This window comes from Klebsiella sp. M041 (assembly GCF_059759695.1).
This window is the reverse complement of sequence record NZ_JCAXWU010000027.1, coordinates 1-44,189: the sequence shown is the minus strand read 5'-3', so window position 1 is coordinate 44,189 and position 44,189 is coordinate 1. Positions and strand designations below refer to the sequence as shown.

The 44,189-nt window shown below is 59.9% G+C and carries 40 protein-coding genes and 1 other annotated feature; of the genes, 12 read left to right on the top strand and 28 right to left on the bottom strand.

Annotated elements, in window-relative coordinates; genetic code table 11:
* The first annotated feature begins 146 nt into the window (after positions 1-146).
* The 5 genes from AC6CWS_RS24195 (at position 147) to AC6CWS_RS24175 (ending at position 6,005) form a co-directional block, all read left to right on the top strand.
* Positions 147-1,190, top strand: a complete 1,044-nt coding sequence (locus AC6CWS_RS24195) for a UDP-galactopyranose/dTDP-fucopyranose mutase family protein (RefSeq protein WP_498256450.1) — start codon at positions 147-149, stop codon at positions 1,188-1,190.
* Complete coding sequence (locus AC6CWS_RS24190) at positions 1,187-2,077, top strand: glycosyltransferase (protein ID WP_065805972.1); 891 nt, start codon at positions 1,187-1,189, stop codon at positions 2,075-2,077. The genes AC6CWS_RS24195 and AC6CWS_RS24190 overlap by 4 nt, the downstream gene beginning before the upstream one ends.
* The gene (locus AC6CWS_RS24185; RefSeq protein WP_074423181.1) at positions 2,078-3,223 is read left to right on the top strand and encodes a glycosyltransferase family 4 protein; all 1,146 of its coding nucleotides are present in this window, start codon (positions 2,078-2,080) and stop codon (positions 3,221-3,223) included. It begins immediately after the preceding gene.
* Between the two features lie 121 nt (positions 3,224-3,344).
* Positions 3,345-4,649 (top strand): glycosyltransferase family 2 protein, encoded by a 1,305-nt coding sequence (locus AC6CWS_RS24180; protein WP_065805973.1) that lies wholly within the window; start codon positions 3,345-3,347, stop codon positions 4,647-4,649.
* A gap of 348 nt (positions 4,650-4,997) precedes the next feature.
* Positions 4,998-6,005: an acyltransferase family protein gene (locus AC6CWS_RS24175; RefSeq protein ID WP_044023510.1), complete on the top strand. Its 1,008-nt coding sequence runs from the start codon at positions 4,998-5,000 to the stop codon at positions 6,003-6,005.
* A 106-nt stretch (positions 6,006-6,111) separates the two neighbouring features.
* Here AC6CWS_RS24175 and hisIE read toward each other — a convergent pair whose 3' ends face one another.
* From hisIE to hisL, 9 genes are all read right to left on the bottom strand, one after another.
* On the bottom strand, positions 6,112-6,711 hold the full coding sequence (gene hisIE, locus AC6CWS_RS24170; RefSeq protein WP_065805974.1) for a bifunctional phosphoribosyl-AMP cyclohydrolase/phosphoribosyl-ATP diphosphatase HisIE: 600 nt from the start codon (positions 6,709-6,711) through the stop codon (positions 6,112-6,114).
* On the bottom strand, positions 6,705-7,481 hold the full coding sequence (gene hisF, locus AC6CWS_RS24165; protein ID WP_065805975.1) for an imidazole glycerol phosphate synthase subunit HisF: 777 nt from the start codon (positions 7,479-7,481) through the stop codon (positions 6,705-6,707). The genes hisIE and hisF overlap by 7 nt, the downstream gene beginning before the upstream one ends.
* A complete protein-coding gene (gene hisA, locus AC6CWS_RS24160) occupies positions 7,463-8,200 on the bottom strand; it encodes a 1-(5-phosphoribosyl)-5-[(5-phosphoribosylamino)methylideneamino]imidazole-4-carboxamide isomerase (protein WP_065805976.1) in 738 nt (245 codons plus the stop codon). Before hisA ends, hisF begins: the two co-directional genes overlap by 19 nt.
* Positions 8,200-8,790: an imidazole glycerol phosphate synthase subunit HisH gene (hisH, locus tag AC6CWS_RS24155; RefSeq protein ID WP_002912227.1), complete on the bottom strand. Its 591-nt coding sequence runs from the start codon at positions 8,788-8,790 to the stop codon at positions 8,200-8,202. The genes hisA and hisH overlap by 1 nt, the downstream gene beginning before the upstream one ends.
* On the bottom strand, positions 8,790-9,857 hold the full coding sequence (hisB, locus tag AC6CWS_RS24150) for a bifunctional histidinol-phosphatase/imidazoleglycerol-phosphate dehydratase HisB (RefSeq protein WP_101978598.1): 1,068 nt from the start codon (positions 9,855-9,857) through the stop codon (positions 8,790-8,792). Before hisB ends, hisH begins: the two co-directional genes overlap by 1 nt.
* Positions 9,854-10,915, bottom strand: a complete 1,062-nt coding sequence (gene hisC, locus AC6CWS_RS24145) for a histidinol-phosphate transaminase (RefSeq protein WP_032453441.1) — start codon at positions 10,913-10,915, stop codon at positions 9,854-9,856. Before hisC ends, hisB begins: the two co-directional genes overlap by 4 nt.
* Positions 10,912-12,216, bottom strand: a complete 1,305-nt coding sequence (gene hisD, locus AC6CWS_RS24140; RefSeq protein WP_136070922.1) for a histidinol dehydrogenase — start codon at positions 12,214-12,216, stop codon at positions 10,912-10,914. The genes hisC and hisD overlap by 4 nt, the downstream gene beginning before the upstream one ends.
* 39 nt (positions 12,217-12,255) lie before the next feature.
* On the bottom strand, positions 12,256-13,155 hold the full coding sequence (gene hisG, locus AC6CWS_RS24135; protein WP_023290356.1) for an ATP phosphoribosyltransferase: 900 nt from the start codon (positions 13,153-13,155) through the stop codon (positions 12,256-12,258).
* 47 nt (positions 13,156-13,202) lie between these two features.
* Positions 13,203-13,325: a sequence feature (His leader region), on the bottom strand.
* Positions 13,301-13,351, bottom strand: coding sequence for a his operon leader peptide (hisL, locus tag AC6CWS_RS24130; protein ID WP_004899375.1), 51 nt, complete (start codon positions 13,349-13,351; stop codon positions 13,301-13,303). Its footprint overlaps the feature before it by 25 nt.
* Before the next feature lie 176 nt (positions 13,352-13,527).
* On the opposite strand from hisL, the gene AC6CWS_RS24125 reads away from it, so the two are divergent.
* The 4 genes from AC6CWS_RS24125 (at position 13,528) to plaP (ending at position 16,928) form a co-directional block, all read left to right on the top strand.
* Positions 13,528-14,352, top strand: a complete 825-nt coding sequence (locus AC6CWS_RS24125) for an SDR family oxidoreductase (protein WP_004152513.1) — start codon at positions 13,528-13,530, stop codon at positions 14,350-14,352.
* Positions 14,353-14,390: 38 nt separating this feature from the next.
* Positions 14,391-15,281: a LysR family transcriptional regulator gene (locus tag AC6CWS_RS24120; RefSeq protein ID WP_130941716.1), complete on the top strand. Its 891-nt coding sequence runs from the start codon at positions 14,391-14,393 to the stop codon at positions 15,279-15,281.
* A 236-nt stretch (positions 15,282-15,517) separates the two neighbouring features.
* Positions 15,518-15,580, top strand: a complete 63-nt coding sequence (gene yoeI, locus AC6CWS_RS24115) for a membrane protein YoeI (RefSeq protein ID WP_096335043.1) — start codon at positions 15,518-15,520, stop codon at positions 15,578-15,580.
* Positions 15,570-16,928 carry a putrescine/proton symporter PlaP gene (gene plaP / locus AC6CWS_RS24110; protein WP_004203583.1) on the top strand — a complete coding sequence of 453 codons (1,359 nt, stop codon included), beginning with the start codon at positions 15,570-15,572 and terminating at the stop codon, positions 16,926-16,928. Before yoeI ends, plaP begins: the two co-directional genes overlap by 11 nt.
* 935 nt (positions 16,929-17,863) lie before the next feature.
* On the opposite strand, the gene AC6CWS_RS24105 is transcribed toward plaP, so the two are convergent.
* The 4 genes from AC6CWS_RS24105 to nifL form a co-directional block, all read right to left on the bottom strand.
* Entirely contained in the window at positions 17,864-18,379 is a 516-nt protein-coding gene (locus tag AC6CWS_RS24105) for a nitrogen fixation protein NifQ (protein ID WP_065880989.1), read from the bottom strand.
* Positions 18,379-19,785, bottom strand: coding sequence for a nitrogenase cofactor biosynthesis protein NifB (gene nifB / locus AC6CWS_RS24100; RefSeq protein ID WP_130941715.1), 1,407 nt, complete (start codon positions 19,783-19,785; stop codon positions 18,379-18,381). The genes AC6CWS_RS24105 and nifB overlap by 1 nt, the downstream gene beginning before the upstream one ends.
* A 164-nt stretch (positions 19,786-19,949) precedes the next feature.
* Positions 19,950-21,524, bottom strand: coding sequence for a nif-specific transcriptional activator NifA (nifA, locus tag AC6CWS_RS24095; RefSeq protein ID WP_498256449.1), 1,575 nt, complete (start codon positions 21,522-21,524; stop codon positions 19,950-19,952).
* Positions 21,521-23,005, bottom strand: coding sequence for a nitrogen fixation negative regulator NifL (gene nifL / locus AC6CWS_RS24090; RefSeq protein ID WP_023290350.1), 1,485 nt, complete (start codon positions 23,003-23,005; stop codon positions 21,521-21,523). Before nifL ends, nifA begins: the two co-directional genes overlap by 4 nt.
* A 319-nt stretch (positions 23,006-23,324) precedes the next feature.
* On the opposite strand from nifL, the gene AC6CWS_RS24085 reads away from it, so the two are divergent.
* Positions 23,325-23,855 carry a flavodoxin gene (locus AC6CWS_RS24085; protein ID WP_023290349.1) on the top strand — a complete coding sequence of 177 codons (531 nt, stop codon included), beginning with the start codon at positions 23,325-23,327 and terminating at the stop codon, positions 23,853-23,855.
* A gap of 22 nt (positions 23,856-23,877) precedes the next feature.
* On the opposite strand, the gene nifM is transcribed toward AC6CWS_RS24085, so the two are convergent.
* The 14 genes from nifM to nifH form a co-directional block, all read right to left on the bottom strand.
* Entirely contained in the window at positions 23,878-24,678 is an 801-nt protein-coding gene (gene nifM, locus AC6CWS_RS24080; protein ID WP_130941714.1) for a nitrogen fixation protein NifM, read from the bottom strand.
* A complete protein-coding gene (locus tag AC6CWS_RS24075) occupies positions 24,678-25,121 on the bottom strand; it encodes a nitrogen fixation protein NifZ (protein WP_023290347.1) in 444 nt (147 codons plus the stop codon). The genes nifM and AC6CWS_RS24075 overlap by 1 nt, the downstream gene beginning before the upstream one ends.
* Positions 25,118-25,375, bottom strand: a complete 258-nt coding sequence (locus AC6CWS_RS24070) for a nitrogenase-stabilizing/protective protein NifW (RefSeq protein WP_023290346.1) — start codon at positions 25,373-25,375, stop codon at positions 25,118-25,120. The genes AC6CWS_RS24075 and AC6CWS_RS24070 overlap by 4 nt, the downstream gene beginning before the upstream one ends.
* 2 nt (positions 25,376-25,377) lie before the next feature.
* Positions 25,378-26,520, bottom strand: a complete 1,143-nt coding sequence (gene nifV, locus AC6CWS_RS24065) for a homocitrate synthase (protein ID WP_065880996.1) — start codon at positions 26,518-26,520, stop codon at positions 25,378-25,380.
* A 15-nt stretch (positions 26,521-26,535) separates the two neighbouring features.
* The gene (gene nifS / locus AC6CWS_RS24060; RefSeq protein WP_130941713.1) at positions 26,536-27,738 is read right to left on the bottom strand and encodes a cysteine desulfurase NifS; all 1,203 of its coding nucleotides are present in this window, start codon (positions 27,736-27,738) and stop codon (positions 26,536-26,538) included.
* A 15-nt stretch (positions 27,739-27,753) separates the two neighbouring features.
* Complete coding sequence (nifU, locus tag AC6CWS_RS24055; protein ID WP_130941712.1) at positions 27,754-28,593, bottom strand: Fe-S cluster assembly protein NifU; 840 nt, start codon at positions 28,591-28,593, stop codon at positions 27,754-27,756.
* A 194-nt stretch (positions 28,594-28,787) separates the two neighbouring features.
* A complete protein-coding gene (locus AC6CWS_RS24050) occupies positions 28,788-29,258 on the bottom strand; it encodes a NifB/NifX family molybdenum-iron cluster-binding protein (protein WP_048297853.1) in 471 nt (156 codons plus the stop codon).
* Positions 29,245-30,630 (bottom strand): nitrogenase iron-molybdenum cofactor biosynthesis protein NifN, encoded by a 1,386-nt coding sequence (gene nifN / locus AC6CWS_RS24045; protein ID WP_130941711.1) that lies wholly within the window; start codon positions 30,628-30,630, stop codon positions 29,245-29,247. The genes AC6CWS_RS24050 and nifN overlap by 14 nt, the downstream gene beginning before the upstream one ends.
* Before the next feature lie 9 nt (positions 30,631-30,639).
* Positions 30,640-32,013 (bottom strand): nitrogenase iron-molybdenum cofactor biosynthesis protein NifE, encoded by a 1,374-nt coding sequence (gene nifE / locus AC6CWS_RS24040; RefSeq protein ID WP_087848923.1) that lies wholly within the window; start codon positions 32,011-32,013, stop codon positions 30,640-30,642.
* 564 nt (positions 32,014-32,577) lie between these two features.
* Positions 32,578-33,240: a NifB/NifX family molybdenum-iron cluster-binding protein gene (locus AC6CWS_RS24035; RefSeq protein ID WP_130941710.1), complete on the bottom strand. Its 663-nt coding sequence runs from the start codon at positions 33,238-33,240 to the stop codon at positions 32,578-32,580.
* A 10-nt stretch (positions 33,241-33,250) separates the two neighbouring features.
* Complete coding sequence (gene nifT, locus AC6CWS_RS24030) at positions 33,251-33,469, bottom strand: putative nitrogen fixation protein NifT (RefSeq protein WP_130941709.1); 219 nt, start codon at positions 33,467-33,469, stop codon at positions 33,251-33,253.
* A gap of 39 nt (positions 33,470-33,508) precedes the next feature.
* The gene (nifK, locus tag AC6CWS_RS24025) at positions 33,509-35,071 is read right to left on the bottom strand and encodes a nitrogenase molybdenum-iron protein subunit beta (RefSeq protein ID WP_023290338.1); all 1,563 of its coding nucleotides are present in this window, start codon (positions 35,069-35,071) and stop codon (positions 33,509-33,511) included.
* Between the two features lie 55 nt (positions 35,072-35,126).
* On the bottom strand, positions 35,127-36,575 hold the full coding sequence (nifD, locus tag AC6CWS_RS24020) for a nitrogenase molybdenum-iron protein alpha chain (protein ID WP_032456353.1): 1,449 nt from the start codon (positions 36,573-36,575) through the stop codon (positions 35,127-35,129).
* 16 nt (positions 36,576-36,591) lie between these two features.
* Positions 36,592-37,473 (bottom strand): nitrogenase iron protein, encoded by an 882-nt coding sequence (gene nifH, locus AC6CWS_RS24015; protein ID WP_004203553.1) that lies wholly within the window; start codon positions 37,471-37,473, stop codon positions 36,592-36,594.
* A gap of 403 nt (positions 37,474-37,876) precedes the next feature.
* On the opposite strand from nifH, the gene nifJ reads away from it, so the two are divergent.
* Positions 37,877-41,389, top strand: a complete 3,513-nt coding sequence (gene nifJ, locus AC6CWS_RS24010) for a pyruvate:ferredoxin (flavodoxin) oxidoreductase (protein ID WP_130941708.1) — start codon at positions 37,877-37,879, stop codon at positions 41,387-41,389.
* Positions 41,390-41,408: 19 nt separating this feature from the next.
* Here the strand turns inward: nifJ and AC6CWS_RS24005 are convergent, their stop codons facing one another.
* Entirely contained in the window at positions 41,409-41,717 is a 309-nt protein-coding gene (locus tag AC6CWS_RS24005; RefSeq protein ID WP_023290335.1) for an ArsR/SmtB family transcription factor, read from the bottom strand.
* Between the two features lie 240 nt (positions 41,718-41,957).
* On the opposite strand from AC6CWS_RS24005, the gene fusA reads away from it, so the two are divergent.
* Positions 41,958-44,060, top strand: coding sequence for an elongation factor G (gene fusA, locus AC6CWS_RS24000; protein ID WP_032453436.1), 2,103 nt, complete (start codon positions 41,958-41,960; stop codon positions 44,058-44,060).
* The last annotated feature ends 129 nt before the right edge of the window (positions 44,061-44,189 follow it).

Below are 44,189 nucleotides of genomic sequence, written 5' to 3'. Positions count from 1 at the left end.
GCGCTGAACAAAATGACGAAAGCAGGTATGCCTGAAAGCGTGCGTATTGCCTGAAAACACAACCCGCTACGGGGGAGACTTACCCGAAATCTGATTTATTCAACAAAGCCGGTCACAAGGTTAAAATCATCGATCAGCGGGACCACATTGGAGGAAACTCTTATGACACTCGCGATCCTCAGACTGATGTCATGGTTCATGTCTATGGTCCGCATATTTTCCATACGGATAATGAAACCGTCTGGAACTATGTCAATCAGTATGCGGAAATGATGCCCTATGTGAATAGAGTAAAAGCTACTGTTAATGGTCAGGTTTTTTCACTGCCGATTAATCTGCATACTATTAATCAGTTCTTTGCTAAAACCTGTTCTCCTGATGAAGCTCGCGCGCTCATTAGCGAAAAAGGTGATAGTTCCATTCTGGAACCGAAGACTTTTGAAGAGCAGGCCTTGCGCTTCATTGGTAAAGAATTATACGAAGCGTTCTTCAAAGGCTACACCATAAAACAGTGGGGGATGCAGCCTTCCGAGCTTCCGGCATCTATACTCAAACGTTTGCCTGTGCGTTTCAATTATGACGATAATTATTTCAATCATAAATTCCAGGGCATGCCGAAGTTAGGCTATACCCATTTGATTGAAGCGATCGCCGATCATGAAAATATCACTCTGCAATTACAGCGTGAGTTTGCGGCTGAAAATCGCGAAAGTTATGATCATGTATTTTATAGCGGGCCGTTAGACGCCTTCTATTCATACCAGCATGGGCGTCTTGGCTACCGTACTCTGGACTTTGAACGATTTACCTGGCAAGGTGATTATCAGGGCTGCGCGGTCATGAACTATTGCTCAGTTGATGTCCCGTATACGCGCATTACCGAACATAAATATTTTTCCCCGTGGGAAAACCACGAAGGCTCCGTATGTTACAAAGAATATAGTCGCGCCTGCGGTGAAAATGATATTCCTTACTATCCAATCCGCCAGATGGGCGAGATGGCTCTGCTGGATAAATATCTATCACTGGCGGAAGGTGAGAAAAATATTACTTTCGTCGGACGCTTAGGGACTTATCGCTATCTTGATATGGATGTAACGATTGCAGAAGCCTTAAAAACGGCCGATAAATACCTGTCTTCATTGTCCAACGACGAAGCAATGCCTGTATTTGTGGCCGATGTACGATGAAACATACTGCACTAATAGTCACTTTCAACCGTCTTGAGAAGCTTACAAAGACGGTTGCTGAAACTGTTAAGCTGCACTTTACCTCTATCGTTATTGTCAATAATGGGTCCACGGATGGGACCTCTGACTGGCTGCAGACAATCACTGATCCCCGAGTCATTGTCTTAAATCTGGCCAGTAATAACGGGGGGGCCGGCGGGTTTAAGGCCGGTAGTCAATATATATGCAGTTCTGTTGATAGCGATTGGGTCTTCTTTTATGACGATGATGCTTATCCGCAAAGTGATATTCTTGATAAGTTCGCGACGATAAATAAAGAAGATTGTCGTGTTTTTACGGCTTTAGTTAAAGATTTACAGGGCCGGACATGTGCGATGAATGTTCCATTTGCAAAAGTCCCGACCTCGTTTAGTGATACCTTGCAATATATCAAATATCCCCAACGATATGTACCAGATAATAAGAAAATGCTGGTGCAAACCGTTTCATTTGTTGGCATGATCATTAAGCGTGAAGTCTTGAATGAGCACCTTCATCATATTTATGATGAACTTTTCCTTTATTTTGATGATCTCTATTTTGGTTATCAATTAACTTTAAGTGGCGAGAAAATCACTTATCAACCGGAGCTTGTTTTTACTCATGACGTGAGTATTCAGGGAAAGGTTATATCGCCAGAGTGGAAGGTTTACTATCTTTGTCGGAACTTGATTTTGGCTAAGAGAATATTCACGGAAGTGGACATTTTTAGTAGTTCATCAATCCTTTTGCGCCTGTGTAAGTATATCACCATATTCCCTGTGCAGCGCCGGAAATGGGTATATCTAAAGTTTTTTTGCCGTGGGATTGTACATGGTGTAAAAGGAATCAGCGGTAAGTTTCACTAAGTGGACATAGCAATGAAAAAACTGTGTTATTTCATAAATTCGGATTGGTATTTTGATCTGCATTGGACCGATCGTGCAATTGCCGCCCGAGATGCCGGTTATGAGATTCACATTATTAGCCATTTTGTCGATGATAAAATAGCGGAAAAATTCAGGACATTAGGTTTTGTTTGCCATAACATTCCACTTGTCGCCCAATCATTCAACGTTTTGATTTTCTTTCGGGCCTTTTCTAAGGCTCGGAAAATTATTCAAAACATCAATCCAGATTTGTTGCACTGCATTACCATCAAGCCCTGTTTGATCGGCGGTTTTCTGGCTAAAAGTACCCATCGTCCTGTTATTCTGAGTTTTGTCGGTTTGGGCCGAGTATTTTCCGCAGAGTCTGCCTGTCTTAAGCTGCTGCGAAGTTTTACTGTTATGGCATATAAGTATATCGCCAGTAACAAATGCGGTTTGTTTATGTTCGAACATGATAAAGACAGAGCTAAACTTGCCGATCTGGTTGGTATCGATTACAAACAGACTATTGTTATTGATGGCGCGGGTATTAATCCAGAGATTTACAAATACTCTCTGGAGCAGCAGCGTGATGTTCCGGTCGTCCTTTTTGCCAGCCGTATGCTTTGGAGTAAAGGACTGGGTGATCTGATTGAAGCCAAAAAAATACTGAGTAATAAAAATATTCACTTTACGCTGAATGTTGCCGGTATTTTAGTTGAGAATGATAAAGACGCAATTCCGCTGGCGACGATACAAAAGTGGCAAAGCGAAGGCGTGATTAACTGGCTCGGTCATTGCTCTAATGTATTTGATTTAATTGAAGAATCAAATATCGTTGCTTTGCCGTCGGTCTACGCCGAAGGCGTACCGCGTATCTTGCTGGAAGCTTCCTCTGTCGGGCGCGCTTGTATCGCTTATGATGTTGGTGGCTGTGATAGCTTAATTATCAATAACGATAATGGGTTGATTGTAAAAAGTAAATCTGTCGAGGAATTAGCGGAGAAACTCGGTTTCCTGTTGGATAACCCAGAAACGCGCGTCGCAATGGGTATCAATGGCAGAAAACGCATTCAAGATAAATTCTCGAGTGTGATGATCATTAATAAAACATTAAAAACATATCGTGATGTTGTTGAAGAGTAATTTTTGATGAAGCTCAGTCGCTTTCATCTTACCCATCCTTAATAAACTGGCAACCTACAAATTAAACGCTACCCATAAATAAATATAATTGCGTTTATAAGCTAAGCGTCAAGGTGATTGCATGTCTGAAAAAGAGAGTATAGCTGTTTCCGTTATTATCCCTGTGCACAATGCGGCGGGATATATTTCCGACACATTGAGCACTGTTTTGTCGCAAACATTAAATGATATTGAAATCATTATTGTCAACGATTGTTCTGACGATAATACCTTAGAGATTGTCTCGGCGCTGGCTGAAACTGATTCACGAATTAGAGTCATTAACAACACGACAAATCTTGGTGGGGGAGGCTCAAGAAACATCGGGTTGGATGCTGCTACCGGTGAGTACGTTATTTTTCTTGATGACGACGATTATGCCGATAACATGATGTTGGAGCGCATGTACGCACGTGCTAGCGATATACAAGCGGATGTCGTTATCTGTCGCAGCCAGTCTTTTGATCCCGCCTTGCAGGTTTATGCTCCGATGCCGTGGTCAGTGCGCCAGGAGCTGTTACCTGATCTCAAGTTTTTTTCATCCCAGGATATTCCCTCTGACTTTTTCCGCACCTTTGTCTGGTGGCCATGGGACAAGCTTCTCAGGCGTCAATTTATTACTAGTCATCAGCTTCGCTTTCAGGAAATCAGGACGACCAACGATCTTTTCTTCGTCTGCGCATTTATGCTCATGGCGAACAGAATTTCGGTCTTAAATGAAACGTTAATTTCTCATACCATCAACCGTAGTGAATCCCTATCCGCCACGCGAGCAGAGTCGCACCGCTGTGCTGTTGAAGCATTGGTGGCTCTTAAAGCGTTTATCTGTCAGCAGGGGATGATGGAACACCGTCTCAGAGATTATAAAAACTATGTTGTCGTGTTCCTTGAGTGGCATTTAAACACGATTTCTGGTCCGGCATTTCACCCGTTTTATCAGCAAGTGAAAGAGTTCGTTGTTGCGCTGGATGCAAAGAGTGATGATTTTTATGATGAATTTATCGCCGCCGCTCATCATAGGATCACCACGCTGTCAGCTGAAGAGTACCTATTCTCTCTTAAAGATCGGGTTCTGAAGGAACTTGAGTTTTTCCAGGCCAGGAGCTCCGCATTACAGCAAGAAGTTGAGATGCTTACCCACTCATTCGCCGGGCAAAAGGATGAAAATGCGATATTGCATAATCAATTGCATGAGATTGAAGAGCGGGTAACTGAACAGGAACAGAATATTCGTCAGTTAACCGACAAAAATAATGATATGCATCATGAGATGACTATCAAACAGCAAGAGTTCAATGAAATTTATCAGCATCACAAAAATTTAATCTCTTCTTTATCCTGGAAGTTGACTAAGCCGCTACGAGTGGTAAGACGTTTTTTTAAATAATTTCAAAAAGAAGTTAAGCAAGTTTCACTTCTTTGTCAGTGATCTTGTTATTTTCAATAAAAATGTTTTTTCGTTAAATAAAAGAGCTCGTGGTCACATGATTTCCGAGTCTCTATTCCTGTTAGATTAATGATTTATTAGCTAGAGAGTAATAGATTTTTTGTCGAGTTTTACTGGGGGCAGTAAAATTTCGATGTGTGTACTTGTGTTTTTTGTGACTTCCTGCCTTTAAAATTTTTCCTATTGGGCAGTAATCACCTTTGAATATTGATAGCTATTCTTTTTATTACTAATAAATTCTTTCTTCTAAAAGAATGTAGTTTTACTCATTGGAATATGGGGTGTAGATTGTCTGTTAACAGATTTGATGCCATTGATGGCACTCGTGGAATATTGGCGGGTATGGTCATGCTCAGCCATATGTTTGGCAGCTTTATGGGTTGGCCGCAAGTCAGGCCATTTAGCGGTGCCTATCTGTGTGTGGTATATTTTTTCATCATGAGCGGCTTTGTTCTAACCTATGCCCACGCATCAGGAAACTTTTTCAAATACGTTCTTACACGATTTGCCCGATTATGGCCGCTTCATTTTCTGTCGACGATGCTGATGGTAGCCATTTATTACTATAATGCGCACCATGGCGGCTACGTTTCCAGTCCGGATGTTTTTTCTATTAGCGTGATATTAAAAAATATATTATTTCTTCATGGTCTTTATTGGCATGACTTCAAGTTAGTCAATGAACCATCGTGGAGTATCAGTATTGAATTCTGGGTATCACTTTTAATTCCTCTGATCTTTACGCGATTAGGAAATATGACTCGCGCTGTTGTTGCAGGATTGTTTTTTATTTTTCTGTGGCATAAACATCCATCAGGGATACCCCCATCAATGCTGACAGCAATGCTGTCAATGCTGATTGGTTCATTGTTTTTTTCTTTATCACAGACAGAGTATTTTAAGTGTCTGATGAAAGAAAAATTTATGGCATTTTTTATTACCGCTGCGGCTGTCGTATCGATCGTTGGCGTATATGCTATGAACCATAGCCGACTGGATTACTTTTTATTTGTTGCATTTATCCCGATGCTATTTATCGATCATCTTCCGGATAATCAACTAATAAAGAGAGTTTTCACTTCAAATTTATTCTTATTTCTCGGTTATATTAGTTTCCCTTTATATTTATTGCATGAGCTGGTTATCGTATCCGGATTCATTTTTGACGCTGAGAATGCCTGGGTATCGATATCATTAGCGGCATTTGCCTCAATATTCATTGCCTATATTTATGCCCGATTTATCGATTATCCTCTCTATCGGGCATTAAAGCGTCAGATTGCCAAAATAAGTTAATTATGGTTTGGATTTTATTGAACGGTAGTTGACTGATTAGTGCGCTGTCGCCGGAGTAGCGTTGCGACGCTTAAAAGGGGAGGGGGAATCCCCTCCCTTCATCGATTTATTTATGCCTGCTACGCAGGTTCTCGACCACTGCCGTCAAATCCAGCCCCTGATCCTGCAGCAGTACCAGCAGGTGATACATCAGATCCGACGCTTCGTTCTTCAGTTCGAACTGGTCATGCACCGTCGCGGCCAGCGCGGTTTCTACGCCTTCTTCCCCGACCTTTTGCGCAATACGCTTGGTACCGCTGGCGTACAGCTTCGCGGTATATGAGCTTTGCGGATCCGCATGCTTACGCTCGGCCAGCAGTTGCTCCAGCTGATACAGGAACAGCCACTGGTGGCCGGTTTCGCCGAAGCAGCTGGTGGTGCCTTTGTGGCAGGTCGGACCGATTGGGTTAACCAGCACCAGCAGGGTATCGTTGTCGCAATCCGGCATAATGCTCACCACGTTGAGAAAGTTGCCGGAGGTTTCCCCTTTGGTCCACAGACGCTGTTTGGTCCGCGAATAAAAGGTCACTTTACCGCTCTCTTCGGTCTTCGCCAGCGCATCCTGATTCATATAGCCCAACATCAGGACTTCGCCGGAGATGGCGTGCTGTACGATGGCCGGCATCATGCCGTCGGTTTTTTCCCAGTCCAGCTGTTCAGTTAACATACCCTAATCTCCACGCCCTGTGCTGCCAGGTACGTTTTTAGTTCACCAATATTAATAATCTGCTTGTGGAACACCGACGCTGCCAGCGCACCGTCGACGTTGGCGTCGCGGAAGGCTTCAAGGAAGTGCTCCATGGTGCCGGCGCCGCCGGAGGCGATAAGCGGTACGCGGCAGACGGCGCGGACTTTGCGCAACTGCTCAAGATCGTAGCCGTTACGCACGCCATCCTGATTCATCATGTTCAGCACGATCTCCCCGGCGCCACGTTTCTGGACTTCCTGCACCCAGTCGAGAGTCTCCCACTGAGTCACGCGCGTGCGGCTCTCGTCGCCGGTATACTGGTTGACGTGATATTTACCGCTCTCGGCATCAAACCAGGTGTCGATACCCACCACAATACACTGCACGCCAAAACGATCGGCCAGACGGGTAATCAGCGTCGGATCGGCCAGCGCCGGGGAGTTAATCGAAATCTTGTCGGCGCCGAAGGAGAGAATCTGCGCCGCATCGTCGAGGGATTTAATTCCGCCCGCGACGCAGAAAGGAATATCGATCACTTCCGCTACCCGCGACACCCAGCTCTTGTCGACCACCCGACCGTCGCTGGAGGCGGTGATATCATAGAACACCAGCTCATCAGCGCCTTCGTCGGCATAGCGTTTCGCCAGCGGGACGATATCGCCGATGATTTCGTGATTACGGAACTGCACGCCTTTCACTACCTGGCCGTCACGAACGTCGAGGCAGGGGATTATCCGTTTTGCCAGCATTGAATGGCCTCCGTTACATTAAATTTACCTTCCAGCAGCGCGCGACCGACAATCACGCCGCGCACCCCGGTGCCGCGCAGGGCGGCAATATCATTGAGATCGCCGATGCCGCCGGATGACTGAAACGCCACCTGCGGGTAGCGGGCGCAGACTTCCTCGTACAGCGAGACGTTAGAGCCTGCCAGCGTGCCGTCGCGGGAGATATCGGTGCACAGCACGTGCTGCAGGCCGACCGGCAGATAACTTTCCACCAGCTCCTCCAGCGTCACGCCGGAGTTTTCCTGCCAGCCGCTGACCGCCACCTGCTTATTGCCGTCGGCGTCGATACGCACGTCGAGGGCGAGCACCAGCCGTTCTGGGCCAAAACGCTTAAACCAGCCTTTTACCACTTCCGGCGATTTCACCGCCGTCGAACCCACCACCACGCGCGCCACGCCTGCGGCAAGCAGGGCCGCCACATCTTCTTCCGTCCGCACGCCGCCGCCAACCTGCACCGGTACGTTCACGCCGGCCACCAGCGTTTTCAGCAGCGGGATCTGGCGCCTGGCCGGGTCTTTCGCGCCGGTCAGGTCGACCAGATGCAGCACTTCGGCCCCTTGCGCCGCGTACGACTGCAGGCGCGGCAGCGGATCGTTGCCGTAGTCGCGCTGCTGACCGTAATCGCCCTGATGGAGACGGACAACCGTGCCGTCAATTAAATCTAAAGCAGGAATGATCATCACATCTCCAGGAAGTTTTTCAGCAGCTGCGCCCCGGCGCTCCCGGAGCGCTCCGGGTGGAACTGCACGCCAAAGAAGTTATCTTTCTGCACCGCGGCGGTAAACGCCTCGCCGTAATTGCACTGGGCGATGGTGTACGGGTTGACCGGCATGGCGTAGCTGTGGACGAAGTAAAAATACGCGCCTTCTTCAATGCCGCGGAACAGACGATCGCCCGCTTTGGCATACACCCGGTTCCAGCCCATGTGCGGCAGCGGCAGGCCGTGGTCGGTCATCTTCGGCACCTCTTCCTCGATAATGCCCAGCAGATCGACGCCGTTGTTCTCTTCGCTGCGCTTGCCGAGCAGCTGCATGCCCAGGCAGATACCCAGCACCGGCTGGGTACAGGCTTTGATCAGGTCGATCAGCTCGCGGTCTCGCAGCTGGTCCATCGCCGCCTGGGCGGTGCCGACGCCGGGAAGAAACAGTTTATCGGCACGCAATACCACCTCCGGATCGCGGCTGACCACCGGCTCATAGCCGTGGCGGCCAATCGCCGATTTCACCGAATTGAGGTTGGCGCACCCGGTATCAAGGATCACCACATTCATTACAGCACCCCTTTGGAAGACGGTAGGGCATCGCCCTGGACGCGGATCGCCTGGCGCAGCGTACGGCCAAAGGCTTTGAACAGGCTCTCCACGCGGTGGTGATCGTTCTTGCCCTTGGTTTTCAGGTGCAGCGTCACCGCCATGGTGTAAGAGAGCGAGCGGAAGAAGTGTTCCACCATCTCGGTGCTCAGATCGCCGACGCGCTGGTAGGTGAAGTCCGCCTTATACTCCAGGTGCGGACGGCCGGAGATATCCAGCGCGCAGCGGGCGAGACACTCGTCCATCGGCAGCACGAAGCCGAAGCGGTTGATGCCGCGCTTGTCGCCGAGCGCCAGCTTCAGGGCTTCGCCGAGGGCCAGGCCGGTATCTTCCACCGTGTGGTGATCGTCGATGTACAGATCGCCGCCGACGTTGACCTCCATGCGGAAGCCGCCATGGGTGGCGATTTGGTCGAGCATATGGTCAAAAAAGCCGACGCCGGTGTGGATCTTGCTGCCGCCTTCGCGGTCCAGCCACACTTTCACATCCACCTGGGTCTCTTTGGTGATGCGCTCGACGTGGGCATAGCGGTCGCGGCGGGTCAGCTGCTCGCAGATGGTCGGCCAGTTCAGGGTCTCGCGGTCATAGCGCAGACCGATAATCCCCATGTTATCCGCCAGCTCAAGGTCGGTGGCCCGGTCGCCAATCACGTAGCTGTGGGCTTTATCCAGCACGCCTTCTTCCAGCCACGGCAGCACCAGCTGGGTTTTCGGCTTGCGGCAGGCGCAGTTGTCGCCCGGGAAGTGCGGACAAATCAGCACGTCCTCAAAGTTAACGCCCTGCGAGGCGAAGATCTGCATCATCAGATTGTGTGGGCCATCAAACGCCTCCTGCGGCAGGCTGTCGGTACCCAGACCGTCCTGGTTGGTGATCATCACCAGCTTATAGCCTTCCTGCTGCAGCTTCAGCAGCGCCGGGATCACCTGCGGCTCGAACGCCAGCTTGTCGAAACGGTCCACCTGGAAATCTACCGGCGGTTCGGAAATCAGGGTGCCGTCACGGTCAATAAAGAGATACTTCTGGGTCATACATTCTCCGCAGTCAAGGCGTCAATCACGCGCTGGCTCTCGGCACGGGTACCGATAGTGATACGCAAACAGCCGCTCAATGAAGGTTGTTTATTCTGGTCACGTAAGATAATGCCCTGATCCCACAAAGATTTAAACACTGCGCTGGAGGCGGTTATCCGCGCCAGGACGTAGTTGGTCTCGGAATCGAAGACCTGCTCCACGCAGGCGATGCCGCGCAGCTGTTCCACCAGGTAGCGGCGCTCGTCGAGGATCTGCGCCACGCGCTGACGCATCGCGGCGATCCCTTCCGCGCTCAGCGCCTGGGCGGCGATATCGGCCACCGGCGTGGAGAGCGGGTACGGCGCGATCACTTTCAGCAGCACGTTAATCACCTCGGCGTTGGCGAGGGTGAAGCCGCAGCGCAGGCCGGCGAGGGCAAAGGCTTTGGACAGCGTGCGCAGCACCACCAGGTGCGGGTAGTCGCTGAGCCAGCCGGCGAGCGTCGCCTGCGGGCAGAATTCAATATAGGCTTCGTCGGCCACCACGATGGCTTTGCCGCGGGTCATCTCCAGCAGGTCGCGCATCGACTGCGGGTCGATAATCTGCCCGGTCGGGTTGTTCGGGCTGCAGACGAAGACCACTTTCACTCCGTCCAGCTTTGCCTCGATGCCCGGCAGGTCGAGCTGCCAGTCGGCCAGCGTCGGCACGGTGCGGCATTCGACGCCGATGGTCTCGGCGCTGACGCTGTACATGCCGTAGGTGGGCGGGCAGTAGAGCACCGCGTCTTCGCCTGGCTCGCAGAAGGCGCGGATCAGCAGCTCAATACCTTCGTCGGCACCGCGGCTGACCAGCACCTGCTCCGGTTTAACCCCGGCGTAGCGGGCGTAGTTCTCAATCACCGCCTTCGGCTGCGGCTCCGGGTAGCGGTTCAGCGTCTGCTCGGTCAGCTGGAAGGCCACGGCGGTGGGGAATTCGTTAGCGTTCAGCCAGACGTCGCCTTTCCCGCCCAGGCGGCGAGCGGATTGATACGGGGTCAGCGCGCGGACGTTAGCGCGGGCTAAATCTTCAATGCTCATGCTTGCTCCTTCAGGGCGGCAACGCGCAGCGTTACGGCGTTTTTGTGGGCGTCAAGGCGCTCGGCGGCGGCCAGAATCTCAATCGTTGAAGCGAGGGCGGCAAAGCCGTCGCGCGACAGCTCCTGCACGGTCATCCGCTTCTGGAAGTCGGCCAGGCCGAGGCTCGAACAGGTGGCGGTATAGCCATAGGTCGGCAGGACGTGGTTGGTGCCCGAGGCGTAGTCGCCCGCGGATTCCGGCGACCAGTCGCCAAGGAAAACCGAACCGGCGCTGGTGATGCTGTCCACCAGCTCACGGGCCTGACGGGTCTGAATGATCAGGTGTTCCGGGCCATACTGGTTGGAGATAGCCACGCACTGCGCCAGGTCGCGGGCCACGATGATGCGGCTGGCGGAGAGCGCCACGCGGGCGGTTTCGGCGCGCGGCAGGGCGGCCAGCTGGCGCTCCACGGCCTCGGCGACGCGGCTGCCCATCCCGGCGTCCGGGGTCAGGAGGATCACCTGCGAGTCCGGGCCGTGTTCCGCCTGGGACAGCAGGTCAGAGGCGACAAAGTCCGGGTTGGCGCCGCTGTCGGCGATCACCAGCACTTCCGACGGGCCGGCCGGCATGTCGATGGCCGCGCCGTCCAGACGCTGGCTGACCTGGCGTTTGGCTTCCGTGACGTAAGCGTTACCCGGGCCAAAGATTTTATCCACCTTCGGCACCGACTCGGTACCGAGGGCGAGGGCGGCGATGGCCTGCGCGCCGCCGACGTTAAAGATGGTTTTCACGCCGCACAGCTGCGCGGCGTAGAGGATCTCATCGGCGATCGGCGGCGGCGAGCAGAGCACCACCTGCTGACAGCCGGCGATGCGCGCCGGCGTCGCCAGCATCAGCACCGTGGAGAACAGCGGCGCCGAGCCGCCCGGAATATACAGCCCGACGGAGGCGATAGGGCGGGTCAACTGCTGGCAGCGCACCCCCGGCAGCGTTTCGACATCCACCGCCTGCAGCTGTTGCGCGTTGTGGAAGGTCTCGATGTTTTGCACCGCCACCGCCATCGCCTGCTTCAGCTCGTCGCTGAGGCGCTCGCCGGCGGCGGCGATCTCCGCCTCGCTCACCTGCAGCGCGGCGACGGTGGTTTTATCAAACTTCGCGCTGTATTCGCGCAGCGCCGCGTCGCCGTTGGCTTTGACGTTATCGAGGATCTCCGCCACCGTTTTACTGATGCTGTCGGAGGCGGAAATCGCCGGGCGTGTTAAGAGTTGTTGCTGTTGGTCTGCGCTACAGCCGTTCCAGTCGATGATTGTGTTGAAGCTCATGATTGTTTTCCCCTGTGTGTCCCGTGACCGGCTGGCCGATTACTCCATCATCTTCTCAATCGGCAGCACCAGAATGGAGCTGGCGCCCAGCGCCTTCAGTTTTTCCATGGTCTCCCAGAACAGGGTTTCGCTGCTGACCATGTGCATCGCCACGCGCTGCTTGTCGCCCGCCAGCGGCAGAATGGTCGGCCGCTCGGCGCCCGGCAGCAGGGCAACCACTTCTTCCAGACGTTCGGTCGGGGCGTGCATCATGATGTATTTCGACTCGCGGGCCTGGATCACGCCCTGAATACGGGTCAGCAGGCGGTCAATCAGCTGCTGTTTGGCGTCGTCCATTTCGCCGTCGCGCTGGATCAGGCAGGCTTTGGAGCGGTAGATCACTTCCACTTCGCGCAGGCCGTTGGCTTCCAGGGTGGCGCCGGTGGAGACGAGGTCGCAGATGGCGTCGGCGAGGCCGGCGCGCGGCGCCACTTCCACGGAGCCGTTCAGCAGACAGGATTTAAAGGAGATACCTTTTTGATCGAGGTAGCGCTTCAGCAGGTGCGGGTAAGAGGTGGCGATACGTTTGCCATCCAGCGCCGCCGGGCCGTTCCAGGCTTCATCCACCGGGGTCGCCAGCGACAGGCGGCAGCCGCCGAAGTCCAGGCGACGCAGGGTGAAATAGCGCGGGTCTTCGCCCTGGGCGCGGCGGCTGAGCAGCTCTTCTTCCAGCACGTTTTCGCCGATAATGCCGAGGTCGACAACACCGTCCATCACCAGGCCCGGGATATCGTCATCACGCACGCGCAGAATGTCGATTGGCATATTTTCCGCCAGCGCAATCAGACGCTGGGTGTGCAAATTGACTTTAATGCCGCAGCGGCTGAGTAATTCGCGTGAATCTTCGCTTAAACGGCCTGATTTCTGAATAGCTATGCGTAAACGGGTGTTGTCTAACATTGTTCTTTTCCTCTGAATACCTGTCTGAATCTGTCCGAATTTGGTCCAAAAAAAAGCCCCCGGAAGTGAATCTTCCGGGGGCTCTCTGCGCGTTCATGCACCACTGGAAGATCCAAATGTCTTCCAGCACACATCGCCTGAAAGACTAGTCAGGATGATGGTGATGATGGTGGTGTTTAAATTGAACGCGGTTCATAAAAATTCTCTGTGAATGACTATGCATTTGATGTCCTTTAACCTAAACCACTTTCGCCGCAGAAAGCAAGGGCTTTTTTCTATCATTAATTCATTTCACATTGAGCGAAGAAATTGTCAGTTGCCGCTGGCTGGCGTAGCCTGTAATCAGCACAGCGAAAGAGTCAGGAGCCTGGGATGAAAAAGGTCGCGATAGTCGGTTTGGGATGGCTGGGGATGCCGCTGGCGCTGTCGTTGACGGCGCGAGGCTGGCAGGTCACCGGCAGTAAAACCACGCAGGATGGCGTGGAGGCGGCGCGGATGTGCGGGATCGACAGCTATCCGCTGCGCCTGGAGCCACAGCTGGTCTGTGATACCGAGGACCTCGACGCGCTGATGAACGTCGATGCGCTGGTGATCACGCTGCCGGCCCGGCGGACCGGGGCAGGGGAAGGGTTTTATCTGCAGGCGGTGCAGGAGATCGTCGATACCGCGCTGGCGTACCATATTCCGCGGATCGTCTTCACCAGCTCCACCTCGGTGTATGGCAACGTCAACGGTACGGTGAAAGAGAACTCCCCGCGCCTGCCGCAAACCGCCAGCGGGCAGGTGCTCAAGGAGCTGGAGGACTGGCTGCACAATCTGCCGGGGACCTCGGTGGATATACTGCGCCTGGCCGGGCTGGTGGGGCCGTCCCGCCATCCGGGGCGTTTTTTCGCCGGCAAGTCGGCGCCGGATGGCCAGCACGTGGTCAACCTGGTGCATTTGCAGGATGTGGTGGCCGCCATCGAACTGCTGCTGCAGGCTCCGAAGGGCGGGCACATCTATAATCTATGTGCGCCCCGCCATCCGGCGCGCGGCCTCTTTTATCCGCAGATGGCCCGCGAGCTGGGGCTGCCGCCGCCGGTGTTCAGCGACAGCCCGGACGGCGGCCAGGGCAAGATTGTGGATGGCAATCGTATCTGCAATGAGCTGGGGTTTGAGTACCAGTACCCCGATCCGCTGGTGATGCCGATGGAGTGATCCGCCAGCGGTGATTCGCATACCGTAAGGGGGTAGCGATGAAACCACTGCTGGATGTCCTCGTGATCCTCGACGCGCTGGAAAAAGAGGGGAGCTTTGCCGCGGCGTCGGCAAAGCTCTTTAAAACGCCCTCGGCGCTGAGCTACACCATTCACCGGCTGGAAAGCGATCTCAATATTCAGCTGCTCGACCGCAGCGGCCACCGCGCGCGCTTTACCCCCACCGGACAGATGCTGCTGGAGAAAGGGCGGGAAGTGTTGCACATCGCCCGCGAACTGGAGATCCGGGCGGTTAAGCTGCAGCAGGGGTGGGAACATACCCTCCGCCTGGCGGTGGACAGCACCTTTCCCGTGGCGCAACTCGCGCCGCTGATCGCCGCCTTTTATCAACAGCAGCCGCTCACCCGGCTGCGCTTCACGCTGACCCCCTCGCTGCTGGACTGGCGGCCCTTGACGGAAGGGCAGGCCGATCTCCTGCTGGGGGCGCTCGGCGAGCCGCCGCCGTTAAGTGGCTATGATTATCTTCCCCTTGGCGAGCTGGAGCTGCTGCTGGTGGTCTCCCCGCAGCATCCTCTGGCGGAGCGCCGCGCCCCGTTGAGCTGGCGAACCCTGCGGCGTTACCGCGCGGTGGCCACCGGCGAGGGCGGGGCGCTGCTCGCCGATCAGGAGACCCTGACGGTGTGTGACGCCGCGGGGCAGCTGGCGCTGCTGCGCATGGGGCTGGGGTGGAGCTGCCTGCCGCGTTATCATGTGCAGGGGCTGCTGGAGAGCGGCGAGCTGGTTAGCCTGGCCGTGCGCGGGCTGTCGCCTCGTCAGCGCGCGTGGATCGCCTGGAATGACGCCGCCTGCGGTTTGGCCGGGAAATGGTGGCGCGAAGCGCTATTAGCAAATAGTGCTATTTTTACAATTTATCATACGGAAATCGTATAGATATTAGCATCTTAAAAATTATGCTCACGCAATGAACTTCATAACATCTTGTCAACGCCGTTGATATTGATGCAAAATATGCGGCCTGAAAACCAGAGACTAGCCGACGCTTTTTTTAAAGTGTCGGTTATTTTTTTGGTCGAAAGACACATCATTCAATACCAAGAGGCCGGGCTTCGTACCGGATAGATACTTACTAAAAACCGACAGTCGTTGTCGCTGAGGAATAGAAAGAAATGGGGCAATTTTTTGCTTACGCGCTGGCGTTCACCGTAAAAGGGGATAACTATGTCGCATAACGCTACTCCAAATACCTCTCGCGTGGAATTACGTAAAACACTTACGCTAGTTCCGGTTGTAATGATGGGCCTGGCCTATATGCAGCCGATGACGCTGTTCGATACGTTTGGTATCGTCTCTGGTATGACCGACGGTCACGTGCCGACGGCCTACGCCTTTGCGTTAATCGCTATCCTGTTTACTGCCCTGAGCTATGGCAAGCTGGTACGTCGTTACCCGTCCGCCGGCTCGGCGTATACCTATGCGCAGAAATCCATCAGCCCGACCGTTGGCTTTATGGTGGGTTGGTCCTCGCTGCTCGACTACCTGTTCGCGCCGATGATCAACATTCTGCTGGCGAAAATCTATTTTGAAGCGCTGGTGCCTTCGATTCCGTCGTGGGTGTTTGTTATCGCGCTGGTCGCCTTTATGACCGCCTTTAACCTGCGCAGCATTAAATCCGTGGCCAACTTCAACACCGTGATCGTGGTGCTGCAGGTGGTGCTGATTGCCGTTATCCTCGGCATGGTGATTTATGGCGTGTTTGGCGGCGAAGGCGCCGGTACGCTGGCCAGCAGCCGTCCGTTCTGGTCCGGTGACGCGCACGTGATCCCGATGATTACCGGGGCGACGATCCTGTGCTTCTCGTTTACCGGCTTCGATGGCATCAGCAACCTGTCTGAAGAGACCAAAGATGCAGAGCGCGTCATTCCGCGCGCGATCTTCCTGACCGCGCTGATCGGCGGCCTGATCTTCATCTTTGCCACCTATTTCCTGCAGCTGTACTTCCCGGATATCTCGCGCTTTAAAGATCCGGATGCGTCACAGCCGGAAATTATGCTCTACGTGGCAGGTAAAGCCTTCCAGGTTGGCGCGCTGATCTTCTCCACCATTACCGTACTGGCGTCCGGTATGGCGGCGCACGCTGGCGTGGCGCGTCTGATGTACGTGATGGGCCGTGACGGCGTGTTCCCGAAAAGCTTCTTCGGCTATGTGCACCCGACCTGGCGCACCCCGGCGATGAACATCATCCTGGTCGGCGCTATCGCCCTGCTGGCGATTAACTTCGACCTGGTGATGGCGACGGCGCTGATTAACTTTGGTGCGCTGGTGGCGTTTACCTTCGTTAACCTGTCGGTGATTTCGCAGTTCTGGATCCGTGAGAAACGCAACAAGACGCTGAAAGACCACTTCCAGTATCTGTTCCTGCCGATGTGCGGCGCCCTGACCGTCGGCGCGCTGTGGGTCAACCTGGAAGAGAGCTCGATGATTCTGGGCCTGATCTGGGCCGGTATCGGTCTGGTCTATCTGGCCTGCGTGACCAAAAGCTTCCGCAACCCGGTGCCGCAGTACGAAGACGTGGCGTAAGGCGTAGCGTGATGTGAATGAGAAAAGCCGGAGGGAAACCTCCGGTTTTTTTTCGTCTGCTGTCTGCGTCTTGGGCTGCTTTTTTGCCCGGCGGCGCTGCGCTTGCGCGGGCCTACGGTGATGGTTAACCTTCTGAAATTAAATGGTTATGTAGGCCGGGTAAGCGAAGCGCCACCCGGCAACATATTGGGCATGGAGCCTGATGTATTGCCCGGCGGCGGTGGAGACTGTTATCGGTTTACCACGTTTTCAGACTCCGTAGGCCGGGTCAGGCGCAGCCGCCACCCGGCAATATGTTGGCCACGGAAACGATGGCCGGACAGTTCCGTCTCCCTTGGGGAGAGGGCCAGGGTGAGGGGAAGCAACGCCGTGTGGTCATTTATGTTATCTGTGGCTTCAGCGCACATTGCGCTTCCGGTTAATTTTTCTGCACTCTGTTTTTTGTGGCGCAGGGAGCGCACAGGGGGCGGCCAGTCGCCGCCGCCCCCTGTGCCCCCGGGCTCCGGCCAGCAAAATCGCCGCTACGCGGTACCTTCGACTTATCCCTGCAGGCTTCGGGTCGGGCCGAGACAGCGTCCGTGCAAAACACGGCCCTCAGCCCGCATCCATGCGGGCTGCCCCGGTCTTCCGGGAACGTCTCAGCGATTTTGAGGCCGCCAGCACCGGCAGTTTCAGCAAGGCTGGTGAATAAATTAACGACAGGTCGCACGAACTCCAGGCCGGGTAAGCGAAGCGCCACCCGGCACACAAGCGGCTCCGCGCCCGCTGTCCTTGCCCGGCGGCGCGGCGCTTGCCGGGTCTGGGGTGTTGAGCAGCCTTCTGATAGGTAAATGGCGTTGTAGGCCGGGTAAGCGAAGCGTCACCCGGCAGAAATCCGCGTAAAGCGGTTAAACAGGGGCATTTTGGGGGCAGCCGCAGGGGCACCTGCGGGGTGTTTAGTGCGGCGGCGGTTCGAAGCAGAGGCTACGCTCCAGGCATTCGTCGCAGCTCGGCGAGCGGCAGACGATCTCCCCCTGCGACTGCAGGCAGCGCTGGCGATAAAAGAACTTCTTCCAGCGCATATGGTGGACGTTCTGCGCCACCAACTGCGGAAAGCAGTCGCTCATCAGCCGGCCCAGTTCCGCGCGCGAATCCAGACCCAGATCCTCCCATAGATGATTAAACGCCAGCGCCGCCCCGGCGACGATCGGCGCCATCGGTTCGGCTCCCGGCGCGATCCACTCCGCCAGCCATCGCGCCAGCTGGCGGCGCTCTTCGTCGCGGGTGGCATTCAGCTCCGTCATCAGCCGGCGACGGCTCAGCGCCTCGCTGTCCAGCGGCGTCGCCACCTCGCCCAGCCGCTGCTGCAGGGCCAGCCACGCCTCGACGCTCAGCCCCATCCGCAGCGGAAAGCAGCCTTTTCCTGCGTGATACCGTCGCCACAGGCGGGTCAACCAGTCGACCGGCGCCATCAGGCGACCCCCTGACGCAGGCGCGATGCCGCCAGGCTCTGTCGCCGCCGCTGCCACCAGGCGGGCAGCACCTCGGTGACCGACCGCCACGCGCCGTCCACCTGCGGCTCAATGCCCTGTCGCTCGAGCTGTTGCCATGGCGTATGGCCGATACGCACGCAGAACACCGCTTTCACGTCGGCGAGCAGCGCGAGAAGCGCCGCCAGTCTGGCTTCGTTCTCCTGCGGCTCGCACTCCTCCGCGCCGCGGCAATATTTCGGCGTAAAGCGCTCGCCCACCAGCACCATGCCGGCGGCAGACAGGCTGTAGATCGAGAAGCGGTCGGCATGGCCAAAATGACAATCAATTACCTCGCCGCGGCTGGAGGCCACGGCCACCAGACAGGCATCATCGGCCTCCGACTCTCCCCGGGTGGCGAGGCTGGCATGAAGTTCGGCGCGCTGATGGAGGATGGGCAGCCAGTCGGGGAGGCTGTCCGGGTCCGGCAGCTGGGTAAACTGCTGGCTGCGGTCTTCGCCCAGCATGCCGATGGCGTCGGCGCGGCACTGATGGCAATGCGTCATCTGCGGCATCGCGGCCCCGCACTGGCTGCGGATCGCGGCGAGCATCCCGGCGTCCGGCTCTGGCTGGCCGTTGAGGCCAAAGACCGTGCCGTGCTCCGGTCTGGCAATCAGCGGCATAATATTGTGAATAAACGCGCCGCTTTCCCGCAAACAACGGCTGACCTCGGCCATGCCACTGTCGTTGATCCCCGGGATCAGCACCGAGTTTATCTTGACCAGCACCCCGGCGTTGGTCAGCCTGCGGACCCCCTCCAGCTGGCGGGCTATCAGGATCTCCCCGGCTTCCCGCCCGCGGTAGCGTTCGCCGTCGAGCCACAGCCAGGCGTAGATTTGTCCGGCGATGCCGGCATCCAGCGTATTGATGGTCACCGTAACGTGATCCACACCGACCTCCAGCAGGCGATCCACCGCGTCGGGCAGCATCAGCCCGTTGGTCGACAGGCATAATTTCAGGTCCGGAAGCCGATCGCGGACCAGCTCCAGGGTGCGGAAGGTGCGGGTCATATTGGCCAGCGGATCGCCGGGCCCGGCAATGCCGACCACCGACAGCTGCGGGATGGCCTGGGCCACCTGGCGCACTTTCAGCACCGCCTGCTCGGGGGTCAGCAGCGTCGAAGACACCCCGGGGCGGGATTCATTGCTGCAGTCGAATTTACGGTTGCAGTAGTTGCACTGCAGATTGCAGGCCGGAGCGACCGGGAGATGCATCCGGGCGAAACGGTGGTGCCCGCTGCGGGAATAGCAGGGGTGCGCGGCGACCTTATCGGCCACCCGCGGCGCTAACGCGCTGGCGTCCGCCGACTGACAGGCGTTGCCGCCGGAAAAAGAAGAGCAGGAAGTCATGGTCGTACCTTCTTGGTTGGGCGATACCTTCCTGCTGCAAAGGGCATACCAGAGAGGGATTTTTTATCATGCTGAAAAGAAAGGTGTTATTCCGCATCCCTGCGGCAAAATATTGTCGCGTTCCCGCCGCGCAGGCGACAATGTCCTGAACCTGACACCGTGGCTTACAGACGCGGCAGGGTGATATCCATGATCTGGATCCGGTAGGCGACCTGGCGCGGCGTCATTCCCAGCAGCCGCGCCGCCTTGGCCTGCACCCAGCCGGCTTTTTCCAGCGCGGCGATCAGCCGCTGGCGTTCGTCCAGGCTGTTGTCCAGCCAGCTGTCTTCCGCCGGCCCGCTGGCGGGCAGGGCTTTGGCCGGACGTTCCTGGTGGGTGAAGAGGATCACGTCGCGATCGATCAGGCCGCTCTCGGACATCACCGCCGATCGTTCGAGGCAGTTCTCCAGTTCGCGAACATTGCCCGGCCAGCTGTACTCCATCAACAGACGGATCGCCCCCTCGCTGATCCGCAGCGTGCGCCCCTGATGCTGGCCAATTTTGCGCACCAGAAAGTGCGCCAGCTCGGCGATGTCCTCCTGACGCTCGCGCAGCGGGGGCAGGGCGATGGGCATCACGTTCAGGCGATAGTACAGATCCTCGCGGAAGTGGCCCAACCGGACCTCCTCCTCCAGGTGGCGGTTGGTGGCGGCGATGATGCGGACATTCACCCGCAGGGTCTCATCGCCGCCGACCCGCTCCATCTCTCCCTCCTGCAGGATGCGCAGCAGCTTAGCCTGGAACGAGGCGCTGCTTTCGCCAATCTCGTCGAGGAACAGGGTGCCGCCATCCGCCAGCTCAAAACGCCCCTTACGCTGGCGCACCGCGCCGGTAAAGGCGCCTTTTTCATGGCCGAACAGTTCGCTTTCCAGCAGGTTGTCCGGCAGCGCCGCGCAGTTAAATTTGACGAAGGCGGCGCCAGCCCGCGGGGAATGGTGGTGGATGGCATTGGCGATCAGCTCTTTCCCGGTGCCGCTTTCGCCGCGTACCAGCACGGTGGTGTCCCAGCGCGAAACCTGGCGGATCACCTCCACGATCTGGCGCATCGCCGGGCTCTTGCCGACCATATTGTCAAGGCCCCCCCCGCGCGACGACGAGCAGGCCGGCGGCCGTTCCACCTTCGGCGGCTGGCGGCCCGGCAGGGTGGCGGAGGCCGGGAGGATCATCAGCCGGATGGTCTGGGCGATGAGGTTGGCGACGGTTTCGAGAAAGCGGGTGCAGGCCGGCAGCCGCTCTTCCTGGCGCGCCATCGGCTGGGCCGCCAGCACTCCCATGGGCCGGGCGTTGGGCCCCATTAGCGGCACGGCGATAAACGGCAGATCGTAATCGTAGAGGCTCAGGCGGTCGAGAAAACGCTGATCGTCGGCGACCCGGGGCAGCACCAGCGATTGCCCCTGGGCCAGCACCGTCCCCACCAGCCCCTCGCCGGGACGATAGCGGATCTGCGCGCTGCCGGGGAGAGTCTGCTGCTCGGTTTGCTGCAGCGCTTCGATACTGAGGATCTCCTGCTCGCTGTCGTACAGACAGATCATCCCGTGCTGCATAAAGGCATCGTTGTGCAATACGCTGAGCACCTCCTGCAGCGTTTTGCTGGCCTCGGTGGCGCGGCTCAGCACCACGCTTATCCGCTGCATGGCGGTGAACTGCTGAGAGAGGTCGAAGCGTCTGACGGTGGTGTCCGGGTCGGATTCGGGGATCATGCTTCACCTCCGGTCAGGGTGTTAAACAGCGGGAAACGCAGGGTCAGGCAGGTGCCGCCCTGCGGCCGGGAAGTCAGCTCGATGGCCCCGCGATGGTGCGCCACCAGGGTCTGGATCAGCCGCAGCTCCATGCCTTTGCCCGGCGAATTCAGCGCGTCGGGGGAGTGGGCGTAGCGCACCTGCAGCAGCGGCACGTTGTCGGTCAGGTACAGCGCCAGCCAGCCGTCGTTTTCCTCGGCATAGAGCTGCATCGCCAGCGGGACGGAAGGCAGCTCGGCGGCGAGGGCCAGGGTGCGGTCGAACCACAGGCTTAAGCACGCCAGCAGCTGAGTGCGCTGGCCAAAGCCGATCAGATGCGGCGAGGCCATGTCCAGCTGCAGCCCCTCGGCATCGAAGCGGGTGCGGTAGAGGGCGCACAGGTCGTCGAAAAAGGGCTGCAGCGGCCAGACGGCGGGGTTTTCGAGATCCAGCGACGGGCGACAGCGCTGGAGCCGGGCCATCGCCTCTTCCCCTTCGCGCCAGGCGGCCTCCAGCGCCACGTTGCCGCTGCTCTCGCCGTTCAGCCGACGGGCCGCCGCCAGCATGTTAATCGGGCAGTTCAGCTGGATCAGCGCGGCGTCCAGCGACTCGCGGATCGCCGCCAGCAGCTTGCCGGCGGTCATTTGCTGCTTCAGCCGGTCGAGGCGGCCCTGCTCCTGCTGCTGGCGCTGCTGGGTACAGTCGGCGATCACCACCAGGGTTCGCGCCAGGGCGCTGTCAATAAAGTAGCGGCTGGCCTCTTCGCTGACGCCGGGCAGCGGCCAGCAGGTCACCGACAGCCAGCGCGCGGCCCCGCGTATCGCCACCGGCAGGATCTGCTCCACGCCGGGCGTCATCCGGCCTGGGGAGACCTGCAGCTCGGTGAGCAGCTCCCGGCCGCCGCAGTCGGCGCAGAAGGTTTTATAGGCAAGGTTGTCCATCACCACCCGATCCTGCTCGTCCACTACCACCACGGCGGCGGGAATATTATTCAGCACCGCCTCCATCAGGGTCATATGGTTGCGCAGCCGCTGCTCCAGGGTATAGCTGACGCTGATATCCCGCTGCATTGCCAGATAATGCTCCAGTTCCCCTTGCGGACTGAGCACCGGAGTGATGTCAATCTCCACCAGGTACAGGCCGCCGTCCCGCCGCTGGTTAATCAGCTGGCCGCGCCACGGCTGACGCTGGAGCAGGGTATGCCACATCTCCTGATAGATCTCTCGCGGCGTCTGGCTGCTGGCCAGCAGGCGCGGGTTCTGATTTAACAATTGCGCCAGCGAATAGCCGGTCTGGCGGCAAAACGCCGGGTTGGCGTAGATGATCCTGGCACTGGCGTCGGTGAGGGAAATCGCCACTGAGGCCTGTTCCACCATGGTAAAAAACAGCCCCGGATGTTGTTGAGTCAGCGCGCCGGCGATGGCTTCCGGCGCGGCGTTATCGAGCATCATATTCAGGGTCATCGCAAACTCCTGTGTCGCAGTTATGACAAATTGTCCGACACCCTGCGCGGATCGCGGCGGGCTGAGCCGAACCCGGATAACCATGCAAACGGTGCGCCCTTATCGAAACGACCGAACGAAACATTGATCCGACAGGGGGAAAATCCGCTGATTTTTACCTTTCGGTCCGCCGGGGGCGCCTTGCGCGGGCGCTGCGGCGGCGGAAAGCGATCCTGATGGGGCAGGGATGAGCCGTCACGGTGCAGGGCAACCTGGCACAGCCTTCGCAATACCCCTGCGGTAATCCCTATTTTCGACACCATTCCGACAGGAGCGTACTATGGCGAACATTGGCATTTTCTTTGGCACCGATACCGGTAAAACCCGCAAGATCGCGAAACTGATCCACAAGCAGCTGGGGGAGGCCGCCGCTGCCCCGGTCAATATTAACCGCGCCACGCTGGCGGACCTGCTGGCCTACCCGGCCCTGCTGCTGGGCACGCCGACGCTGGGCGACGGCCAGCTGCCGGGCCTTGAGGCCGGGGGCGAGAGTGAGTCGTGGGCCGAGTTTATCCGCAACCTCGGCGACGTCAGCCTGCAGGGAAAAACGGTGGCGCTGTTTGGCCTCGGCGATCAGCGCGGCTATCCCGATAACTTCGCCAGCGGGCTGCGGCCGCTGTACGACGCCCTGCGCGCCCGCGGGGCGACGATGATCGGCAGCTGGCCGAACGAGGGGTATGAGTTCAGCGCCTCATCGGCGCTGGAGGGGGAGCGGTTTGTCGGGCTGGTGCTGGACCAGGATAACCAGTTCGACGAGACCGAAACGCGTCTGGCGACCTGGCTTGAGGAGATCAAACCGCACTTGCTGTAGGCGCTGGCGGGTGGCCTGCCGGCTACCCGCACAGCCCCGGCTGGCGCGCTAACATCTCAGCCAGCCACTGGCGCTGGTGGCGGCGCTGGCTCTGTTGAATAAGGTAATCGCGGGCGCTTTCCAGCGCCTGTTCAGGCGTCATCGGCGCGGCGGGGCGGATGGCTTCGCACCATACCAGGTGCCAGCCGAGCTCGCTGGCCACCGGCGCGCTCAGCGCATTTTCCGTCAGCGCAAACAGGGCCTCCTCCAGCTGCGGATAGAGCAACCCCCGCCCGATCCACCCCAGTCGCCCGCCGTCCAGCGCGCTCGGGCAGTGGGAGTGTCGCTGGGCCAGCGGCGCAAACGCCTCGCGGGAGGCCGCGATTTGCCCATGAAGCGCCTGGATGCGCGAGTAAACCGCCTGCTCATCGCCATCGACGGTGAGCAGCAGATGGCGGGTCAACCGCTGTTCCGGGCGCCTAAACTGCGCCTGATGCCGCAGATACCACGCCTGCACCGCGGTGGGATCCGGCAGCGGCGCCTGGCTGGCAATCCCGGCGAAGGCGGTTTCCAGCCGGGCATGGTGCAGGACGATGGCCGCCCGCTCCGGCGGCGTAAATCCGCCCTCATCCAGCCAGAGGCGCAGCGAAGCGGCGAGGCCTTCCCGTAGCGCGGCGGGGATCGCCTCTGCCGCGACCTCGGCGACCAGCGCCTGCTCCACGCTGGCCTGACGCTGCCAGGCCGCCTCGAAGGCCTCCCGGTCCGCCGCGGCGATGGCCGCCGGTTCGCAGTTCCAGCGGCTCTGCGCCAGCCGCCGCCGGCCAAATCGTTGCCATGGCTGCATTATTCTTCCTCCTCTGCCAGGGCCAGCGCGGTCACCGGAACCTGGAACCAGCGGCCGCCGAAGTCGACGATATAGCCGTCCCCGCGCTCGCCCCGATCGGTGGCCTCAATACGCCCCTGCTGACCGACATTGACCACCACTTCGCCCTGCAACGTCAGCGCCGTCTGGCAGGTGACGTTATCGCCATACTGCAGATTCCCCGCCAGCCAGGGACGATCGCCGGCAATCAGCTCCTGTTCGCGGCAGCCGACGATCCGGTCGCTCTCCGGGAAGTGGACCTGGTAGATGACCTGGTCCTGCAAGAATACCCCCCAGTCGCGGACATAGCCGATGCTGCCCCGGCGCACCAGCAGGGCGCCGGACGGCAGGCCCGCATAGGTGCCATCGTTACGGATGGCGCGCACGACGCGGACCGCTTCGCTAAAGGTAAATGTGGGTCTCATGGCGTGTTCTCCTCGAACTGCTGCTGATAACTCTCCGCCAGCAGCCGGCGCGCCAGCAGCCAGTGCGCGCGCGGGTTCTCCTCCAGCTGGTTGAGCAGGGGCACTTCCGCCCGCAGCTTGCGGTGAAAGGCGGCCAGCACCGGCAGGCTGCAATGGGCCAGACGCTCGGGCTGGTAAGGAACGGCGAAAAACTGAAAGAAGGCGTCGGCGGAGCGCAGGTCGTCTACGCCGGGGATCTGATAAAACCACTCCATGCTTACCCCCTGGCCTGCAGCGTTTCGGCGCCGCAGAGCGCGTGATAGATTGCCGCCAGCTCATCATCCCGCGGGCTGCGTTTGCCGGTTTCCGCAAAGTGGCGGAGCGCCGGCAGCAGCTGGTCAATTTGCGCTGACGTCAGGTGATAGCCCATCCGGTCGAAGACGCCGTTAACCGCCTGGCGACCGGAGTGTTTGCCCAGCACCAGCCGATAGCCGCGGCCCAGCAGGGCGGGGTCGATCGCCTGATAGCTCTCGCTGTCGCGCAGCAGCGCCGCGACGTGCACGCCGGACTCATGGGTAAAAACCAGCTCGCCCACCAGCGGCTGCTGGGGATCGACAGGGCGGCGGGTGGCGAGGGCCACCTGTTCGCACAGCGCCGGCAGGGCGGTGAAACGCACCCCGGTCTCGACGCCCAGGCAGCGTTCCAGCCCGAGCGCCACCGTTTCCAGCGCCGCGTTGCCCGCCCGTTCGCCCAGGCCCAGCACGGTGGTGTTCACGCTGGTGGCCCCGGCGCGTACCGCCGCGAGGGTGTTGGCGGTGGCCAGCCCGAGATCGTTATGGGCGTGCATCTCGAGTTCGCCGGGCCAGACGTTACGCAGGGCGGCGATCTGCGCCGCGGTGGTAAATGGGTCGAGGATACCGACGGTGTCGGCATAGCGCAGACGGGCAGCCCCCGCCTCGCCGGCCTGCCGGGCAATATCCCGTAGCGTAGCGTCGCTGGCCCGCGAGGCGTCCTCACAGCCAATGCAGACCTTCAGGCCAAGGGTATGGGCGAGTTGGATCAGACCCGTCAGCCGCTCCAGCAGCAGCGGTAAGCTCTCGCGCAGTTTGTACTGCCGCAGCTTGTCGGAGGCGGGGATGGAGATATCCACCCAGTCCATGCCCAGCTCGGCGCTCAGGCGAATTTCGCCGGCCTGCATCCGGCACCAGGTCATCAGCGTGGCGCCCGGGAGCTGACGGCGCACCAGCCGGATACGGGCGCACTCCTCCTCGCCCATCGCCGGGGTGCCGACCTCCAGCGCCTCGATCCCCGCCGCGTACAGCGCCTCGGCGATGGCGATTTTTTCACTGGCCTGGAAGGCCACGCCGGGACTCTGTTCGCCATCGCGCAGGGTGGTGTCATTGATCAGTACGCGTCCCATTTTCGTCTCTCCGTCTTAACCGAAGACCGGCGCGAAGGCGCCATCCTGCAGGAGCGGCTGGCCGTTTCTCCAGTAGGGCGACAGGGCGCGCAGCCGGTCGATAACAGGAGGCAGGGCGGCGATGACGTAGTCGATCTCTTTTTCCCGGGTGTAGCGCGAGAGGGAGAAGCGAACGGTGCCGTGGGCCGCGGTGTAAGGAATATTCATCGCCCGCATGACGTGCGACGGCTCCAGCGAGCCGGAGGTGCAGGCGCTGCCGCTGGAGGCGGCGATCCCGGCCTGATTCATCAGCAGCAGGATCGCCTCGCCTTCAATGCACTCAAAGGCCAGATTAAGCGTGCCGGGCACCCGCGGCTGGCTGCCGCCCATCACCGTTACCGCCGGAATGGCGCTCAGGAGATGATGTTCAAGGCGATCGCGCAGTTGGCTAATCTGCGCCATGCCCGGGAGGTGGACCTGCGCCAGCTCGCTGGCGGCGCCCATGCCGACAATGCCGCTGATATTTTCCGTACCGGCCCGCCGGCCATGCGCCTGGTGGCCGCCGCGCAGCAGCGGGCGAAAACGCGTTCCCCGCCGCAGCCAGAGGCAGCCCACCCCTTTGGGACCGTGGAATTTATGTGCCGAGCAGGAGAGCATATCGATCCGCGTCTGGCTGAGCGCCATCGGGATTTTGCCCACCACCTGCACGGCGTCGCAGTGAAACAGCGCGCCCTGCTCATGGGCCAGCTCCGCCAGCTCGGGCACCGGGAACATGACGCCGGTTTCGTTATTGGCCCACATGATGCTGACCAGCGCCACGCGTGGGCTAAGCGCCGCCCGAAACTGCGCCATATCCAGAGCACCCTGCCGATCCACGGCGATACGGTGGATCAGGTACCCCTGGCGCTCCAGCTGTTCGCACACCGCCAGGGTGGCGGGATGTTCGACCGCGCTGGTGATGATCTCGCGCCGCTCCGGCATCAGGGCCACCGCTGAGGCGATGGCGGTGGTCGTGGCCTCGGTGGCGCAGGAGGTAAAAATGATCTCGCTGGGGTAGTCGGCCCCGAGCAGAGCGGCCACCTGCTGGTGCGCCCGTTCAAGGGCGGCCTGCGCCGGCATACCAAAATCGTGAATCGACGAGGGATTGCCGTAAAAGTCGGTCAAAAAGGGCATCATCGCGTCGAGAACCATCGGGTCGAGACGGGTGGTGGCGTTGTTATCGAGATAAACAGGTTTCATTGTGTCCCCCTGGGGTTAGTTAACCGCGGCCGGGGCCGCCACCACGTCCATGTAACTTCCGGTGCGCTCCATCAGCTTTTGCTGCAGCCAGGCGAGGGTCATGTCGGTCATCATGCAGCCGCTGCAGCTGCCGGAGAGGCTGACGGTGATCTGGCGCGGGGTGACGCTCACCAGCGTCATGTCGCCGCCGTCGGCCTGAATGTGCGGGCGCAGCTCGTTGATGGTATCGACCACGCTTTGCCACTGCGCATCGTGGGCTGTCTCCGCCGGCAGGGGGGCGGGCGGCTGTTGGGCGAGGATCGCCGCCAGCGCCAGCTCTATTTTTTCATGGCAGGCGGTACAGCCCCCGCCGGCCTTGGTGTAGTTGATCACCTCCTCGAGGGTGGTCAGGCCGTTGTTCACCACGGCCCGGCGAATATGTCCTTCGTCGACGCCGAAGCATTTACAGATCAGCTTGCCCTCCTCATGCTCCTCCTCAAGGCTTTCGCCGCGAAAATGGGCGATAGCCGCACGCAGCGCCTCCTGGCCCATCACCGAGCAGTGCATTTTCTCCGGCGGCAGGCCGTCGAGGTAGTCGGCGATCTGCTGGTTGGTGATCTGCCCGGCTTCGGTCAGGGTGTGGCCGATAATCAGCTCCGTCAGCGCGGAAGAGGAGGCGATGGCGCTGCCGCAGCCGAAGGTCTGGAAGCCGGCCTCCTCGATGATCTCGGTGTGCGGATCAACCCGCAGCATCAGGCGCAGCGCATCGCCGCAGCTTAATGAACCCACATCGCCCACCGCGTTGGCGTTGTCGACCACGCGCGCGTTGCGGGGATGAAAAAAATGGTCTTTCACTTTCTCGGAGTAGTTCCACATGCTGTCAGCTCCAGGGATGATGACGAAAACGCCGGGGCGCGGTGCACCGCAGACTGGCGGTGGTACTGTTCCCCAAGCAATTGCGGTACCAACGCATAAAAACCTTATTTGTTAATGACCTGGCGGGTTAACCGCCCCCGACAGAGCCGACACTGTTGTGGCGTTTTGTGGGCTTTGTCACATAAACGACAGGCTCAGGGCTGCGGGTCGGGCTCCTCCCGCCACGTCTGCTCTTCCAGCAGGCGGTTAAAGCGCTGCGGATCGCGTTGCCGCGCGCTGCGGCGCTGCGCTTTTTCATACCAGGAGAGCTGGATCTCCTGTAGTAAGCCGAGGATGGTGGTCTGGTCGGGAACCCGTTCGGCGCGGACGCCCACCTGCAGCAGCTGGCGAAAAACCGCCTCGCCAATCGCCACGCAGAACAGGGTGACGCAATCCTCCAGGGCGTGGATGCGCTCGGCAATTTTCTCGGTCTGATGGCCGCTGACGACCGGGAACTCCACCACCCGCAGCAGGGTGACCCGATCCGCCTTGACGCCGTAGACCACCAGCCGCGGCGTGGCGCCAAAATGCTGATCGACATGGCGGTAATCGGAGCTGGCGAAGGCGACTTTCATCGACCACTCGTCGGCGTCGACCATCTCAAACTGACGGTTAATGGGCGGCATAAGCGTCTCCTGAAGCTTGCTGGGGGTCGGCGCCCTGGCGAAGCGGCGATCGGTAGAGGGCGGTGTGGTGATGGCGGTCGCGCAGCAGATTGGCCAGCTCAAACAGCGTGTCGCGCATGCCGGCGTACCCCTGGCGGACCCGGCGAAATTCGCCGAGCCGATCGAAAAGGGGAAAGCCGACGCGGATCAGCGGCAGGGCAAACTGCTCCGCCAGATCGCGGGCGTGAGAGTTAGCCACCAGCAGATCGGCGGGTTGCTGGCTCAGCAGCTGCTGGAGATCCTCCAGATCCCCCGGCACCACCCGCTCGACCGGCAGCTGGCGCAGGCTGGGGTGGTTGGTGGGGGCGACCAGCGGGCCGGGCTGTATCCCCTGGCTGCGGGCGAAATCACACCAGGCCGCCAGCAGGTCGCCCTCCGCGGCCATCGCCATGCGCTGGCCCTGCAGCCACATATGGCAGTCGATCATCGCATCCTGCAGCTGGCCGCGCTGGCGCTCAATCCAGGCCGGTACGCGGCGCCCGGACAGCTTCGCCAGCTGATGGATAAAGGTATCGCAGTGGTCGAGGGTCATCAGGTGCGGCAGGGCGATCACCTCTCCGCGGCTGCGCTGGCTCAGGAGCGATGCCGCCCGCTGCAGCGACACGCCGATGGCGAAGCTGCCCAGGCTCTGGCCCATCTGCGCAATCTGGCGCAGCGAGGCGCCGCCCTGGGTCAGGGGCGTAAAATCCCCCTGACCCAGGTGGCCATCCATCGACAGCGAGAGGTCCGGCAGGACCACCGGCTGCAGGCCAAAGGCCTCCACGCAGCGGCTCAGCCATTCGATATCCCCTGGCGAACAGAGGTGGCTGACCAGCAGGTTGACCCGCCGGGGCCGCTGCCCCGGACGCGGCGTCGGCGCCACGCACTGCTCGATGATGCTCTCGATCACCGCGCTGTAGCCGTTTTCCATGGAGCCAAAAAAATCCGGGGTGTTGACGGTGAGGATCGCCACGCCGTTATGGCGGGGATGCGCCTCGCGAAACTGGCGTACCACCCGGGCGATATCGCTGCCCTGCGCCTCCGCCAGTCCGGTGCTGAGCAGCACAATGGCCTGCGGACTGTGGCGCTGGCAGAGGGTGTCGAGCGCGGTGAATATATTGCCGTCGGCGCCCATGATCGTGGCGGTCGGATCCATGGCCGTCGACTGCAGGGGCACCGGGTCATGAAAATGCTGAATAAAGGAAACTTTGGCGAAGGCGCTGCAGCCCTGGGCGCCGTGGACCAGCGGGATGGCCTGGGCCAGCCCAAGGCTGGCGAGGATCGCCCCGAGCGGTTGCCCGGTTTTAATCGGGCTCACCGCCAGCGGTTTTTCGCTACGGATAAGGTCTGCCATGGTGTTCTCCTAGCGCCACGGGGCGCGGGCATGCGTTTGCGGCCAGACGGGGCTGGCGAGGGTCAGGCAGAGCTGGCGGGCGAGGGTGATGATGCCCTGGTAGCCAGCGTAGGCGTGCTCCCGCTCCTGATTGATATCGAGGAACGGCAGCCGGGCTTTCCAGGCGGTGTACATATTGCGTCCGCCGGCGATCATCAGATCCGCCTGATAGCGGTACACCACGTCGAGCAGGGTGCGGGCGTTGCCCTCCTCAAGCATCACCGCCTCGTCGCCCATCAGCTCCCGGATCCGCTGTTTGTCCTCCTCGGTGGATTTCCGCGTGCCGGTGGCCACCACGGTCATGCCGAGATCCTGCAGGGCCGAGACCACCGACCAGGATTTCACGCCGCCGGTGTAGAGCAGCACTTTGCGCCCGCGGAGCTGCTCGCGCCACGGCGCTAGCGCCTGCTCCGCTGCCTGCTCTTCACGGGCGATCAGCGCCTCGGTGCGGCGGCACAGGTCGTCATCCCCCAGCAGCGCCGCCAGCTGGCGCAAGGCGTCGGAGGTGGCGCGGATCCCGTAGAAGCTGCCTTCAAACCACGGCGTGCCGTAGCGTAGCTCCAGCCCCCGGGCGACGTTGATCAGCGCTCGCGAGCACACCAGCATATTGGCCTGCGCCCGGTGCAGGGTCTGGATCTCGGCAAAGCGGCCGTCGCCGGAGAGGCTGCCGAGGACGCGGATCCCCAGCTCGTCGAGCAGCGGCTGGACCTGCCAGAACTCGCCGGCGATATTGAATTCGCCAATCAGGCCGATATCGTGGCGCTGGGCCGGGGCAAAGGGCGTGTTGTCCGGCCATGGGGCGGGTTCGCGCTGGCCAATCACCTGCCTGAGCATTACGTCGCCCGCCATCCGGTTGCCAAGATTTTTGCTGCCGTAGAAGCCGGCGGCGTCAATGGCGATGACCGGGACGCCGGTGGCGGTCTGCGCGGCCTGGCACACCGCCTCAATGTCATCGCCTTCCATCGCCGGTACGCAGGTGTTGTAGATAAAGACCGCCGCCGGGCGATAGCGGTCGACGATGTGACGCACGGCATGGAACAGGCGGCGTTCGCCGCGGCCCATAATCACATCCTGTTCGTTGAGATCGGTGGTAAAGCCGAGCCGGTTGAGGGCCGGGCCGGCGCTGACGCTGCCGCGGTTATCCCATGAACTGCCCGCGCAGCCGATAGGGCCGTGCACCAGGTGCGCGACGTCGGCGATGGGCAGGAGCGTTATCTGCGCGCCGTCGAAGGCGCAGCCGCCGGCGGTGGCGCCGGGCTTAGGGGCGCTGCAGCCGGATTTTTGCTTCTGGTTGTGCTCGCAGGCGGGTTCGTCCAGCAGCGCCAGAATTTCCTTTCCCTTCATAGTGACCTCGTTGACGGTGGGAGACCGGGGAGGTGATGCAATTCGCGCTCCAGGGAGAGGGGGGTTGATTTTTAAGGAAAAAGGGTTGTGGGCTTTGCGACAAAGGCAACAATCAGACAGGGGGGAGGCGTGGATTATCCCCTGATGACTGGATTTACCGCGACAGTATTGCCGCATATTGGCGAATGACTCGCCGCGAGGGGGTTGGGGCGCGTAAAGAAAATTGGCGAGAACGCAGGCGCACATCAAGGGCTGGCCGCCAGGACGGCGGCCAGAGGGCGGTCGAGACAGGGATGTCGAGTCCGCCCGTCCCGCCAGATGAAGCCGGAGTGGAGCGTACCGCGCAGCGGCAATTTTCAGCGCAATGCCGGGGGTCATGGGGGGCGAGCGAAACGCCCCCCATGCCGTTCACCTGTTGAGAAGTTTATTTATGACTAAGGAGTGAATGTGAACGGAACCTTCTGTTAAACAGAATTTTTTTGCCTTCGTGCGGCAGTGGTTTGCGATAATCTGGCCAGAAAAAAAGGCCCGCGGGGTCGGCGGGCAACAAGCACAACACAACGATTAAAAAACACGTTCCTCCAGAGGGTTATCCCGGTTGAGGCGCTTCGCCAGCCACGGCGGCAAACGGCCGGCCAGCAGCGTATTGATCGCCTCGCACTGGGCCTGGATCGTCGTGCCCGGCGGCGCTTTCATCGGATGGATCTGATGGCGGATCAACCTCGCGGCGGCAGGCCCGCCGATCTCCTGACAAAACAGCAAATGGCAATCCTCCAGCAGCCTGGCGCGCATCTCGCTGGCGTCAGACGTCGCCGAAGGGGAGGCATAGCGGCGCAGATCCGCCAGCCAGCCGCCCTGGTCATCGAAGGCATAGATAAAAAACAGCCGGTTCTGGCCAAAATGACCATTGATGACCAGGCCATCCTGCGAACAGAAGGCGACCCGCAGCTGCGGCGTCCGCTGGGGTGATCGGGCGATGCGCAAATGGCCGGGCAGCACCCCCTGCAGGCAGGCGATGACCCGCGCCCAGCGGGCCGGGGACATCACCGCCGTCGCCGAAGGAAAGCTGGCGGCCAGCTGAGGCTGCGTCAGGGTGGTTAACCGTGCCGGGGTCAAGGTTTCGCCGCACTCCTGCGCCAGCCAGTCGACGACTTGCACCGGCTGCAGCTCCGGCAGCGTCTGGAACAGCGCCAGCAGACGCCAGAAAAGGGTATCGTTATCGGACATTTCCAGCTCCTTATAGCAGCGTGCTGCGGGTGGCGCGCAGGCTTATCGGAAAGACCGGCCGCCCCGGCTGCGGATTGACGTAGTAGCGACGTCCCCCTTCAAGGGCAATCGCGCCGCCCCAGCGGTCCGTCTCGTCATGTTCGACCTGAAGCACCCGGGCCTCCAGATCCTGTTTGGCGATATAGGCATACAGCGCCTCGCCGTGCTCACGGAAAATCACGATGGGCATACTCCCTCCTGGCCCCGCCTGCGGCGGGGCGCCTGATGGTTAACGAACGAGGTCGAAGCTGTAATCGGTTTTGCCCAGCTGGCTGGTGTCGTGGTCCAGTTTTTCCAGCACGGCGTTCACCAGCGTCGTGACGATGTTCATCGCGCCTTCATAGCCCCAGGTGGTCTGGCGGTGCAGATGATGGCGGTCGAACAGCGGAAAGCCGAGACGGATCAGCGGCACTTCGAAGGCTTTGCCCTTCGCCAGGGTATCGCGCTGGATAAACTTGCCGTAGGAGTTACCGATCATAAAGTCCGGCTGACGGGTGAACATCAGCGACCGGAAGTGCCACAGGTCGCAGTTGATGAACACTTCGCTGTCCTGGCCGTAGGGCGAGGCGTCGAGCATTTTCTTCATCGCCTTTTGCCAGCGTTTATTGGCGTTATGGCTGAGGATCACCGTCGGCTCGCAGCCCAGCTCCAGCAGGAAGCGCGTCAGGCCCATCACGAAATCCGGATCGCCGTAGAGGCCGAATTTTTTGCCGTGCAGCCAGGTGTGGGAGTCCAGCATCATGTCCACCAGCCGGCCGCGCTCAAGGGTCAGGGCGTCGGCGATCGGTTTGCCGGTCAGCTGACTGACGGTCATCAGCAGCGCGTCGGTAGCGGCCAGACCCAACGGAACGGCCACCTCCGTGGCGGGCTGATTCCACATCTCCTGAACCACCTTTTTGCTTTTCACCAGCTGCCATGGCTGCAGCAGCAGGGTGTCAATGGCGTCCGGCGCGGTTTTGATCTCCTGCTGGCTGGTGCCGCCGGCGTACATCCGGTAATGGCCGTCGGCGGGGGTGTCGAGCACCTCTGAAGGGTCGGAGAGCAGGCTGCAGGGGACATCCATCTGCGCCATCATCCGCTTCAGCACGCGGAAGTTGCCGAGATAGGTCTCAAATCCGGTCACCAGATTGAGCTTTTGCAGTTTGCCCGGCTGCCCGGCGTAGTCAGCGGTAAAGGTCTTCGCGAACCCTTCGAACATATTGTCCCAGCCGGTGACATGGCTGCCGATAAAGCTGGGGGTATGGGCGTAAGGAATGGCGATACTGTCGTCAACAAATCCCTCTTTTTTGGCGTTGGCGATAAACGCCTGCAGATCGTCGCCGATCACCTCGGCCATGCAGGTGGTGGAGACGGCGATAATCTCGGGTTTATACAACGCGCTGGCATTCTGCAGGCCCAGATTCATGTTGTTGTTGCCGCCGAATACCGCCGCGTCCTCGGTCATCGAGTCGGAGACGCAAGCCACCGGCTCCTTAAAATGGCGGTTAAAGTAGGTGCGGAAATAGGCGACGCAGCCCTGAGAGCCGTGGACGTAGGGCAGGGTGCCGGCGAACCCCAGCGCGCAGAGCACCGCCCCGAGCGGCTGGCAGGCTTTGGCCGGGTCGACGGTCAAAGCCTCGCGCTGGAAGTTCAGCGCTTCATACTCGGCGGTGGTGGTCCAGGCAAATACCTCCTGGACGCGCTGCGCGTCGTGCGCCTCTTCAAGGCTCTTTTTGTTCTGGAACAGGGTCTGGTATTCATCCTGTTCAAACAGCGGATAACAGCTGTGAATTTTATCGATCGTTTGGCTCATGGTGTTCTCCTCCCGCGCCACAAATCGGTGGACTGACGGGACAGTGAAGGGGCAATCACGCAGACTTCAGCCACGGGGCAGTCAGTTCGTTCCACGCCGGATTGTTCAGGGTCATATCCATATCGCGAGCAAAGATGGCGAAGCCGTCATAGCCGTGATAGGGGCCGGAATAGTCCCAGGAGTGCATCTGGCGGAACGGCACCCCCATTTTCTGGAAGATATATTTCTCTTTGATCCCGGAGCCGATGAGGTCGGGCTTCAGCGCTTTGACGAAGGCCTCCAGCTCATAGCTGCTGGCATCGTCAAACAGCAGAGTGCCCTCTTTCAGGTCCGGCAGGGTGCGGTCGTAATCATCGTTATGGGCAAACTCGTAGCCGGCGGCGATGATCTCCATCCCGAGATCCTCATAGGCGCCGATGACGTGGCGCGGCCGCAGCCCCCCCATGTACAGCAGCACTTTGCGCCCCTCCAGCCGCGGGCGATATTTGGCGATGATGGCCGCCATCTGCCCCTCATATTTGGCGATCACCGCTTCCGCATTGGCGCGAATGGTGTCATCAAATTGATCGGCGATTTTGCGCAGCGATTCGGCGATTTTGGTCGGGCCGAAGAAGTTATATTCCATCCACGGGATCTGATGTTTCTCCTCCATATGGCGGGCGATATAGTTCATCGAACGGTAGCAGTGGACGAGGTTTAGCTTAACGAACGGGGTGTTCTCCATCTCCACCAGGGTGCCGTCGCCGGACCACTGCGCCACTACGCGCAGCCCCATCTCTTCCAGCAGAATGCGCGAGGCCCAGGCGTCGCCGCCGATGTTGTAATCGCCAATGATGGCGACATCATACGGGGTGCTGGCAAACGGCTGCCCTTCGCGGTTGTTCAGCACCCAGTCGCGCACCACGTCGTTGGCGATATGGTGGCCCAGCGACTGCGAGACGCCGCGAAAGCCTTCGCAGCGCACCGGGATCACCGGTTTATCCAGCGCCTTGCTGCTGGCGTTGGCCACGGCGCTGATGTCATCGCCGATCAGGCCCACCGGACACTCCGACTGGATAGTGATCCCTTTGGTCAGCGGGAACAGCAGCTCCATCTCTTCAATCAGTTTGCTCAGCTTTTTATCGCCGCCGAAGACAATATCGCGCTCCTGAAAATCTGAGGTGAAGTTCAGGGTGCCGAAGCTGTCGACGCCGCTGACGCCGGTATAGTAGTTGCGCCGTCCGGCGCGCGAGTACTGGCCGCAGCCGATGGGGCCGTGCGAGATATGGGCCATGTCTTTAATCGGCCCAAACACCACCCCTTTCGAGCCGGCGTAGGCGCAGCCGCGCACGGTCATCACCCCGGGCTGCGATTTACGGTTCGAGATAATGCACTTGCCGACGCTCTCCATCTGCGGATCGCTGATCATCATGTGCTTTCTGCGCTCTTTGCGCGCGGTTTCGGGAAACACCTCCAGGACTTCCTGGATGAGCGCAAGGTTACGTTCGCCTGTTGCGTTGGTCATGGTGAGGATCCTGTGCTCAGGCCGCGTTTTCTTCAGCGGCGGTTTTACCAATGATGCTGGTGTCTTCTTCTTCCATGATGCCGAACTCCATCAGCAGCGACTCCAGCTCGTCCATGGTGCAGGGGGTCGGCACCACTTTTTTGGTGTTATTGACGATCTTCTGCGCCAGCTGACGATATTCGTTGGCCTGCTGACAGGTCGGGTCGTACTCGATCACCGTCATTCGGCGGATCTCTGCGCGCTGCACAATGTTGTCGCGGGGAACAAAGTGGATCATCTGGGTGCCGAGCTTCTCCGCCAGGGCGATGATCAGCTCGTCTTCGCGGTCGGTTTTGCGCGAGTTACAGATCAGGCCGCCGAGGCGTACCTTGCCGGATTTGGCGTACTTCACGATCCCTTTGGAGATATTGTTGGCGGCATACATCGCCATCATCTCCCCGGAGCAGACGATGTAGATCTCCTGGGCTTTGTTTTCGCGGATCGGCATGGCGAAGCCGCCGCAGACCACGTCGCCGAGGACGTCATAGAAGACGAAATCCAGATCTTCTTCATAGGCGCCTTCTTCTTCGAGGAAGTTGATGGCGGTGATCACCCCGCGTCCGGCGCAGCCAACGCCTGGCTCCGGGCCGCCGGATTCGGCGCAACGTACATCGCCATAGCCGATTTGCAGTACGTCTTCGAGCTCCAGATCCTCGACCGAGCCCACTTCCGCCGCCATCTCCATAATGGTGTTCTGGGCTTTCGCGTGGAGGATCAGACGGGTGGAGTCCGCCTTCGGATCGCAGCCGACGATCATTACTTTCTTACCCATCTCGGCGAGGGCCGCGACGAGATTCTGGGTGGTGGTTGATTTACCGATACCGCCTTTACCGTAGATAGCGCATTGACGCATGGTCATGGTGACTTCTCCTGTTGTTGAGTGTTTGCCAGCAGAGAAGTGCAGGGAACATACCAGCTGTGATTTTTTATGCAGTCTTCTGATAAATAAGTGTTTTCTGTAAACCGGCCGCGCCGGGGGCCTGCGCAAACGGCACAATAACGCCACCAAATGTGCGAAACAGAACAATTTCCCGCCACCGGCCCGGCGCGGCGCTTTGTCGCCTGTTCAACAGCTTGTCGCGCCCTGTGTCTTATTCCCCGCAATTCCGCCGGACGGACCTGCGCCTCTCTTCCCTTAACCTGTTGAATTAATAAGCGACAGGCGGCAATCCGCGAGCTGGCACAGGCTGTGCTTGAAGAGGAAACAGGGTTTGCCGCGGGCTGTCGCGGTAAAGAGAACGCTCACCTTCGAGGATTGAACGATGTCCGGAAACATGAAAACAATGGATGGCAACGCGGCGGCGGCCTGGATCTCCTACGCCTTTACCGACGTGGCGGCCATCTATCCCATTACCCCCTCCACCCCGATGGCGGAGAATGTCGATGAATGGGCCGCTAAGGGGAAAAAGAACCTCTTTGGTCGGCCGGTGCGCCTGATGGAGATGCAGTCTGAAGCCGGCGCCGCCGGGGCGGTGCACGGCGCGCTGCAGGCGGGGGCGCTCACCACCACCTACACCGCGTCGCAGGGGCTGCTGCTGATGATCCCCAATTTGTACAAAATTGCCGGGGAGCTGCTGCCGGGCGTCTTTCACGTTAGCGCCCGGGCGCTGGCGACCAATTCGCTGAATATTTTTGGCGACCATCAGGATGTGATGGCGGTGCGCCAGACCGGCTGCGCCATGCTGGTGGAGAATAACGTTCAGCAGGTGATGGACCTGTCGGCGGTGGCGCATCTGGCGGCGATCGCCGGGCGGATACCCTTTATCAACTTCTTCGACGGCTTTCGCACTTCGCACGAAATACAGAAGATCGAGGTGCTGGAGTATGAGCAACTGGCGGCGCTGCTGGACCGCCCGGCGCTGGAGCGCTTTCGTCGTCAGGCGCTGCATCCGGATCACCCGGTGATCCGCGGCACCGCGCAAAACCCGGATATCTACTTCCAGGAGCGGGAGGCCGGTAACCGCTTCTACCTCGCGCTGCCCGATCTGGTGGAAAGCTATATGGCGAAGATCACCGCGCTCACCGGGCGGGAATATCACCTGTTTAATTACCACGGCGCGCCGGACGCCGAGCGGGTGATTATCGCCATGGGCTCAGTGTGCGACACCGTCCAGGAGGTGGTGGATGCGCTGAATGCGGCGGGGGAGAAGGTGGGGCTGCTCAGCGTTCATCTCTATCGGCCGTTCTCGCTGGCGCACTTTTTCGCGCAACTGCCCGCCAGCGTGCAGCGCATTGCCGTCCTTGACCGCACCAAAGAGCCGGGGGCGCAGGCGGAACCGCTGTGCCTCGACGTCAAAAACGCTTTCTATCAACGCGACGATGCGCCGCTGATTGTCGGCGGCCGCTACGCCCTCGGCGGTAAGGATGTGCTGCCCAACGATATCGCCGCGGTGTTTGACAATCTTCGGCAGCCGCAGCCGAAGGACGGCTTTACCCTGGGCATTGTCGATGACGTCACCTTTACCTCGCTGCCCGCCCGGCAGGTGCCGCTGGCGGTCTCCCACGCCGGGATCACCGCCTGCAAATTCTGGGGCATGGGCTCGGATGGCACCGTCGGGGCGAACAAAAGCGCCATTAAGATCATCGGCGATAACACGCCGCTCTATGCTCAGGCCTACTTTTCCTACGACTCGAAAAAGTCCGGGGGGATCACCGTCTCGCACCTGCGCTTTGGCGACCGGCCAATCACCTCGCCCTACCTGATCCACCGGGCCGATTTTATCGCCTGCTCTCAGCAATCCTATGTCGACCGCTACGACCTGCTGGAGGGGCTGAAGCCGGGAGGCACCTTTTTGCTCAACTGCAGCTGGTCCGAGGCGGAGCTGGAGCAGCACCTGCCGGTCAGCGTCCGGCGCTATCTGGCGCAGGAAAAGATCGACTTTTATACCCTCAACGCGGTGGACATCGCCCGCGAGCTGGGCCTCGGCGGGCGCTTTAACATGCTGATGCAGGCGGCGTTCTTTAAGCTGACGGCGATTATCGATCCGCAAACCGCGGCGGACTATCTCAAGCAGGCGGTGGAGAAAAGCTATGGCAGCAAAGGGGCGAGCGTCATTGAGATGAACCAGCGGGCGATCGAGCTGGGGATGGCGGCGCTGCGTCGGGTGACGGTTCCCGCCCACTGGGCGACCCTCGAGGCGCCGGCGCCGCAGGCGACAACCCTGATGCCGGACTTCATCCGCGATATTCTGCAGCCCATGAACCGCCAGCGTGGCGACCTGCTGCCGGTGAGCGCCTTCGCCGGGATGGAAGACGGCACCTTTCCCTCCGGCACCGCCGCCTGGGAGAAGCGCGGCATTGCCCTGGAGGTGCCGGTCTGGCAGCCCGACGGCTGCACCCAGTGTAACCAGTGCGCCTTCGTCTGCCCGCATGCGGCGATCCGCCCGGCGTTGCTGAACGCTGAAGAACAGGATACGGCGCCCGCCGGGCTGCTGAGCAAACCGGCCCAGGGGGCCAAAGACTACCACTATCATCTGGCTATCTCGCCGCTGGACTGCTCCGGCTGCGGCAACTGCGTGGAGAGCTGCCCGTCGCGCGGCAAGGCGCTTCAAATGGCCTCCCTCGACAGCCAGCGCGCGATGGCCCCGGTCTGGGACTACGCGCTGGGGCTGGCGCCAAAAGACAACCCGTTTCGCAAAACGACGGTCAAAGGCAGCCAGTTCGAAACGCCGCTGCTGGAGTTTTCCGGCGCCTGCGCGGGCTGTGGCGAAACGCCCTATGCCCGGCTGATCACCCAGCTGTTTGGCGACCGGATGCTGATCGCCAACGCCACCGGCTGCTCTTCGATCTGGGGCGCCAGCGCGCCTTCGATGCCCTATACCACCAACCACCGCGGCCACGGGCCGGCCTGGGCAAACTCGCTGTTTGAGGACAACGCCGAGTTCGGGCTGGGCATGATGCTCGGCGGCCAGGCGATCCGCCAACAGATCGCCGGGGAGATGACCCGCGCCCTGGCGCTGCCGGTCAGCGACGCGCTTCACGCCGCGATGCGGCAATGGCTGGCGCAGCAGGACGAGGGGGAGGGGACCCGCGAGCGTGCGGACCGCCTCAGTGCGTTGCTGGCGGCGGAAAAAGAGGGGGTTCCGCTGCTGGAGCAGCTCTGGCAGAACCGTGACTATTTCGTCCGGCGTTCGCAGTGGATCTTCGGCGGCGACGGCTGGGCCTACGATATTGGCTTCGGCGGTCTCGATCATGTGCTGGCCAGCGGGGAAGACGTCAATATTCTGGTGTTCGATACCGAGGTCTACTCCAACACCGGCGGCCAGTCGTCCAAATCGACCCCGGTGGCGGCGATCGCCAAGTTTGCCGCCCAGGGGAAACGCACACGGAAAAAAGATCTCGGCATGATGGCGATGAGCTACGGCAATGTTTACGTTGCGCAGATCGCCATGGGCGCTGATAAAGATCAGACCCTGCGGGCCATCGCCGAGGCTGAAGCCTGGCCGGGACCGTCGCTGGTGATCGCCTACGCCGCCTGTATCAACCACGGCCTGAAAGCCGGGATGCGCTGCAGTCAGCGCGAGGCGAAGCGGGCGGTGGAGGCGGGATACTGGCACCTGTGGCGCTACCATCCACAGCGCGAAGCCGAGGGCAAAACGCCGTTTATACTGGACTCTGAAGAGCCGGAAGAGAGCTTCCGCGACTTTCTGCTTGGCGAGGTGCGCTATGCCGCGCTGCACAAAACCACCCCGGATCTGGCGGACGCGCTGTTCCGGCAAACGGAGGAGGATGCCCGGGCCCGTTTCAGGCAGTACCAGCGGCTGGCGGGGGAGTAGCAGGCAGCAGGTTAGCGATTCACGACTGCTGCATCACGTTCAGCAGCGTATCCAGCAGGCCGGGAAAACGGGCGTCCAGATCTTCCCGGCGCAGCGAAATCATATTCTCCCGTCCCTGAGGCCGCTGCCAGATCACACCGCTGTCGCGCAGGACGCGCCAGTGGTGGGTCATGGTGGACTTGGCCACCTCTTCCTGACGCAGAGCGTTACAGCTCTGCTCGCTGCCGTCGGCCAGCGTGCGGATGATCTCCAGTCGCAGCGGGTTGCCGAGCGCGGAAAGGACATTTTCCAGGCGAATTTGTTCTCGTTCAGGGTGATTGGCGATCATAATAATCCTGTGTCGGCGGTGGCGCGGCGCATGGCGGTCGCAGCCCGTATCGGCGGCTGGCGGCTACTATACCCAAACTCCTGTTCGCATGCCACGCGCGCCGCCGCAACCTGACCAATCATAATAATAGTAAAAATAGTTCGAATATACTCGTACAATTGTACTATCATAAGCGGCAGTGAAATGAACTGCGGATCATTCCGACCGCAGACTGACAGTCAAAACGACTAAGGACGCATCATGCCCCGACCCATCCCCCTCGAACGTTATCGCAACATCGGTATCTCCGCGCATATCGATGCCGGTAAAACCACCACCACCGAGCGCATCCTGTTTTACACCGGGATGAGCCATAAGCTGGGTGAAGTACACGATGGCGCGGCAACCACCGACTGGATGGCCCAGGAGCAAGAGCGCGGGATCACCATTACCTCGGCGGCGGTGAGCTGCTTCTGGCCGGGTATGGACCGCAGCTTCGAGCCGCACCGGATCAATATCATCGACACCCCGGGGCACGTGGATTTCACCATTGAGGTGGAACGTTCCATGCGCGTGCTCGACGGCGCGGTGATGGTGTATGACTCCGTCGGCGGAGTGCAGCCCCAGTCGGAGACCGTCTGGCGCCAGGCGAATAAATACCATGTCCCGCGGCTGGCCTTCGTCAACAAGATGGACCGCCCCGGCGCGGACTTCTTCCGCGTGGTGCAGATGATGATCGACCGCCTGAAGGCCAACCCGGTGCCGATTGTCATCCCCATTGGCGCCGAAGAGCATTTCACCGGCGTCGTCGACCTGGTGAAAATGCGCGCCATCCTGTGGGATGACGCCACCCAGGGCATGACCTTTAGCTACGGGCCGGTCCCTGACGATCTGCTGGCGACAGCCCGCGAGTGGCGGGAGAAAATGGTCTCGGCAGCGGCGGAGGCCAGCGATGCGCTGATGGATAAATACCTCGAAACCGGCGAGCTGGACGAGGCGGAGATCGTCGCCGGTCTGCGCCAGCGCACGGTGAAGGGGGAAATCCAGGCGGTGCTCTGCGGTAGCGCCTTTAAAAACAAAGGTGTGCAGCGCATGCTCGACGCGGTGGTGGAGCTGATGCCGTCGCCGCTGGATATTCCGGCGATACAGGGCGTGGATGAGAAAGGCCAGCCGGCGGAACGCCATCCGAGCGACGATGAGCCGCTGTCGGCGCTGGCGTTCAAACTGATGACCGACCCCTACGTCGGCCAGTTGACCTTTATCCGCGTCTACTCCGGGACGCTGAAGAAAGGCGATGCGGTATGGAACCCGGTGAAGGGCAAGAAAGAGCGCATCGGGCGTATCGTCCTGATGCAGGCCAACGATCGCCACGAAGTCGACGAACTGCACGCCGGGGATATCGCGGCCTGCGTTGGGCTGAAGGATGTCACTACCGGCGATACGTTATGCGACCCGGATGCGGTGATTACCCTTGAGCGGATGGAGTTTCCGGAGCCGGTGATTTCGCTGGCGATTGAGCCGAAGACCAAAGCGGACCAGGAGAAAATGGGCATCGCGCTGCAGCGGCTGGCGGCGGAAGATCCGTCGTTCCGTCTGCATACCGATGAAGAGTCCGGCCAGACGATTATCTCCGGCATGGGCGAGCTGCATCTGGAGATCATTGTCGACCGGATGAAGCGCGAGTTTAACGTCGAGGCCAACATTGGTCGTCCGCAGGTCACCTACCGCGAAACCCTGCGCAAGAAAGTGACGGACGTGGAGGGCAAATTTGTGCGCCAGTCCGGCGGTAAAGGACAGTACGGGCACGTCGTGCTGACCCTTGAGCCGCTGGAGCCGGGCAGCGGTTTCGTCTTCGAGGACGCCACCAAAGGCGGGGTCGTGCCGCGCGAGTACATCCCTTCCGTGGAGAAAGGGCTGCGCGAAGCGATGGGCACCGGCGTGCTGGCGGGCTATCCGGTGGTTGACGTGAAAGCGACCCTGACCTTCGGATCGTACCACGATGTGGACTCCTCGGAGATGGCGTTCCGCATGGCGGCGATCTTCGGCTTCCGGGAAGGGGCGCGCAAAGCGGACCCGGTGATCCTTGAGCCGGTGATGCACGTGGAGGTGGAAACGCCGGAAGAGTACGCCGGGAATATCATGGGCGATCTCTCTTCCCGTCGCGGGATGGTGCAGGGGATGGAAGAGCGCTTCGGCAGCCAGATCATCCGCGCCGATGTGCCGCTGGCGGAGATGTTTGGTTATTCCACCACGCTGCGCTCGATGTCTCAGGGACGAGCAACCTATAGCATGGAGTTCCACCACTACGCGGAAGCGCCGCGCAACGTAGCGGATGAAATCATCGCCAGCCGCGCGAAAAGTTAAGCCAGTCATCCCGGGTAGCGGCTTGGGCCTGACCCGGGTACACATCTAACCCCGCCCACGCCCCCCGTCCCGACGCGGCCCCCGGGGCACACGGTAGAGGCAACCCGGGGGGCGCTGGGCGGGGGGGCG

What these genes read in the sequence shown, in the direction of transcription:
- AC6CWS_RS24075 (WP_023290347.1), bottom strand. Translation starts at nt 25,121, where the DNA reads ATGAGACCCACATTTACCTTTAGCGAAGCGGTCCGCGTCGTGCGCGCC.
- AC6CWS_RS24035 (WP_130941710.1), bottom strand. Translation starts at nt 33,240, where the DNA reads ATGTCCGATAACGATACCCTTTTCTGGCGTCTGCTGGCGCTGTTCCAG.
- nifK (WP_023290338.1), bottom strand. Translation starts at nt 35,071, where the DNA reads ATGAGCCAAACGATCGATAAAATTCACAGCTGTTATCCGCTGTTTGAA.
- hisH (WP_002912227.1), bottom strand. Translation starts at nt 8,790, where the DNA reads ATGAATGTGGTGATCCTTGATACCGGGTGCGCCAACCTCAATTCGGTG.
- AC6CWS_RS24070 (WP_023290346.1), bottom strand. Translation starts at nt 25,375, where the DNA reads ATGGAGTGGTTTTATCAGATCCCCGGCGTAGACGACCTGCGCTCCGCC.
- nifA (WP_498256449.1), bottom strand. Translation starts at nt 21,524, where the DNA reads ATGATCCCCGAATCCGACCCGGACACCACCGTCAGACGCTTCGACCTC.
- plaP (WP_004203583.1), top strand. Translation starts at nt 15,570, where the DNA reads ATGTCGCATAACGCTACTCCAAATACCTCTCGCGTGGAATTACGTAAA.
- nifV (WP_065880996.1), bottom strand. Translation starts at nt 26,520, where the DNA reads ATGGGACGCGTACTGATCAATGACACCACCCTGCGCGATGGCGAACAG.
- AC6CWS_RS24180 (WP_065805973.1), top strand. Translation starts at nt 3,345, where the DNA reads ATGTCTGAAAAAGAGAGTATAGCTGTTTCCGTTATTATCCCTGTGCAC.
- AC6CWS_RS24120 (WP_130941716.1), top strand. Translation starts at nt 14,391, where the DNA reads ATGAAACCACTGCTGGATGTCCTCGTGATCCTCGACGCGCTGGAAAAA.
- AC6CWS_RS24005 (WP_023290335.1), bottom strand. Translation starts at nt 41,717, where the DNA reads ATGATCGCCAATCACCCTGAACGAGAACAAATTCGCCTGGAAAATGTC.
- nifN (WP_130941711.1), bottom strand. Translation starts at nt 30,630, where the DNA reads ATGGCAGACCTTATCCGTAGCGAAAAACCGCTGGCGGTGAGCCCGATT.
- nifE (WP_087848923.1), bottom strand. Translation starts at nt 32,013, where the DNA reads ATGAAGGGAAAGGAAATTCTGGCGCTGCTGGACGAACCCGCCTGCGAG.
- AC6CWS_RS24125 (WP_004152513.1), top strand. Translation starts at nt 13,528, where the DNA reads ATGAAAAAGGTCGCGATAGTCGGTTTGGGATGGCTGGGGATGCCGCTG.
- fusA (WP_032453436.1), top strand. Translation starts at nt 41,958, where the DNA reads ATGCCCCGACCCATCCCCCTCGAACGTTATCGCAACATCGGTATCTCC.
- nifT (WP_130941709.1), bottom strand. Translation starts at nt 33,469, where the DNA reads ATGCCCATCGTGATTTTCCGTGAGCACGGCGAGGCGCTGTATGCCTAT.
- AC6CWS_RS24105 (WP_065880989.1), bottom strand. Translation starts at nt 18,379, where the DNA reads ATGGCGCCGGTCGACTGGTTGACCCGCCTGTGGCGACGGTATCACGCA.
- nifS (WP_130941713.1), bottom strand. Translation starts at nt 27,738, where the DNA reads ATGAAACCTGTTTATCTCGATAACAACGCCACCACCCGTCTCGACCCG.
- hisB (WP_101978598.1), bottom strand. Translation starts at nt 9,857, where the DNA reads ATGACCCAGAAGTATCTCTTTATTGACCGTGACGGCACCCTGATTTCC.
- hisF (WP_065805975.1), bottom strand. Translation starts at nt 7,481, where the DNA reads ATGCTGGCAAAACGGATAATCCCCTGCCTCGACGTTCGTGACGGCCAG.
- nifB (WP_130941715.1), bottom strand. Translation starts at nt 19,785, where the DNA reads ATGACTTCCTGCTCTTCTTTTTCCGGCGGCAACGCCTGTCAGTCGGCG.
- nifL (WP_023290350.1), bottom strand. Translation starts at nt 23,005, where the DNA reads ATGACCCTGAATATGATGCTCGATAACGCCGCGCCGGAAGCCATCGCC.
- hisIE (WP_065805974.1), bottom strand. Translation starts at nt 6,711, where the DNA reads ATGTTAACTGAACAGCTGGACTGGGAAAAAACCGACGGCATGATGCCG.
- nifH (WP_004203553.1), bottom strand. Translation starts at nt 37,473, where the DNA reads ATGACCATGCGTCAATGCGCTATCTACGGTAAAGGCGGTATCGGTAAA.
- nifU (WP_130941712.1), bottom strand. Translation starts at nt 28,593, where the DNA reads ATGTGGAACTACTCCGAGAAAGTGAAAGACCATTTTTTTCATCCCCGC.
- AC6CWS_RS24050 (WP_048297853.1), bottom strand. Translation starts at nt 29,258, where the DNA reads ATGCCGCCCATTAACCGTCAGTTTGAGATGGTCGACGCCGACGAGTGG.
- hisA (WP_065805976.1), bottom strand. Translation starts at nt 8,200, where the DNA reads ATGATCATTCCTGCTTTAGATTTAATTGACGGCACGGTTGTCCGTCTC.
- hisG (WP_023290356.1), bottom strand. Translation starts at nt 13,155, where the DNA reads ATGTTAGACAACACCCGTTTACGCATAGCTATTCAGAAATCAGGCCGT.
- hisC (WP_032453441.1), bottom strand. Translation starts at nt 10,915, where the DNA reads ATGAGCATTGAAGATTTAGCCCGCGCTAACGTCCGCGCGCTGACCCCG.
- AC6CWS_RS24190 (WP_065805972.1), top strand. Translation starts at nt 1,187, where the DNA reads ATGAAACATACTGCACTAATAGTCACTTTCAACCGTCTTGAGAAGCTT.
- nifM (WP_130941714.1), bottom strand. Translation starts at nt 24,678, where the DNA reads ATGCAGCCATGGCAACGATTTGGCCGGCGGCGGCTGGCGCAGAGCCGC.
- hisD (WP_136070922.1), bottom strand. Translation starts at nt 12,216, where the DNA reads ATGAGCTTCAACACAATCATCGACTGGAACGGCTGTAGCGCAGACCAA.
- nifD (WP_032456353.1), bottom strand. Translation starts at nt 36,575, where the DNA reads ATGACCAACGCAACAGGCGAACGTAACCTTGCGCTCATCCAGGAAGTC.
- AC6CWS_RS24085 (WP_023290349.1), top strand. Translation starts at nt 23,325, where the DNA reads ATGGCGAACATTGGCATTTTCTTTGGCACCGATACCGGTAAAACCCGC.
- nifJ (WP_130941708.1), top strand. Translation starts at nt 37,877, where the DNA reads ATGTCCGGAAACATGAAAACAATGGATGGCAACGCGGCGGCGGCCTGG.